The organism is Clostridium punense (assembly GCF_017874425.1).
GTDB lineage: Bacteria > Bacillota > Clostridia > Clostridiales > Clostridiaceae > Clostridium_J > Clostridium_J punense.
This window is the reverse complement of the sequence record NZ_JAGGLL010000025.1, coordinates 1-57671: the sequence shown is the minus strand read 5'-3', so window position 1 is coordinate 57671 and position 57671 is coordinate 1. Positions and strand designations below refer to the sequence as shown.

The 57671-nt window shown below is 32.8% G+C and carries 42 protein-coding genes; 37 read left to right on the top strand and 5 right to left on the bottom strand.

Annotated elements, in window-relative coordinates; all coding sequences use genetic code 11:
- The first annotated feature begins 437 nt into the window (after positions 1-437).
- From J2Z44_RS15115 to J2Z44_RS15080, 8 genes are all read left to right on the top strand, one after another.
- Positions 438-2387, top strand: a complete 1950-nt coding sequence (locus J2Z44_RS15115; RefSeq protein WP_021283038.1) for an FAD-dependent oxidoreductase — start codon at positions 438-440, stop codon at positions 2385-2387.
- 878 nt (positions 2388-3265) lie between these two features.
- Positions 3266-4240, top strand: a complete 975-nt coding sequence (locus tag J2Z44_RS15110) for a polyprenyl synthetase family protein (protein WP_021285574.1) — start codon at positions 3266-3268, stop codon at positions 4238-4240.
- 153 nt (positions 4241-4393) lie between these two features.
- The gene (locus tag J2Z44_RS15105) at positions 4394-5317 is read left to right on the top strand and encodes a patatin-like phospholipase family protein (protein WP_021285573.1); all 924 of its coding nucleotides are present in this window, start codon (positions 4394-4396) and stop codon (positions 5315-5317) included.
- Positions 5318-6110: 793 nt separating this feature from the next.
- Complete coding sequence (locus J2Z44_RS15100) at positions 6111-8300, top strand: DNA topoisomerase III (RefSeq protein ID WP_021285572.1); 2190 nt, start codon at positions 6111-6113, stop codon at positions 8298-8300.
- Positions 8301-8656: 356 nt separating this feature from the next.
- Positions 8657-9598, top strand: coding sequence for an AEC family transporter (locus J2Z44_RS15095; protein ID WP_021285571.1), 942 nt, complete (start codon positions 8657-8659; stop codon positions 9596-9598).
- A gap of 153 nt (positions 9599-9751) precedes the next feature.
- Positions 9752-11167, top strand: coding sequence for an erythromycin esterase family protein (locus J2Z44_RS15090; RefSeq protein ID WP_152513308.1), 1416 nt, complete (start codon positions 9752-9754; stop codon positions 11165-11167).
- A 100-nt stretch (positions 11168-11267) separates the two neighbouring features.
- Complete coding sequence (locus J2Z44_RS15085) at positions 11268-11450, top strand: hypothetical protein (protein WP_021285569.1); 183 nt, start codon at positions 11268-11270, stop codon at positions 11448-11450.
- A 293-nt stretch (positions 11451-11743) separates the two neighbouring features.
- Positions 11744-12610, top strand: a complete 867-nt coding sequence (locus J2Z44_RS15080) for a tRNA 2-thiocytidine biosynthesis TtcA family protein (RefSeq protein ID WP_021285568.1) — start codon at positions 11744-11746, stop codon at positions 12608-12610.
- Between the two features lie 125 nt (positions 12611-12735).
- On the opposite strand, the gene J2Z44_RS15075 is transcribed toward J2Z44_RS15080, so the two are convergent.
- The gene (locus tag J2Z44_RS15075) at positions 12736-12918 is read right to left on the bottom strand and encodes a hypothetical protein (RefSeq protein ID WP_021285567.1); all 183 of its coding nucleotides are present in this window, start codon (positions 12916-12918) and stop codon (positions 12736-12738) included.
- A 186-nt stretch (positions 12919-13104) separates the two neighbouring features.
- Here J2Z44_RS15075 and J2Z44_RS15070 point away from each other — a divergent pair, with 186 nt between their 5' ends.
- The 12 genes from J2Z44_RS15070 (at position 13105) to J2Z44_RS15015 (ending at position 29357) form a co-directional block, all read left to right on the top strand.
- A complete protein-coding gene (locus tag J2Z44_RS15070; protein WP_021285566.1) occupies positions 13105-14616 on the top strand; it encodes an FAD-dependent oxidoreductase in 1512 nt (503 codons plus the stop codon).
- Between the two features lie 669 nt (positions 14617-15285).
- Entirely contained in the window at positions 15286-16758 is a 1473-nt protein-coding gene (locus J2Z44_RS21980) for a methyl-accepting chemotaxis protein (protein WP_021285565.1), read from the top strand.
- 301 nt (positions 16759-17059) lie between these two features.
- Positions 17060-18121 (top strand): HD-GYP domain-containing protein, encoded by a 1062-nt coding sequence (locus tag J2Z44_RS15060; protein ID WP_021285564.1) that lies wholly within the window; start codon positions 17060-17062, stop codon positions 18119-18121.
- A gap of 240 nt (positions 18122-18361) precedes the next feature.
- Positions 18362-18565, top strand: a complete 204-nt coding sequence (locus J2Z44_RS15055) for a cold-shock protein (RefSeq protein WP_021285563.1) — start codon at positions 18362-18364, stop codon at positions 18563-18565.
- 491 nt (positions 18566-19056) lie between these two features.
- A complete protein-coding gene (locus J2Z44_RS15050) occupies positions 19057-20721 on the top strand; it encodes a glutamine--tRNA ligase/YqeY domain fusion protein (RefSeq protein ID WP_021285562.1) in 1665 nt (554 codons plus the stop codon).
- Positions 20722-21171: 450 nt separating this feature from the next.
- Positions 21172-21336, top strand: a complete 165-nt coding sequence (locus J2Z44_RS15045) for a hypothetical protein (RefSeq protein WP_021285561.1) — start codon at positions 21172-21174, stop codon at positions 21334-21336.
- A 367-nt stretch (positions 21337-21703) separates the two neighbouring features.
- The gene (locus J2Z44_RS15040; protein ID WP_209649767.1) at positions 21704-22993 is read left to right on the top strand and encodes an NCS2 family permease; all 1290 of its coding nucleotides are present in this window, start codon (positions 21704-21706) and stop codon (positions 22991-22993) included.
- Between the two features lie 203 nt (positions 22994-23196).
- On the top strand, positions 23197-23388 hold the full coding sequence (locus tag J2Z44_RS15035) for a ferredoxin (protein ID WP_017415037.1): 192 nt from the start codon (positions 23197-23199) through the stop codon (positions 23386-23388).
- 630 nt (positions 23389-24018) lie between these two features.
- Positions 24019-25170 (top strand): DUF3798 domain-containing protein, encoded by a 1152-nt coding sequence (locus J2Z44_RS15030; protein WP_209649765.1) that lies wholly within the window; start codon positions 24019-24021, stop codon positions 25168-25170.
- A gap of 276 nt (positions 25171-25446) precedes the next feature.
- Positions 25447-27075: a sugar ABC transporter ATP-binding protein gene (locus J2Z44_RS15025; RefSeq protein WP_021285556.1), complete on the top strand. Its 1629-nt coding sequence runs from the start codon at positions 25447-25449 to the stop codon at positions 27073-27075.
- Positions 27062-28108: an ABC transporter permease subunit gene (locus J2Z44_RS15020; RefSeq protein WP_021285555.1), complete on the top strand. Its 1047-nt coding sequence runs from the start codon at positions 27062-27064 to the stop codon at positions 28106-28108. The genes J2Z44_RS15025 and J2Z44_RS15020 overlap by 14 nt, the downstream gene beginning before the upstream one ends.
- Complete coding sequence (locus J2Z44_RS15015) at positions 28101-29357, top strand: ABC transporter permease subunit (protein ID WP_021285554.1); 1257 nt, start codon at positions 28101-28103, stop codon at positions 29355-29357. The genes J2Z44_RS15020 and J2Z44_RS15015 overlap by 8 nt, the downstream gene beginning before the upstream one ends.
- Before the next feature lie 326 nt (positions 29358-29683).
- Here the strand turns inward: J2Z44_RS15015 and J2Z44_RS15010 are convergent, their stop codons facing one another.
- Positions 29684-31711, bottom strand: coding sequence for a sensor histidine kinase (locus tag J2Z44_RS15010; RefSeq protein WP_021285553.1), 2028 nt, complete (start codon positions 31709-31711; stop codon positions 29684-29686).
- Between the two features lie 166 nt (positions 31712-31877).
- Here J2Z44_RS15010 and J2Z44_RS15005 point away from each other — a divergent pair, with 166 nt between their 5' ends.
- Positions 31878-33014, top strand: a complete 1137-nt coding sequence (locus J2Z44_RS15005; protein WP_021285552.1) for an ion channel — start codon at positions 31878-31880, stop codon at positions 33012-33014.
- Positions 33015-33468: 454 nt separating this feature from the next.
- The gene (gene lexA / locus J2Z44_RS15000) at positions 33469-35106 is read left to right on the top strand and encodes a transcriptional repressor LexA (RefSeq protein ID WP_021285551.1); all 1638 of its coding nucleotides are present in this window, start codon (positions 33469-33471) and stop codon (positions 35104-35106) included.
- A gap of 144 nt (positions 35107-35250) precedes the next feature.
- Here the strand turns inward: lexA and J2Z44_RS14995 are convergent, their stop codons facing one another.
- Positions 35251-35526, bottom strand: coding sequence for a hypothetical protein (locus J2Z44_RS14995; protein ID WP_021285550.1), 276 nt, complete (start codon positions 35524-35526; stop codon positions 35251-35253).
- A gap of 613 nt (positions 35527-36139) precedes the next feature.
- On the opposite strand from J2Z44_RS14995, the gene J2Z44_RS14990 reads away from it, so the two are divergent.
- The 3 genes from J2Z44_RS14990 to J2Z44_RS14980 all read left to right on the top strand — a co-directional run bounded on the left by J2Z44_RS14990 (position 36140) and on the right by J2Z44_RS14980 (position 38703).
- Positions 36140-36676 (top strand): TDE2712 family protein, encoded by a 537-nt coding sequence (locus tag J2Z44_RS14990; protein ID WP_021285549.1) that lies wholly within the window; start codon positions 36140-36142, stop codon positions 36674-36676.
- Between the two features lie 221 nt (positions 36677-36897).
- The gene (locus J2Z44_RS14985) at positions 36898-37335 is read left to right on the top strand and encodes a MarR family winged helix-turn-helix transcriptional regulator (RefSeq protein ID WP_021285548.1); all 438 of its coding nucleotides are present in this window, start codon (positions 36898-36900) and stop codon (positions 37333-37335) included.
- On the top strand, positions 37336-38703 hold the full coding sequence (locus J2Z44_RS14980) for an MATE family efflux transporter (protein ID WP_021285547.1): 1368 nt from the start codon (positions 37336-37338) through the stop codon (positions 38701-38703).
- Between the two features lie 143 nt (positions 38704-38846).
- Here the strand turns inward: J2Z44_RS14980 and J2Z44_RS14975 are convergent, their stop codons facing one another.
- Together J2Z44_RS14975 and J2Z44_RS14970 are read right to left on the bottom strand one after the other, a co-directional pair.
- Entirely contained in the window at positions 38847-39128 is a 282-nt protein-coding gene (locus J2Z44_RS14975; RefSeq protein ID WP_021285546.1) for a hypothetical protein, read from the bottom strand.
- A 313-nt stretch (positions 39129-39441) separates the two neighbouring features.
- The gene (locus J2Z44_RS14970; RefSeq protein WP_021285545.1) at positions 39442-39729 is read right to left on the bottom strand and encodes a hypothetical protein; all 288 of its coding nucleotides are present in this window, start codon (positions 39727-39729) and stop codon (positions 39442-39444) included.
- A 376-nt stretch (positions 39730-40105) separates the two neighbouring features.
- Between J2Z44_RS14970 and murI the strand changes: the two genes are divergently transcribed.
- The 12 genes from murI to J2Z44_RS14910 all read left to right on the top strand — a co-directional run bounded on the left by murI (position 40106) and on the right by J2Z44_RS14910 (position 57620).
- The gene (gene murI, locus J2Z44_RS14965) at positions 40106-40879 is read left to right on the top strand and encodes a glutamate racemase (protein WP_209649763.1); all 774 of its coding nucleotides are present in this window, start codon (positions 40106-40108) and stop codon (positions 40877-40879) included.
- A 593-nt stretch (positions 40880-41472) separates the two neighbouring features.
- The gene (locus tag J2Z44_RS14960; RefSeq protein ID WP_021285542.1) at positions 41473-41928 is read left to right on the top strand and encodes a hypothetical protein; all 456 of its coding nucleotides are present in this window, start codon (positions 41473-41475) and stop codon (positions 41926-41928) included.
- A gap of 463 nt (positions 41929-42391) precedes the next feature.
- Positions 42392-42907, top strand: a complete 516-nt coding sequence (locus J2Z44_RS14955) for a peptidylprolyl isomerase (protein WP_021285541.1) — start codon at positions 42392-42394, stop codon at positions 42905-42907.
- A 234-nt stretch (positions 42908-43141) separates the two neighbouring features.
- A complete protein-coding gene (locus tag J2Z44_RS14950; RefSeq protein WP_021285540.1) occupies positions 43142-43537 on the top strand; it encodes a DUF3783 domain-containing protein in 396 nt (131 codons plus the stop codon).
- A 458-nt stretch (positions 43538-43995) separates the two neighbouring features.
- Complete coding sequence (locus J2Z44_RS14945; RefSeq protein ID WP_031272047.1) at positions 43996-44670, top strand: helix-turn-helix domain-containing protein; 675 nt, start codon at positions 43996-43998, stop codon at positions 44668-44670.
- 91 nt (positions 44671-44761) lie between these two features.
- Positions 44762-46711, top strand: coding sequence for a S8 family peptidase (locus J2Z44_RS14940; protein WP_021285538.1), 1950 nt, complete (start codon positions 44762-44764; stop codon positions 46709-46711).
- Positions 46712-46827: 116 nt separating this feature from the next.
- The gene (locus J2Z44_RS14935) at positions 46828-48750 is read left to right on the top strand and encodes a S8 family peptidase (protein ID WP_021285537.1); all 1923 of its coding nucleotides are present in this window, start codon (positions 46828-46830) and stop codon (positions 48748-48750) included.
- Complete coding sequence (locus J2Z44_RS14930; RefSeq protein WP_021285536.1) at positions 48737-50941, top strand: S8 family peptidase; 2205 nt, start codon at positions 48737-48739, stop codon at positions 50939-50941. Before J2Z44_RS14935 ends, J2Z44_RS14930 begins: the two co-directional genes overlap by 14 nt.
- Complete coding sequence (locus tag J2Z44_RS14925; protein WP_021285535.1) at positions 50931-52832, top strand: S8 family peptidase; 1902 nt, start codon at positions 50931-50933, stop codon at positions 52830-52832. The genes J2Z44_RS14930 and J2Z44_RS14925 overlap by 11 nt, the downstream gene beginning before the upstream one ends.
- 283 nt (positions 52833-53115) lie before the next feature.
- Positions 53116-55065 (top strand): S8 family peptidase, encoded by a 1950-nt coding sequence (locus J2Z44_RS21870; protein ID WP_209649761.1) that lies wholly within the window; start codon positions 53116-53118, stop codon positions 55063-55065.
- A gap of 100 nt (positions 55066-55165) precedes the next feature.
- Positions 55166-57214 (top strand): S8 family peptidase, encoded by a 2049-nt coding sequence (locus tag J2Z44_RS14915; protein ID WP_021283100.1) that lies wholly within the window; start codon positions 55166-55168, stop codon positions 57212-57214.
- Between the two features lie 31 nt (positions 57215-57245).
- Positions 57246-57620, top strand: a complete 375-nt coding sequence (locus J2Z44_RS14910; protein WP_021283101.1) for a hypothetical protein — start codon at positions 57246-57248, stop codon at positions 57618-57620.
- Positions 57621-57671 lie beyond the last annotated feature (51 nt).

The following is a 57671-nucleotide window of genomic DNA, read 5'->3' as shown; positions in this document are numbered from 1 at the left end:
TAAATTATAAATACTAGGTAACAATTCAGTGCAGGTTATATTGTTAAAAAATCAGCAGAAAACCCTAAGCAGTGCAAGAAAATATGATTTTTTAAGTTGATTTTTAATGTTAATAGAGTAAATTAATTTAATGGTGGAGAAAAAAATAAAAAGAAAGTTTAAATAAACAAATTAATATAGTTAAAGTTAATAGTTTTATGTTGCTGGCATAAGTTGCTAAAAAAACCTATAACAAATAGTATTAAAGTCTTAAGATGGCTAGTATAATAATAATAGTAGTGATTAAACAAAAATTATGCACAAGAAATATAAAACAAATAAATTAATAAAAAATACAATAATTATCCTGTTTACATTATTAACATTTAAGTGTAGAATATTAATATAATGTGAAATGTTAAAATTATAACTTATTAACTATTAATGAGGTGAAATGAATGGATAAGCAAAAAAATATCCTGATTTTGGGGGCAGGTTATGCTGGGGTACATGCTGCAAAAATGCTTGCAAAGAAATACAAAAAAGACTCTAACATAAATATAACCTTAATAGATAAAAACCCATTCCATACATTAATGACAGAACTGCATGAAGTTGCAGGGGGAAGGGTTCATCCAGAATCAGTACAAGTTGATTTAGGAAAAATATTCAACAGAACAAAAGTTAACATTGTAACAGACTACATCACTAATGTAGATACTGATAAAAAAGTAGTTACAACTAAACTTGGAAGCTACACTTATGATTACCTAATTGTAGGTACAGGAAGTGAGCCAGCATTCTTTGGAGTTCCAGGAGTTAAGGAACATGGATTCACACTTTGGTCTTTTGAAGATGCTATTAGATTAAGAGGTCACATAACAAAAACTTTTGAAAAAGCTTCAAAAGAAAGAAATTCAAGCAAAAGAAGAGAAATGCTTACTTTCGTTGTAGCAGGTTCAGGGTTTACAGGAATAGAAATGGCTGGAGAGCTTTTAGAGTGGAAAACAAGACTTGCTAGAGAATACAAGATTGATGAAAACGAAGTAAAAGTTCTTGTAGTTGAAGCATTAAGCACTATCTTAAATATGTTAGATAGAAAACAAGCAGACAAAGCTGAAAAGTATCTAGCTAAGAACTGTGTAAAAGTTCTTAAAGAATCACCAATAGTTGAAGTTACAGCAGAAAATATTAAGCTAAAAACTGGTGAAGTTATACCAACTCAAACATTAATTTGGACATGCGGTATTCAAGGAACTCAAGAAGCTAAGGAATATGGCTTAAAGGTTGGAAGAGCTAGCAGATTAGAAGTTAATGAAAGAATGGAAGCTGTTGGTAAAGAGGGAGTTTATGTAGTTGGAGACTTAGCACTTAATACAGATGCTAAAGGAAACATTACAAACCCACAAATCGTTGAAGCAGCAGAACAAACTGCAGCAACAGCAGTTAAGAATATAGTTGCTCATATGACAAATGGTGAGAAAGTTAACTTTAGTCCAAAATACCATGGCTTCATGGTATCTATAGGTGGAAAATATTGCGTAGCTAATACAGCTGGAATCAAGATGTCAGGCCTTTTCGCAATGATGACTAAGCATTTAGTTAATATGTACTACTTATTTGGAATAGGTGGCTTCTATCTAATTTGGAGATACCTACAACATGAATTCTTCCACATGGAAGACAATAGAACAATAATAAGAGGACATGTGTCTTCTCACGGTAATAGATTATGGCTTGTACCTTTAAGATTATTTATGGGTTGTATGTGGTTACTAGAAGGTGCTAAGAAGTTCTTTGGAGAGGCAACCTGGAAAGCAGCTACAGAAAGCTTTAGTACTTTAGGTGACTTATTTAAAGGTATAGGACCAGATAGCTGGTTAAAAGCTGGTAATGTTAAAATGCCATTTGAATGGTTACAAGTTGCTGGAACTTCAGGAGCATCAGCAGCAGGAGCAGCAACAGATGCGGCAACAAGTGCATCTCAAGCGGCAGGTGCAGCAGGGGCTGCGGCTTCATGGCCAACACCAATAATTAGTGAGATGCCAAAATTCTTTAAAGCTATAATGGAATTTATGATTCCAAACCCAGAAATCGCAGTTTGGTTCCAAAGAATGGTTGTATGCTTAGAGATAGGAATGGGACTTGCTTTACTTGCAGGATTATTTACATGGCTTGCTAGTGCAGCATCAGCCTTCATGGTATGTAACTTTATTCTTTCAGCAATGGCTGGTTGGGAAATTTTATGGTACTTCTTTGGTTCAATCGCACTAATGGGTGGTGCTGGTAGAACATTAGGACTTGACTACTATGTAATGCCATGGCTTGGAAAAACTCTGGGCAAATGGTGGTTTGGAAAAGAAAAGCCAATATATGGCTATGAAAATAATAAGTCAATTACGATGTAGTTAGGCATCTTCAAAAAATAAATAAGTCAATCTGCTCGTCTATTTTGTGCTATACTGCGTCAACAGAACCCTTTGATAGCTCCACTATCTGCGGAACCTGTTTCCTTGTCTATCATAAAATAGTCTTCACATCTTTGACTTGTTATTTATTTTCAGATGCCTTAACTAAAAATTAGCTTAGCATCTATGAAGATATAAAGATGTATCTTTATAGGTGCTAGCTTTTTATATGAAAGAACATTAATAACATTTGGATTATATAGATAAAAAAAGAATAAGGTTCCTATCGTAAAGGATTATTTACTAAATATAAGTTGCAATTTTTTTTATAGTTTTTGAAGGTAAAATTTATTTTATAAATTTTTAAATGGCTTAACAAGGTCTAGATAAAATTTGAAATAACTTAAGTATTTACAATGGTTACCGATATACTAAAGGATACTTAAAAATTATTAAAAAAAATAATATAAGTAGTATATTATATTGTATAATTATTTATAGAACTCATATTGTAGATAAACAAATTTAAAATCAAACATGGATCTAAAATTCTAAAGGTACTAACCTTGTAAGTAATCTTTATATTTATAGTCTATTGATGATAGTTAGATCTTTTATAAGCAACTTTCTTTGGTGAATTAGATTTTGTTCAAGTTATTTATCTATAATAATTAAATATTTTTAGCTTTTTTACATATAGTATTAATATGAAACAACTTAAAGTTTCAATTAATGGCATACTATAGCTAACACATGAATTTTAGGTTTTTAACTAAGTATAAGATTTTAAGAATGACACTTTAAATTTATTACTAACACACTAAGCTATAGTTAAAACTTGGTTATATATACAAATACAATTATTAGAGGTTGATATTATGAAGGTTAACAAAATGTGGGACAAGTATCCAGAATTAAAAGAAGATTTAGAAGGTGTTCTACAATTAATGGATAAAAACATTAAATGTAAGGATAAAAGAATTGAAAATTCCATAAAAGAATTAATTTATTCTGGTGGTAAACTTCTAAGACCAGCCTTTTCTTTAATATCATCAAGATTTGGACAGTACAATGAAGAAAAAAGTAGGTCAGTGGCAGCAGCTATAGAAATGCTCCATATGGCTACCTTGGTTCATGATGATGTTATAGATGATGCAAAGACAAGAAGAGGACAGGAAACACTTCAGTCTAAGTATGGCAAGGATTATGCAGTTTATATTGGAGATTATTTGTTTTGTGTGACTTTCAAACTTTTATCAACACACTCTTCTTCCCTAGCAAGTATTAAGATAGATTCCAGGGCTATGGAAAGAATTTGTCTAGGTGAGATTGATCAAATGAATTCCAAGTTCTTAGTAGATACTTCTGTAAAGAAATATCTTTCTAGAATTCAAGGAAAAACTGCAGAACTATTTTCTTTAAGTTTTTACAGTGGAGCCTCTGAATCAGGCTGTGAAGATAAGTTAAGCAAGCAATTTTGGCAAATAGGTCATAATATAGGAATGGCTTTTCAAATAATTGATGATATTTTAGATTATTCTTCTGAAGGTAGCATTCTAGGAAAACCTGTAGCAGCAGATATCAAACAAGGGATTTTCAATCTTCCTCTAATTTATGCCATGGAAAAGAATAAGGATGAATTTAAAGCTATTTTAGAGAAAGAAATTATTACAGATGAGGATGTTTCAAATATTATGGAATTGGTAGTAAAATATAAAGGTGTTGAAAAAGCAATGGAACTTGCAGAAAAGTACACCAATAAAGCTTTTAAACTTATTAATAAACTACCAGAGAACCCGTATAAGAATATTTTATTAGAACTTGCTGAAAAGTTATTAGATAGAAATTATTAATTATAGGGAATCAAAGTTAAGACTCAACTTGTACTCAGACCTACCTTGGTTCCCTTAAGGCTTTTTCAAGAACAATAAAAAAGTTTCATTATGGAAGCCTATATAGACACTTCTTAATTTATCATGAATATGATAATTAGGAGGTGTTTTTTTATGAAGGTAGATATGGTTTTTGAAGGAGGAGGAGTTTTAGGAATTTGTTTTGTAGGAGCACTAACCTCCCTTAAGGAACATGGATATGAAGTTGACAGATGTGCAGGCACTTCAGCAGGGGCCATTATGGCAGCCTTAGTTGTAGCAGGGTATTCTGTAGAAGAGCTCTATGACATAATAGGAAACACTAACTTCTCAAGCTTCAAAAAAAGAGAAAGACTGTGGAAAATACCAATACCAAGATTTCTTGAGTTTTTAGGCAAAAATGGACTTCATAATGGAGAAAACATAGAAAACTGGATAAGACCACTTTTAGAAGCAAAGGGAGTTACAAAGTTTAAACATGTAATGAAAAATGGCAATAGTAGGTTGAAAATTATAGCTTCAGATGTGACTAAGGGTGACATGCTAGTATTACCTGAAGATTTAAAAAGGTATGGCATAGACCCAGAAGAATTTGACATAGCAACAGCAGTAAGAATGAGCGCAAGTATTCCTTTTTATTTCACTCCTTATGTTTTAAGTTATAAAGATGGGAACAGCTGCATTGTAGATGGAGGACTTTTGAGCAATTTTCCTATTTGGATTTTTGATTTAGAAGGAATGCCAAGGTGGCCAACCATAGGACTTAGGTTAGATAAAGTAAGAAAAAAGGAAAAAAAGAAAAATTGCAACTTAATAAAGTTTACAAAAGAGGTGGTAACTGCACCTATAGATGTAAATGGAGAAAGATTTATAAGAGACAAGGATTTAATTAGAACTATCATAATTGAGTATGATGGAGTTTCAGCTACGGACTTTGATGTGGCGTATAAATATAAAGATTTGTTGTTTAAGCTAGGTTATAAATATACAGAAACCTTTCTAAAGAGATGGGATGTTCAAAGATATATAAATGGACTTGATGGTTATAAAAAGCTATGAAGTAATATATAATTAATTTTATCTTGGCTAGTGAAGATTTTTAATAAGTATTATACCTAGTAAAAAATAAGCTCAATATAGTGATGATAACGAAAAAATTCACATAAGCAGTGTAATATAAGGTATACAAATTTAAGCATAGTAAAAAGCTACTAGAAAGCCTTGCGGTTTTCTAGTAGCTTTTTTACTTACAATTAAGTTAGTAGGGGTTTAGGGTACTAACTTAATCATAGCTAAAAGGAGCGACTTGGTTTTAGGGGTTAATTAGTAAGAATATATTCATACTCTATGTTTAGTATATTACAGTGTCTATATTTCAGTTAGGTGGCAAATATGTAAATAAAGTGTTAACACTATCATAAGGATATAGGTTTCTAAGGTAAACAACATTTTACTTATAACGCAGAAGCTTTAAGGTAATCAGTGTGTGAATAATATATAACTTAGTCCTAGACAGGGTTTCTCTAGGGTCATTGTTTCTTAAATATTTGATTTGTGTTAGTATTATAAAGAAAGTCACTATTCAAATTAGAACCAAAATTACTTTATATATAAGGAACTAAGTTAAAGGCTTAACCTATATAGAGAAACTACGTTGATTTCTTTAAGGACTTTTGAAGATAAGGGAATCAATCGCCCACTAAGTAAGCCTATGTAGAATAAGCAATTTAACCATTAAAGTGATTTTTCTATTGTTGAATTTAAGATTTATAAAGAAATATAGAATTTATTATGTGATTTCATTTATTAGTAACTTGAAAATGAAAGCTGCATAAACTGAGAGGATGTTTTTATGAGTAAAATATTAGTTCTTGCTGAAAAGCCTTCTGTAGGAAGGGATTTAGCTAGAGTTTTAAACTGTAATAAAAAAGGTAATGGATATTTAGAGGGAGATAAGTACATAGTTACTTGGGCTTTAGGACATCTAGTAACTTTAGCAGACCCGGAGGCTTATGATGAAAAATATAAGTCCTGGAGAATTGAAGATCTGCCAATGCTTCCTAAATATTTAAAGTTAGTAGTTATAAAGCAAAGTGGAAAGCAGTTCTCAGCAGTTAGAGAGCAAATGAATAGAAAAGATGTTAGTGAAATTGTTATAGCAACAGATGCTGGTCGAGAAGGCGAACTAGTTGCTAGATGGATAATTGAAAAAGCTGGGGTTAAAAAGCCGCTTAAAAGGCTTTGGATTTCTTCAGTTACTGACAAGGCAATTAAAGAAGGTTTTAGCAAACTAAGACCAGGAAAAGATTATGAAAATCTTTATGCTTCAGCTGTTGCTCGTTCAGAGGCAGATTGGGTAGTTGGAATTAATGCTACTCGTGCTCTAACTTGCAAGTACAATGCCCAACTGTCTTGCGGTAGAGTTCAAACTCCAACTCTAGCTATAATTGCTAGAAGAGAAGAAGAAATACAAAACTTTAAACCTAAGAGCTATTATGGAATTACTGCAAATACTAAAGATATAAAACTTGTATGGCAGGATAGCAAATCAAAGGATGTTAAAACCTTTGATAGAGAAAAACGAGATAAAATAATGGGAAGCTTAAAAAATAAAGATGCTGAAGTTATTGAAGTAAGCAAGACAGATAAAAAATCCTTTGCTCCAGGACTTTATGATTTAACGGAGCTTCAACGTGATGCAAATAGAATATTTAGTTTTTCCGCAAAGGAAACCTTATCTATTATGCAAAAATTATATGAAAGTCATAAAGCTTTAACTTACCCTAGAACAGATTCTAGATATATATCAACAGATATTGTAGATACATTAAAAGATAGAGTTAAGGCTGTAGCTGTAGGACCTTATTCAAAGGTAGCTTTTAAGGTGTTAAAGGGTTCTATTAAAGGAAACAAGTCCTTTGTAGATAACAGCAAGGTTTCAGACCACCACGCTATAATTCCTACAGAAGAAGTGCCAGATTTAAGCTCTTTCAATGATAAGGAAAGAAAGATTTATGACCTAGTAGTAAAACGTTTCTTAGCAGTTTTATACCCACCTTTTGAATATAATCAAATATCAGTAACAACTAGTATTGGTGGAGAACACTTTATTGCAAAGGGCAAGGTTATACTAGCTCAAGGCTGGAAAGAAGTTTATGACAATAGCTTTGAGGAGGAAGATGCTAAGGATGATGTAAGAGAGCAAATCATGCCTAACTTAAATAAAGGAGATGTGCTAAAGGTTATATCACTAATAGAAACTAAAGGTGAAACTAAACCGCCAGCTCCTTTTAATGAAGGAACACTTCTTTCAGCTATGGAAAATCCAGTGAAGTATATGGATACAGAAAACAGCGCCTTAAAGAAAACCATAGGAGAAACAGGGGGACTTGGTACTGTTGCAACTCGTGCAGATATCATTGAAAAGCTATTTAACACCTTTGTTATAGAAAAAAGAGGCAAGGATATTTTCATAACTTCAAAGGGAAAGCAGCTTTTAGAGCTAGTTCCAGAGGATTTAAAATCTCCAACCTTAACAGCACAGTGGGAGCAAAAGTTAGCAGCAATTGCTAAGGGGAACCTTAACAAAGATACCTACATCAATGAAATGAAAAACTATGCTAAACAGGTAGTTAATGAAATAAAGAGTAGTGAAGAAAGATTTAAGCATGATAATATGACTAGAAATAAATGCCCTGAATGTGGCAAGTACATGCTTGAGGTTAATGGTAAAAAGGGCAAAATGCTTGTTTGCCAAGATAGAGAATGTGGTTACAGAAAGGGAGTAGCTAGGGTTACTAATGCTAGATGTCCTGAATGTAAAAAGAGATTAGAAATTAGAGGTGAGGGTGAAGGACAAATTTATGCTTGCCCAAATAGCAACTGTAACTTTAGAGAAAAGGTATCTGTATTTAATAAAAGATTTGAAAAATCTGACAAGGTAAATAAAAAAGAAGTAAATAACCTAATGAAAAAAATGAAGAAGGAAGCTGAGGAGGATTTTAATAATCCATTTGCTGATCTTTTGAAGAATTTTAAATAATAAACAGAGCTTTAGGCATTTACACTGTAAAAATAAAAAGAGCAAATATAGAATAAATGGTTAGAAGAGAGCCATTATTAAATTAGTATATAGGGGAAAAGCAATTCTTATATTAAAATCTATAATGAGCCAAATTTAATAATTGACATAACTTTGTAGGTAAACTAAGAAAAACATACAAAAGGTATAGGTTAACATGAAAATTCCAGTAGAGGTTTCACTTTGCTGGAATTTTTATGTTTATTTTGTGAAAATAATCTATGCTATAATAAATTTAGAAATATAAAAACAAAACTTTAAAGTTAGATACTTAAAATAATTCATACTACAAAATTGATTATACAAGGAGAATTAAAATGATACTTGATGCATTACAAAGTGTTTTAACTATATTTATAATGGTTGCTTTAGGGGTAGTTTTAACTAAAAAAGGTTGGTTTGATGAAAATACTGGAAAGCTTTTTTCTAAAATCGTAACTAAGGTTTCACTTCCTGCCTTTATGATAGTAAACTTAACTTCCTCCTTCACAAAGGATGTTTTAACCACCTCTTCCTTAGGTATTGGACTAGCTTTTCTTAACATGATAGTTTGTTATGGGATTGGACATGTTCTTGGAGGAATTATTAAGGTTGATAAGAGAAAAAGAGGACTTTTTAGTGTTATGTTTGGATTATCCAACACTATATTTATAGGACTACCAGTGAACACAGCACTATTTGGAGGGGAAAGCACTCAATTTGTGCTTCTTTATTACATAACTAATACCCTATTTTTCTGGACTTTAGGAGTGTATGGTATTAAAAAAGATAGTGGACAAGTATCTGCTAATATATTTTCTTTAGACTCTTTAAAAAATATAATTACTCCACCAATTGTTACTTTTGTAATCTCAGTAATTTTAATTCTTTTAGGTATAAGACTCCCTAAGTTTTTCCTATCAGCTTGCAGCTATGTGGGAAGTCTTACAACTCCCCTTTCTATTTTCTTTATGGGAATAACTTTAACCAGATTAGATAAAAAGTCTATTAGGTTCAATAGGGAAACTGTAGCCGTGGTTTTTGGAAGGTTTATCTTAGCTCCATTAGTGATGTTTCTTATTATAGGAGGTTTAGGTTTTCCAATTCTTATGAAGAAGGTTTTTATTCTTGAAGCGGCCATGCCAGTTATGACTCAATCTGCTATAGTAACAGAAGCCTATGGAGGAGACTATAAAGAAGCTACAGTACTCTGTACATTAACTACAGCACTTAGTTTAATATTTATTCCAATATATATGGTGCTCTTTAACTACTTATAATGAGGAATTGTACTTGAATAAAATTACATAAGTGGTAAAATGGTCATAATAACTTATGAGATAAACTATATAATGTTAAAGGAACTAAAGAATAAGTATATGTGAATGTAAATATAAACATATAAATGAGAAAATGAACTTCTTAATGGAGGGGTGAAATCTAAAATTACCATGGGGGATAAAAATGGGGGAGATGTAATGGGGAAGTTTTGGTTTAAAAGGGGAGTTTTATTATCTGTTCTCATTTCCTTATCTGTAGTACTTGCAGGATGTTGGAATAAAGCTGATAAAAAAAGTAGTGAAGAAAGTGCTTTTTCACAGGGGGAAGCAGGTAAGGATGGTGCTTTAGAGGATAAGGTATATAGCAACTACTTAAAGAAGAATACTGCAGCCTTAGATATTGAGGATAATGATAAATTTTCAACGCTTAAACTGTTGGAAAAGGATACTAAGGACAAAGAAATATTTTTAATTGGGGAATATCATTATGTAAAAGATAATTCTAGTGTTCAATTAAAACTTTTGAAGTACTTTAAGCAAAAAACTAATTTTAAATACTTCTTATGTGAAACTTCTTATTTAGCAGCAAAAAAGTACAATGAATATTTAAATACAGGGAATGAAAAAGTTATAACAGAATTGATTAACACTGAAGAAAATTTGGAGTTTTGGAGAAAGTTTTATGAATATAATAAGACTTTAAAGGAAGAAGATAAAATTCAGGTAGTTGCGCCAGACATAGGAAATATGGATAATAATTTGAATTATCTTATTGAAGTCCTTTCTTTAAAGGATTTACCTATGGATATGAAAGGTGATCTAACTTTACTTAAAGAGTATAAGTCCTATATAGAAACCTTTTCTAATTTGGAAGAAAGTAAAAGTGGTATGGAAAAATATGTGGATACCTATTTAAATGAGAATAAAGAAAAGTTTACAAAGCTTTATAAAAGTATAGAAAGCAAGAAGGCCTCTTACGAAAGTATACTGAAAGAAGATTACTTTGGATTTAACTATGTACTTAAAAATTTAAAAGACTTGATAAAAGTTCAAGAGAATACAATAAATTATGGAAAGACTAAGGATTTTGCAGAAATTTTGCGTATTAGGGATTTAAAAATTGCAGAAAACTTCAACTTACTCTACGAAAAGCTACCAAAGGGAAAATACTTTGGTATATGGGGAAGCGCTCATGCTTACCAGAAGGAAATACTATCAAAAGAGGGGGTTAAAACTAACAACTTTGCTGCTCAGCTGAATAAGGAAGGAAGTTCATTAAAAGGAAAGATATTAACAATAGCTACTTTTTATGATAATTGTTTTACTAGTCTTTCTGGGAATTCACAGCCCTTATCTAGTTATAAAAGCAATAAAGTTATGGATGAAGTTATCAAGAGTAAACATACTTTAATAAAACTTAATAATGATAATTCGCCTTATAGCAAAGAGTTAAAGTGGGATTTCGTTAAAGAACCCTATGGGAAACCAGAGGGTGGTGTAACCACAGATTATCTCCAGTATTTAATTATAATAAAAAATTCAGAGAGTGATGTCATAATAAATGAGTAAAAAAGTGCAGGCATAAAGAAATAAATATAAGAATAAATAAATATGTAAAGATAAGAAGATATAGTATTTATGCGGGTTTAGAGCTAAAGGAGGTGTTTGTATGAGTAATAAAATATCTTTAATAGTAAATATTCTATGTGTAGTTTGGCTTGGGTATTCTTTTATCACCAGTAGAACCAGTGGTTTTGGCAGTACCTTTCATATTGTCGCTTTAGTGGTACTTATAGTAAGCTCATATACACATTATGTTAGTATTAAGAAAACTTCTTCAAAGAGAGCATAGCTGTGAACAATGAAGAAGTAGTTACTTTAGGTACCTTTATGTAAAATTAAATTGTATAAGGTAGAGGAAGAGTATAGGTTTATAGCTTATGCTCTTTTAGTTTACAATATAATAAGACCTTTAGGATAAAACTAATACTTTCCAAAGACAAATTATTGTAAAGGTGTTATAATATTTGAAGAAATAAGGCATTAGAAAATAAATAACAACTCAAAATAGACAAACATACTGACTTATTTATTTTTTGAAAATGCCTAAGAGAGATAACACAACTAATTAGAGGTGAAAAACATATGAGCGAAATTGCAGGAAGCGGTTGCGAGATACTAGTACCATTTAATGAAAGAAAACCCCTTGAAGAAATAGAGAGAAGCTTAGTTAAGACATATAGAAAAAATGTTTGGTCAAAGTTTATAAAGGCAATAAAGGATTATAAGTTAGTTGAAGAAGGAGATAAGATTGCAGTAGGTATCTCTGGAGGAAAGGATAGCTTAATTCTTGCAAAGTTATTTCAAGAGTTAAAGAAACATGGAAAAATGAAGTTTGAAGTTGAATTCATTGCCATGGACCCAGGTTATCATCCACAAGTTAAGGAACTGCTTATAGATAACTGTAACTACTTAAACATACCAATTCATCTTTATGAATCTGGAATCTTTACGGTAGTGGACAAAATTGCAAAGGATTATCCTTGCTATATGTGTGCAAGAATGAGAAGAGGGTCTCTTTATGCTAAGGCTCAGGAGCTTGGATGTAACAAGCTTGCTCTTGGACATCACTTTAATGATGTTATTGAAACTACCATGCTTAATGTGCTTTATGCAGGAAATTTTAAAACTATGATGCCAAAGCTTAAAGCAGCTAACTTTGAAGGATTAGAGCTTATTCGACCACTTTACTATGTGGAAGAAGAGTACATACAAAGATTTACTCAAAATGCTGGCATATGGCCACTTAACTGTGCTTGTATGGTGGCAGCAAAGAAAATCGGAAACAAGCGTTATGAAATTAAGGATATGATTAAGAAGATTAAAGAGGACTTTAAGGATGTAGATAAATCTATTTTCCGTGCGGCAGAAAATGTTAACATGGAAGCCATCTTAGGTTGGGAAAAAGGTGGAGAGAAGCATTCCTTCTTAGACTTTTATGATGAAGAATAAAGGATAAAAAATCACTGGCTTTGAAATTGGTTTCTAAAGCCAGTGATTTTTATAAGCATTTTTGTTATTACTGCCCAATAAATAAGAAGTTTCTTAGTTAACTCTATAAATACAAATAAATACTATCAATTTCTTTTGTTTATCCTTTTATACATTAAGTAAGACCAAAAAGTAATGACTCCACTTAAGTATAAGATAGCATGAATAATATTCATAGTTTGTCCACTATCGTAAACTAATGATAGTATACTAACTCCAATAAGAATAGTTATAATCGAACAAATTACTGCATATATATAATCCCTCATAAATCCTCCTTGTAAAAATTTATTAGTATAATTATAGTATAGTTGTATTAAGTTGGATAGAGTTATAATTAACACTTCTTGAATATTAAACTAATTTTTGAGAATTATCACCAGGGTAGATGAATAATTAGAATCTCCTTTATAAATAATACATGTAATAATGTTTTTATAAAGGAGATTTTTTCTATGCGAAATTTTAATAGATCTTTATGGCTTGAAACTACACCAATTACAAATTATGAAACCTTTAGGGGAGAACTTAAAACTGATGTGGCAGTTATTGGTGCAGGAATTGTTGGAATAACCACAGCTTATCTTTTAAAAAAGGCAGGGTTAAGAGTGACCTTATTAGAATCTAATAGAATTTGCGAGGGAAATACTGCTAACACCACTGCCAAGATTACATCTCTACACGATGTTTTCTACACTAAAATCACAGAGAACTATGGAAAAGATAGTGCTGCTCAATATGGACTTGCTAATGAAAAAGCTATACAGAAGATTAGGGAAATTATAGAGGAAAATAAAATAGATTGTGATTTTAAGGAGCAGATTAATGTAATATATACTTTACTTGAAGAAAATCTTCCTATGCTTCATGAGGAAGTGAGAGTAGCAAGAAGCCTTGGACTTCCAGCTAGATTTATTGAAGAATCTTCTCTTCCTTTTGATATTAAAGGAGGAGTATGCTTTGATAATCAAGCACAATTTCATCCTAGGAAGTATTTATTAGCCCTAGCTGAGAAAATTGAGGGGGGAGATTGTCATATTTTTGAGAACTCAAGGGTAGTAGATTTAGAAAATGAAGATAAAGGATATAAAGTAATCACTAAAGAAGGAACAGTTTACGCTAGTAATGTAGTGGTTGCCACTCATTTCCCTATTTTTGATAGATATGGACTATATTTCGCTAAGATGCATGCAGAACGCTCTTATGCACTAGGAATAACAGCACCGGATTTTCCCCTTGATGGTATGTACAAAAGCTATGAAAACCCTGCAAGGTCCTTTAGAACACAAGAAGCTAATGGGAACCAGTACATAATTCTTGGAGGAGAGGGTCATAGAACAGGAGAAAAGGAAGATACTCAAGAATGCTATAATAACTTGTTTGAGTATGCAAAAGTAATTTATGATGGAAAATTTGATCTTCATTTTAAATGGAGTGCACAAGATATGATGCCACTAGATGATATTCCTTACATTGGTCAATATGGTAAGAGTACAGAAGGCTTATATGTAGCCACAGGCTTTAAAAAGTGGGGAATGAGCAGTTCAATGGTGGCAGCGATGATAATTACAGATGAAATCATGGGAAAAATAAATGAACATAGGGACATTTTCTCTGCTAGAAGATTTGAACTAGCTCCATCCATAATGGAACTTGGAGGAAATGTAAAGGAAGCTACTAAAAATATAATAGCTGCAAGACTCAATAATACAACAAAAACTCTTGAAGACTTAAAGCTTGGTGAAGGTACTCACATAATCTATAAAGGAGAAAAAGTGGGAGCTTATAAAGATGAAGAGGGAAGAGTGTATATAGTGGATATTGTTTGTAAGCATTTAGGCTGTGAGCTTCATTTTAATGATGCTGAAAAGAGCTGGGATTGCCCTTGTCACGGTTCCAGATATACAATCAGAGGAGAAATTATTGAAGCACCAACTACAGAGCCTATAAAGCTCATTCAGCTGTAGTTTAAATTAAGGCATCTTCAAAAAATAAATAAGTCAATCTGCTCGTCTATTTTGTGCTATACTGCGTCAACAGAACCCTTAGATAACCCCACTATCTGCGGAACCTGTTTTCTTGTCTGCACAAGCTTGCTTGTGAACACAAAATATACTTCACATCTTGGACTTGTTATTTATTTTCAGATGCCTAAATATGAGAAAGTATTAGAATTGAACTACAACATTAGGTTTTATAAAGAATCATTTCAATAATTGAATTTAGGTTTTCACTAAGTAATTGCTAAAAGAAGGGAATGTCATAAAAGTACTTGAAAAAGTAATCTTATGACACTCTCTTTTTTAATGTTTATAATAATTTCATTTAAATTTTAAGGAAACAGGTTAAATTTTCTAATGTTTCTGTTATAATATGTTAATATTACGAGAATTTTGAGAAATTTTATATTATAATAAGGCTGTATTACATAGAGCAGGTTTCATAATGGAATTTAACCTATTAATGATGAATTTTACTCTCATAAATTCTTATGGGAATGGGGTTAGGGCTCATGTATAAGTTAAGCTTTGTTTCTAATTCCATATGTTTAAATGAACTAGCTCATCATTTAACTTTCATTCTTAATAAATAAATTAAACTTAAAATAAAAACTCAATTAACAAGGGGGTCAAATCGTGGAACTATATAACTTAAAAAGGGTACAGAAGCTTGATTTAGTAATTGTAGTTGCTATATCTTTATTATTATCGGGACAAGCTTTTGCCACAGGAGACTTACAGTATGGTAAGCAGATATTCTTTTGTACAGGTGCTGCTTCTTTATTTGTGGTGATAGTTTATTTTATAAAAATTAACGGAAACTTAAAGGGTGCTTTAATGAGTATAGCTCCATTTATTGCAGCGTACGTTACATCTTTTATAAAAGGAGATGTAAGTCATTTCTATGTTACATATTTGGCTGGAGCTTGTCTTGCAGCACTTTACTTTAACAAAAAAATTCTTATAACCTATGGATCCGTACTAAATTTGTTTTTAGTTGGAGGTGCCATAGTTTTTCCACAGCAAACCTATGGATCTATTGGGTTTCAAGATTTTGCCACTAAATATGTGGCAGTTAACTGTAGTTTATTTGTTTTATATCTACTCATAAAATGGGGAGGTCAGTTTATTGCAAGTGCCTTGGAAGAAAGTAGTAAATCAAAAAATTACTTAGACAAATTAAGGGTAACTATGGAAAAGATTGATAGCAATGCAAAGCAGTTAAATAATAATATAGTGGAGCTAAATAATAATATAAATGAAATAAATGAAAAGAGTGATTTAGTAACTAGATCTGTGGAAGAAATAACAAAGGGTGTGGAAGAAGAAGCACATAACATATCAAATGTAGCATTAATGGTAGGAAATGCTAGTTATACTATGGGAGATATAGAAGGAGCTTCTAAAAAAATAGAAAACACCTCAGAGTCAGCTATGGATTTAGTGAACATTAGTGAAAAAGATATAGAAACCATAAGCAATCAAATTATAACAATTAATGATTCTGTAAAAGCCACAGTAATTACTGTGACAGAACTAGAAAAAGCCATGGAAAATATAAATGGTTTCCTTCAAGGAATAGAAGCTATTTCAGACCAAACTAATCTTCTTGCATTAAATGCTAATATAGAGGCTGCAAGAGCAGGAGAAGCAGGAAGAGGCTTTGCTGTAGTTGCTAATGAAGTAAGAAATTTAGCAGATGAAAGTAAGAATATTACCAGGGACATTCACAATATAATTGACAGTATTAAAATTAAGACAAGTAATGCTTTAAAAGAAATTCATGAAGGAGATTTAGCAGTAGAGCAGGGAAAGGCTATTTCCGATACTATGAGAGAGAACTTCAGTAAGCTAAGCACTTCTTTTGAGCACATTAATAGCAATATAAATAATGAGAATGAAATGATAGGAAATGTGTTTAACACATTTATGCAGGTTAGAGAAAATATTGAGGGAATTTCAGCAATTTCAGAAGAGCATGCAGCAACCACTGAGAATATATTGACTTCTATAGAGGATCAAAGTAGCAGAATAGGTGAAATAAGCAAAGCCATTGAGGATATAAGAAAATTAAGTGAATCATTAAATAATATAGCTACAAGTTCATAGATGTTATTTAAAAGAGCTATCAAAAATAAAGGTTAGATAGCTCTTTATTTTATGAATGATGCCACTAAAGTGACAAATTTTTAAGTAAAAGATTTTGAGTAAGATAAAGTGAACAAATACATAACTTTATAATAGTACTTTGAACTAAACTTAATAAAAATAAATTTGGTGAAGATACTACGAGAATCATTGTAATTCTTGAAGGATAAAGGCGAGTTTTGGCGAATATACAAATAATATTCTTTAGATTTTTTATATATTAAGTTTAAAATATTTTATGTAATTATTAGGGGTTGGGTATATGATGGTTAATAAAAAAAATATGTCTGTTAATAAGCTTGAAGTTGGAATGAGACTAGCAGAAGATGTAAGGGGTAATGGTCAAGTGCTAATAAGTAAGGGTGTGACGATTACAGAAGCAGCAATTAGAAGATTAGAGGATAGTTACTTTATCAATGAGGTTGAGGTTTACTCTGAAGAAGATACCTATAGTGACGATGAGGTTAAGCAAGTAAAAAATATACAAGAGGTAGATAAAATATTCAATGAACTATCTTTTGATGCAGAACAAATTTTTATTGGCATGGAAAATCTAAAAGTATCGGATATAGAGGAAGTTAAGAAATTTGCTAGAAAAATACAATTTGAATTAGAGTCCGTTAGTTCAGTTGTGAAAAATATAGTTTTACATGGTAGTGGAAACGATACTATATATAGACACTGTGTTAATGTGTCTGCATTAAGCTCTATTCTTGGAAAGTGGATAGGACTTAGTGATAATGAAATAAATTTACTATTATACTCTGCAATTTTGCACGACTTTGGAAAAACTAAAATAGATAAAAAAATTTTAGATAAACCGGGGACATTAACAACAAAGGAATTTAATATCATGAGGTCTCACCCGGTTATAGGGTATAACTACATTAAAGAAATACCATTTCTAAATAAAGCTGTAGGATATGCTGTCCTTACTCATCATGAAAGAGAGGATGGCTCTGGATATCCATTAGGGTTGAAAGGGGAAAATATACATATATTTAGTAAAATTATAGCAATAGCTGACGTATTTGACGCAGTAAATTCAGATAGAGTATATCAACAAAGAAAAGCTCCATTTGAAGCATTAGAAATAATACGCAAAGATAGTATGGGGAAGTTAGATTATGAATATTGCAATATATTTTTAAATCATATTTCAAACTATTATATGGGAGAAAGGGTGTTGTTGAATTCGGGAGAGATATGTAAGATAGTAAAGATTGATATAAATGATATTGCAAGACCGTTGTTACTTGTTAACGGAGAATTTTTAGATTTAAAGGAACACAAGGAACTATACGTAAAAAAAATGATATTTTAGAGTATATTTTTCAGTTAGCCTTAATAATACTTTTAAAGTTTCAAGCCTGAAATGTTCCGTAAGTGGCAGTCTAGGGCTATTTGTAAAGCTGTTAAACAAAATGACTTGTTCATTATTTAACTATTTATACAGGGAAAATATTGATTATATGTTGTATTAAATCCATATCATTATGTAAATAATAATACCGATAGAGTTAGTGATGATTATGATTTATTCACGAAAAGAGAGGTATTAGATATGCAAACAGGAATAATAAAGTGGTTTGATAATGAAAAAGGATATGGATTTATATCAGGTAACAATGGAAACGATGTATTTGTTCATCATTCTCAAGTTAAAGAAAAAACTCATGATAAGGACTTACATGAGGGTGAAGAAGTAACTTTCGATGTAGTAGAAGGTGAAAAAGGACTTCAAGCTATCAATGTTCAAAAAATGTAAGTTATTTGAAAATGCATAATATAAATGAGCATTACCCTAGGGATAAAACCCTAGGGTTTTTCAAAATATATGAATATTACCTTGCTAAGGAATAGCATAAATTAACCTTTTGTGGTATATTTAAGTTTATGTATGAGTGTTAGGGGAAATGGAGTAGGACTCATATATATGTTAAGTCTTAACTCAGATTTCTCCAAAAGAGATAGGTAAGATAAATTTACTGTAAATATCTCAGTTTTTCCTAAAATGGATAAACTTTTTTAACTAAGAGATATATAGGTAGGAGCTTGTTTAGCTATAAGGCATCTGAAAATAAATAATAAGTTAAAGATGTGAAGGTTGTTTTGTTATAGACAAGGAAACAGGTTCCGCATATAGTGGGGCTATCTATGGGTTCTGTTGACGCAGTATAGCACAAAATAGACGAGCAGATTGACTTATTTATTTTTTGAAGATGACTAAATAGAATAATAAAAAAGGAAGTGAATTAAATGGCAGATAACTATATTAGTACTTCGTCAAACTTTATTAAAAGAATTGTGGTGGACGACCTACAAAGTGGCAAGCATAAGGAAATTATAACTCGTTTTCCACCAGAACCAAATGGTTATCTACATATCGGTCACGCAAAGTCAATAGTATTAAACTTTGAGTTAGCTGATGAATTTAAAGGTAAAACAAATCTTCGTTTTGATGATACAAATCCGGTAAAGGAAGATACAGAATATGTAGAGTCTATTAAAGAAGACGTTAAGTGGTTAGGCTTTGATTGGGATAATTTATTTTTTGCTTCAGATTATTTTGAAGAAATGTATGATAGAGCTCTTCTTTTAATTAAAAAGGGTAAAGCTTATGTTTGTGACTTAACTCCAGAGGAAATTAGGCAATATAGAGGAACTTTAACTGAGCCAGGAAAAGAAAGTCCATTTAGAAATAGAACAGTAGAAGAGAATTTAGACTTATTTGATAGAATGAGAAAAGGTGAGTTCAAAGATGGAGAGAAGGTTTTAAGAGCAAAAATTGATATGTCTTCTCCAAATATCAATATGAGAGATCCAATTATTTATCGTATTTCTCATGCAACTCATCATAATACAGGAGATAAATGGTGTGTTTATCCAATGTATGACTTTGCTCATCCACTAGAGGATGCAATTGAGGATGTAACACATTCTATTTGTACCTTAGAGTTTGAAGACCATAGACCACTATATGATTGGGTAGTTAGAGAGTGTGAAATGGAAGGTCAGCCTCAACAAATTGAGTTTGCAAGACTTAACATGACTAACACTGTTATGAGTAAGAGAAAACTTAAAGCACTTGTAGATGCAAAGGTAGTTGACGGGTGGGATGACCCAAGAATGCCAACTATTGCTGGTTTTAGAAGAAGAGGCTATACTGCTGAAGCAATTCGTAATTTCTGTAGAGAAATAGGTGTTGCTAAAAACGATAGCGTTGTAGATGCTCAAATGCTTGAATACTTTATAAGAGAGGACTTAGGACCTAAGGTTCCAAGAACTATGGGAGTTTTAAGACCATTAAAGGTAGTTATAACGAACTATCCAGAAGATGGGGTTGAAATGCTAGATATAGAAAATAACCCAGATGATGAATCCATGGGAAAAAGACAAGTGCCTTTCTCAAGAGAAGTTTATATAGAACAAGATGACTTTATGGAAGAGCCGCCTAAGAAGTATTTTAGATTGTTCCCAGGAAATGAAGTTAGACTTAAAGGTGCATACTTTATAAAGTGTAATGACTTTGTAAAAGATGAAAATGGAAATGTAGTAGAGGTTCATTGTACTTACGACCCAGAAACTAAGAGTGGAAGTGGCTTTACTGGAAGAAAAGTTAAGGGTACAATTCACTGGGTAGATGCAAAATCCGCAATCCCAGCAGAGTTTAGACTATATGACCCGCTAATCTTAGATGAAAATCAAGATGATAGCAAGGACTTCTTACAAAATGTTAATCCAAACTCAATGGAAGTACTACAAGGTTTTGTAGAACCAGATATGAAAGGTGCAAAACCTCAAGATAAGTTCCAATTCTTTAGACATGGATATTTCAATGTAGATACAAAGCATACAACAGAAGAAAAACCAGTGTTTAATAGAATTGTATCTTTAAAAAGTTCTTTCAAAGTAGAAAAGTAATAAGATAATATTAAATTAATTAATGAAGTAGTTTATTTCAAGGGGATTTAAGGTTAAATTTTAACTTTAAGTCCCTTTATATTTTAAGGATAGCTATTAAAGCTTCATTTGAATACCCTAATGAAAGAAACAGAAAGCAATGACTTACATATTAAATCATTTTGTCTTAACAGCAGTTTTTATATATAAACAAAGTTTTATTTTGTAATTGTTAGAAAAAATTAAAAAGACCATGAAAATAGTGGATGCTTTATAAGAATTATAAGTTAGTAGTGATAATTTAACAGCTATAAATAAACCTTTTCTTCAAATACTATAGTTATGAAATTGAGTTAAAATTCCTTACATTATAAAGGAATTTACTTCAATTTTCTTTATAACTTTAAAGATGAAATTTAAAAACTCATCTATAAAGAACTATACAGTATATTTGAAGAGGAGGTTTTTTATATGAGAAAAATGCCAAAAGGAATGCACGAGGATGCTGTAGAAGTAACTAAGAATTTATTAAGAGAAAATGTAGGTATGGATCAAATAGGAGCTATAACAGGACTAAAACCTGAGGAAGTTCAAGAAATACAAAGAAAAAATAATATAAAGGGAATAAAATATTAGAGGTTAATTCTCCTTAAAACCATGAACTAGGTAGAGTTTTTTTCAAAAGTTTGATATAATACTACTTGCATTAAGTGAAGATTAAACTCTTACTGATAATGGAAGATCACTTCCGAATTAGATAAGGTTTATAAAATAAGCTTTGTAAGTTAAATGACTTTGAAAGGAGAAAAATCTCCTTTCAAAGTTATGTATTAAGAAACCAATTTTAGCACTTAATTTAGGCATTAAAGCTATCTTGGTTTCTTAATGGGTTTTGGAGATGAATCTTATTCATTATGAATTTTATTCATCATAGAGCCTATAATAAAAAGTTTAATTTTGCTTATGTGGGTGGGAGAGGGATTTAAGAAAAGGAAGTAATACTTTGAATAGGTTATTTAAAGTTGAGGAAAGTAACTCTACCATTAAGAAAGAAATAATAGGTGGATTGACTTCTTTTTTTGCTGTAGTTTATATTGTAGCAGTTAATTCATCTATCCTATCTGATGCTGGTGTGCCTATAGAAGGGGCAATAATAGCTACTGTAGTATCCTGCTTTGTGGGATGCCTTTTAGTTGCTATAATGGGAAACTCTCCAGTTATACTTGTTCCAGGTATGGGAATTAATGCACTTTTCTCCTATACCATAGTTCAATCTATGGGGCTAAGTTGGCAACAAGCTTTAGCTGCGGTTTTTATATCAGGTATCTTATTTTCTGTGGTAGCCTTCACTAGGCTGTCTAAAATTCTTACAGAAGCAATACCAACCTCTTTAAAAGAAGCCATTACAGTAGGTATTGGTATATTAATTACCTTTATAGGACTTCAAAAGAGCGGCATAATAGTACCTAATGAGGCTACCTTTGTGGTACTTGGAAACTTCAAAGATCCTAAGGTGTTTGTAACTTTTATTAACCTAGTAATAACTCTTTTTCTCTTTATAAAGAATGTACCAGGAAACTTTTTGATAAGTATGGTTCTTGGAACTGTAGTATCCATGTTTTTTGGTGTAGTAAATCTGCAAGATTTTACCCTTAGTGGGATAAATCTTAAGGCTTATGGTGATGTGTTAGGTGCCATGAGTTTTAGCGGAATTTACACATCAACCTTTTGGCTTGCTACTTTTTCCTTGTCACTGGTATTAGTTTTTGAGAATTTAGGTTTATTACATGGGCAAATAAATATAATGCTAAAGCAGCCAGAAAAGTACAATAAGACCTTTAGAGCTGTAGGAATCTCTGTTATTGCATCAGGGTTTCTAGGGACAAGTCCTACGGTAACTTCTATTGAAGGGGCTGCAGGAATGGCAGCTGGTGGAAAAACCGGATTAACTTCAATAGTAGCAGGATTTGCATTTTTAGTGTCCTTGCTGTTCATACCAGTTATTAAAGTCATTCCAAACACTGCAATAACTCCTATACTAGTTATTATTGGTGGGCTTATGATTAAAAATGTTACTCATATTAACTTCGAAGACTTCACAGAAGGTTTTCCAGCATTTTTAACCCTGGCTATGATTCCATTAACCTTTAGTATAGTAGATGGTATGGCCTTTGGTTTTATTGCTTATCCAGTAGTAAAGCTATGTGCTAGCAGTGGTAAAAAAGTGAAGATACCTATGTATTTAATATCTTCAATGTTTTTAATAAACTTTATATTGCATTTTATGGCATAAACTTAAATATTTTAAACCTCCACTAGCTTAGTGGGGGTTTTTCTATAAGCAGATTTTCATATAAATTATTACAAATGAGAATAAAAATTTGCCAATAAAGGTATCCTAAGAAATAGGATTAAGTCTATTTTAAAAAGCTTATAAAGTTACAACAAAGTTATTAATAGACTTAGATATTTTTACATAATATTGGAGGTATGAAAATGAAAGCAGCAGTTAATAAAGATGAATGTATTTCTTGTGGACTATGCCCAAGTCTTTGCCCAGAGGTTTTTGAATTTGAAGATGATGGAAAAGCTGGAGTTGTGGTAGATGTAGTACCAAAAGAAAGCGAAGATTGTGCTAAAGAAGCAGAAGCAAGTTGCCCAACAAGTGCTATAGAAGTATCAGAATAATATTTAATAAACTAGATAATAAGAATAGTTAATAAAATAAAAAGTCAGTAAAGTGAAAAGCTTTGCTGATTTTTTATTTTACGGCAGCTTAACTTTTTCGCTGAAAATAATACCATCGAATTAGTAAGGCTAGCTGAGCTTAAGTTACATATAAGAACTTACAAGTAATTATTGTTTCTTAAAAAGTCTGCATGAATAAACTATTCTCATGTTTTATAACTAATAGGAGGCAAATTTTATAATACACTTTGAAGTGAATTTTAAATTTTTATTAAACTTGTATGTAATTTTCAAATCGATAAACTAGGTTTACTGTAATCCATTGTAAAGGGAGTATAAATTAATTAAAGAGAATTTAAAAAATAGATTTTAAAAAAATGTAGAATCTTGGATTATGAATATAAATAAAATACAAAGAAAAAAGTTTAATATAGAAGAAAAAAAATAACAATTCTTAAGAAATAGTAAAGTTATCTACGGTTATCATGAAAAAAATTAAAAATAAAATGATATTTTGATTTTTTTATTAAAATAATTAAATTATTATTAATAAAATATTTCGACTTTCAACATATTCAGATTTATCTGAAAATATATTTATATTATTAAAAATTCTAGGGGGCGAATATATTGTTTAAGAAAGTTCTTGCGGGGGTTTTAACTGGATTAATGGTTATAGGGATGGTTGGCTGCGGTCCTAAAAGTCCAGTAGGCGGTGGTGATGCTGCTAAGAATGACAAATATAAAATTGGTATTATAACTGGAACAGTTTCTCAAGGTGAGGAAGAGTTTAGAGCAGCAGAAAAAATGAAAAAAAAGTATGGAGACAAGATAGTACTTCAAACTTATCCAGACAGTTTTATGAAGGAGCAAGAAACAACAATTGCTAATACATTAACATTAGCATCAGACCCAGAAGTTAAGGCTATAATATTTATTCAAGCAGTGCCAGGAGCATCTGCCGCTATTGATAAGGTTAGAGAAAAGAGACCAGAGATGCTATTTATAGCAGGGGTACCAGGGGAAGACCCAGCAATGATAGCTGGGAAAGCTGATGTTATTTTACAAGCTGATGAGCTTGGGATGGGAAAAACAGTTATAGAACAGGCTAAGAAATTAGGGGCAAAAACTTTTGTTCACTATTCTTTCCCAAGACATATGTCCTATGAACTACTTGCACAAAGAAGAGAATTATTTAAAAAGACTTGTGAAAGTTTAGGCTTAAAATTTGTTGATGCTACAGCACCAGACCCAACAGGAGATGCTGGAGTTCCAGGAGCACAACAATTTATTCTTGAAGATGTTCCAAGAAAAGTTCAGGAATATGGAAAAGATACAGCTTTCTTTAGCACAAACTGTGCAATGCAAGAGCCACTTATTAAGTCTGTGTTAGCACAAGGAGCTATATTCCCACAACAATGCTGTCCATCACCATACCATGCTTACCCAGGCGCACTTGGAATACAAATTCCAGATGATAAAAAAGGTGATGTTCAATTTATAGTTAAAGAAATAGAAAAGAAAATTGCAGAAAAAGGCGGAAAAGGTAAATTCTCAACATGGCCAGTACCTGTAAATATGTTATTCGTTGAAGCTGGAACAGAATATGCTATGCAAGTTTTGGAAGGTAAAACTAAGAGCAAGAATGATAAAGCTAAGTTAGAAGAAGTTATTCAAAAAGTTTTAGGAAGCAAAATCAATATAACTCCTTTAAAGGATGAAAAAGTTAATAAGACTTATGACAACTACTATCTATTACTTTCTGATTATATCAACTTCTAAAAATAAGTCTGAATTTTCAAATTGATTAAGCTTATAGAAATATATAACTGAGAAGTAGTTACTGTATTACTTTTAAAATGAAGCTTTATTAGATTGATTCTTAAAGCATTTGAAGAGCCAAGGGTCATTGAGCTATATTTGGCTATCTATGCAAAATAGGTATAGGTGGATTTATTTTTTAAAGCTTCAAGGGAGTTAAAGTATATTCATATAATAGTGTTTATAGGCATAACTTTAACTCCTTATATAAGATTTACAAGTATAGGAGGGGGAACCATGGAGAATAAATACGTACTCCGTATGGAAAACATCGAAAAAGAGTACTTTGGAAACTCAGTACTTAAAGGTGTTACTTTAAATATTAAGCCAGGTGAGATACATGCGCTGCTGGGGGAAAATGGGGCAGGGAAATCTACCTTAATGAATATTTTGTTTGGTATGCCTGTGATTCATTCCACAGGAGGATTTAAAGGACAAGTGTACTTAGATGGAGAGCCTATAAGCATAAAGTCTCCAAAGAATGCCATGGACTTGGGGATTGGAATGGTACACCAAGAGTTTATGCTCATTCCAGGTTTTACAGTGGCTGAAAATATAAAAATAAATAGAGAGATTACTAAGAATTCTATTATCAGTAGAATATTTGGGGAAAACTTAAAAACCCTTGACTATAAAGCTATGAATATGGATGCAAAAGAGGCACTAAAAACCACAGGCATTGGAATTGATGAGCTTGCCTATGTTTCAAATCTCCCAGTTGGGTACATGCAGTTTGTTGAAATTGCTAGGGAAATAGACAAGAAAAATATTAAGCTGCTAGTTTTTGATGAGCCAACAGCGGTGCTTACAGAGAGTGAGGCTGAAACCTTAATTGAGGCTATGAGAAATATTGCTAAGAGTGGAATTGCTATTATCTTTATAACTCATAGATTAGATGAAGTTATGGAAGCTGCTGATAATATTACAATTTTAAGAGATGGTCAACTAGTTGCTACAGTGGAGAAGAAAGACACTAATGTAGTTCAAATTGCAGAGTATATGGTAGGAAGAAAGCTTGAGATTATGAGGAAGGAAGAGGAAAAGAAGGGTTCTAGCGAGGATGTAATCTTAAGTATTGATAATTTAGTGGTGGAAATGCCCGGAGAAAGGGTAAAGGGAGTTAATCTACAGGTTAAAAAGGGTGAGATTCTTGGAATTGGAGGGCTTGCTGGACAAGGGAAGATTGGGATTGCAAATGGAATTATGGGACTTTTTAAAGCTAACGGTCAGGTTACGTTAGATGGAAAGAACCTAATACTGAACTCTCCTAAGGAAGCATTAGTAAGCAAGTTAGCCTTTGTTTCAGAAGATAGGCGAGGAATTGGTCTTCTTCTTGATAACTCTATAGAACTTAATATTGCAGTAACTTCTATGGAGATTAATGGAGAGTTTTTTAAAAGCTTTGGGCCAATGAAGGTGATAGATTCAAAAAATGTAAGAGCCTATGCAAATTCTATGATTAAGGATTTAGATATAAGATGCACAGGCCCTACTCAGCTTACAAGAAGACTAAGTGGAGGAAATCAACAAAAGGTTTGTATAGCTAGAGCTTTAACTTTAAAACCAAAGGTATTATTTGTTTCAGAGCCTACAAGGGGAATTGATATAGGGGCGAAAAAATTAGTATTAGATACCTTAGTGAAGCTTAATAAAGAAAAGGGTATGACCATAGTAATGACTTCTAGTGAGCTTGCAGAACTAAGAACTATTTGTGATAGAATTGCCATAGTCACAGAGGGAAAGGTAGCAGGCATATTAAAACCAGAGGCTCCTGATGCAGACTTTGGACTTTTAATGTCTGGAGTAAGCATAGATACCAAAAAAGATGAGCAAAGAGAGGAGGAATTAACCAATGGAGAAGGTTAGGGAATTTACTAATAAGGTTGGGTTACCTAGATTAATCATAGGTGGATTTTTTATACTCCTTTGCATCTTAGCAATTCCTATGAATTTAAATATGGGTACTCTTTTTTCTGATATATTAGTTAGATTTGGTATGAATGGAATACTGGTACTGGCTATGGTTCCAGGTATTCTTTGTGGAATAGGGCTAAATTTTGGGCTTCCTATTGGACTTCTAGCAGGGATTTTAGGGGGACTAATAAGTATTGAGATGAACTTAACAGGGTTTAAGGCCTTCTTTGTAGGAACCATAATTTCTATAGTTTTATCTGCAGTTTTAGGTTATCTCTATGGACTCTTGCTTAACAAGGTTAAGGGTGATGAAATGATGATAGGTACCTATGCTGGATTTTCTGCAGTATCATTAATGTGTATAGGGTGGCTTTTGCTTCCTTTTAATAGTGAGGAAATCAAGTGGCCAATAGGAACTGGTCTTAGAACAACTATAACTTTAGAAGGAAGATTTGCAAAGATCTTAGACAACTTCTTAAGTTTTAAAATTGGAGAAGTAGTAATTCCAACAGGGTTAATTTTAATGTTCTTACTTTGCTGTTTAGTGGTATGGTTTTTCCTCAAAACTAAGACCGGAATTATGATGACCGCAGGAGGAAATAATCCAAAGTTTGCACAGGCTTCTGCTATAAATGTGGATAGGACAAGAATCATTGGAACTACCTTATCCACAATTTTAGGTGCTGTTGGAATTATGGTTTATTCCCAAAGTTATGGCTTTATCCAGTTATACCAGGCACCAATGATGATGGGGTTTCCAGCAGTAGCAGCAGTGTTAATTGGAGGGGCTTCCATTAAAAATGCAAAAATATCTCATGTTATTATTGGAACTTTCCTGTTTCAAGGACTGCTTACAGTTGGGCTTCCAGTAGTAAATTCTATGCTTACAGAAGGAAACCTATCTGAGGTTATAAGAATAATAGTTAGTAATGGTATTATTATTTATGCATTAACAAAGGCTAAAGGGGGTGGAGCTGATGCATAGTAAGGGATTATTTGCAAAGGCTAAGAATTATATTTTTAATAATATGGTAACCATATTGTTTATTATTCTTTGTTTATTAGGACTTAACTTATCTGGGCAACCACTAACTTTAGTGTTAGATGAGCTTGTAAATAGATTGTCAAGAAACTTATTTATTGTGTTATCTTTAATCATTCCCGTTATTGCAGGTATGGGGCTTAACTTTGGTATAGTAATTGGAGCTATGGCTGCCCAAATTGTGATTATTGCAGTAACTCACTGGGGTATTGTGGGAGTTCCAGGATTCTTATTATGTGTAGTGTTAACTACCCCTATAGCTATAATTTTTGGTTACCTTACAGGTAAACTTTTAAATATGACTAAGGGACAAGAAATGATAACTAGCATGATACTGGGGATTTTTGCCAATGGTCTCTATCAACTTTTATTCCTCTTCTTAGTGGGAACAGTAATTCCAATGAAGAATCCTAAGCTTATGATCAGTGGAGGAGTTGGAATAAAAAACACTGTAGATTTAAATGGTGGAATAAAATATGCCTTAGATGATTTATGGAGATTATCTCTTTATGAGGTAGTTTATTATGCAGCACTAATTGCAGCTATTGGTTTTGTGGCAGCAATAATTTATAGAATGGTTAAGAAAAAAAGCCTCAATGTAAAATATATTGTAATGGCAGTTATATGCTTTGCAGCTGTTATAGTTTGTCAGCTCCCACAAATTGCAGAGATACTATTCTTTGTAAAGGTACCAATGATAAGTATATTTATATTAATAATACTTTGCCTCTTTAATGTATTTATCTTTAAAACTAAACTTGGTCAGGACTTTAGAACTGTAGGTCAAAGTGCAGTGGTAGCTAATGCTTCAGGAATAAATGTTAATAAGACAAGAATTAAGGCAATAATTATCTCCACAGTGCTAGCAGCTTGGGGACAAATCATATTCCTTCAAAACATTGGAACCTTAAATACTTATGGAAGCCATGAGCAAGTTGGTATGTTTGCTATAGCAGCTATTTTAATTGGAGGAGCTTCCGTGTCTAAGGCAACAAATAAGCAAGCTATACTAGGGGTAATTCTATTCCATACTCTATTTGTGGTTTCACCAACAGCAGGAAAGAACTTGTTTAACAACGCTCAAATAGGGGAGTACTTTAGAGTATTCGTAGCCTATGGAGTAATTTGTGTATCTCTTGCTCTCTATGCGTGGAAGAAGATTGTAGAGGATAAGAGAGATCTAAAGATGTAACTTACTGGGTTGAGTTGTGCTAGATTAAGATTAGGTTATAGAGACTAAAAAAATAAAGGTTATATTATTTGCTATTTAAGAAGACGAAAAGGATTAAGGTAATTTTAAATATAAATTAATTTCATAATAAAAATCGCTATCAACATTATATGATAGCGATTTCTTTATTATGAAATAGAAATAAGTCCATTTTCAAAGTACTTTATTAGGAAACTTCACTCCTGAAAAGCTTATTTTCAGATAAAAATCTTTATTTTAAAGTTTTTTGAACTCTTAAGCAAGATTAAATGCTAGATACAATGTTAGGGGCATCTTTGTAAGAATAGTTAAAAGTTATTAGATTCGTGAATATCAGAAAACTCTAGAACTATCTTTTCGTTGTAGGCAGATTTATCACCATCTAAGGAAGTTACCGCAACTTCTGGGTTTTCTTTATCTTTTGCTACAGGAAGTTCAAAGGTAAAGGTAGAGCCTTTTCCTTCTAAGCTTTCTACATAAATTTTACCTTTGTGAAGCTCAACCAAGGACTTAACAAGAGACAAACCGATACCACTACCTTGTTTGTTTCTATGCAGAGAGCTATCCACTTGAGTAAATCTATTAAAAATTTCTTTTTGCATGGATCGTGGGATTCCAATACCATCATCTTTAACTGAAACCTTAACTAAGTCATCACTACAATTTACGGTGACAAGAATGGTTCCATTTTCAGGAGTAAACTTTATAGCATTAGATAAAAGATTAAGCATTACCCTTTCTATCTTATCTGTATCAATGGATATATATAGCTCTTCTTCGTTAGTGTCAAAAATCAAATTTATACCCTTTTGTTTCATATATTCTCCAATTGATAGGGTAATGTCCTCAATAACTTCAACAATGTTTTTTGTTTCTAATTGAAGATGAAAGAACCCTGAATCAATTTTTGTCACATCTATGAGATTATTTATTAATCGTAAAAGTCTATAGCCATTTTGTTTAACATAATAAGCTTTTTCAATAAGCTCTTCATTTTTAAACACAAGATCTCCCTTATTCTTATGCATCTCTAGAAGTTGCAGTCCAGAAAGCATTACGTTAAGTGGAGTTCTAAGTTCATGTGATATGTTGGCCAAAAACTCTGTTTTCATCTTATCGTATTCTAAAACATCTTCATATCGTTTTTTTTCATACTTTATTCTAGTAATATTTTTCAGTCTCTCTTTGAATTGATAAATTATTATAGAAATGCAAAGAATAATTAATAGAGAAACACTTATTACTGTAAGATAAAGTCTAGAGCCACTTAGGGTGGGCCTATTCCTAATTAAAGTATTTTTCGGAAGACTATCTTCGGGAATTTTATTTTTTATTAGTTCATAGTAGTTAAATGTAAAAACACCATTATTATCGTGTATAGTGCTTATGGATTTAGGAGATTCACCATTGAGCACTCTTACAGAAATTTGAGCTATAAGCTTTCCATGATCTATACCTGAAAGAACGTAACCACCAATAACACCGCAATCATCAATGTAGCCTCCATTTAAAGAATAAATAGAGCAGTCACCACAGGCTTTAATTTTAGATATTGCCTCACTGTAAGGAACTAAAAAGTTATCTTTAGTTTTAAAATTACCAACTAAGAGATAAACTCGGGGGCTTGGAAGATTCTCAAGTTTTGCAGAGATATCCTCAATGTATTCTTCTTTTATAAAATTAAACTTTATATTAGTAGACCAATAAGCTAAAGATGATTTAATCTCCTCTTCCATAACTGAAGAAAAGGTTGAATTATTAAGAATTACATTAACTTGCTGAATATTAGGATGGGCATTTAGAATTAAATCTGTAAGTGAGTTTACATTATAATGTTCAACTACACCTGCATAAGTATTATAAGGAGATTTATATAAATTTTTATGATTGTTTATACCGCCATACACAGTTGGTATTTGTCCAAAAATATCCTTACCATAAGAAGAAAAGAAATTTAAGGCTTCGTCATCAATGACAATGACTAAATCAAATTTAGTATCTTTATATTTAAGAGACAAAAGCTGTGCTTGGGTATCAAAGTAATTTTCATCCTTTCCAGTAATGGACAGATATTCAACCTTATATATAGGCTTAATATTTTCAAACTTTAAGTTATCATATATACCCTTTAAAACGTTACTTTCCCAGTATTCATTTTGTTCATAGGAGGTAATGATTAATATGTTTTTAACCTCCGTTGTATTAGCTAGTGCAGAACTATAAGGTAGTAACATATTGAAACTTATAGCTATTACAACTATAAAAGGTAAATATTTTAATTTTATAGCAATTCGTTGAAAATAGCGGAATGTTAGGAATTTGAAAATTTTGTACATAATAAAAATATCCCCCAACTAATACAGTCTATGACAAAATTATATCATGAGTTATAGGGGGGAATACAAGAGGTTTGAACAGGAATTTTAGCATAATTTACAATATTAAGAGTATTCTATCACTATTTTGTCAATTTATTATATTTTATGATTATGGAGAGATCTCATGAGAAAAAAAAGCCTGTTTAGCTATTTGTGTAAAAGTGTAGTAGATAATATTAAGTGTAATTTTATTAGTGGAAGTAGAAATATAGGTCCTAATGACTTACTAGACTTAGTTAAAACAAGAGTAGAAAATAAAAATTTTAATAGCACCACAGGTATATTAGAAGAAGGATTCTCAGATGTAGCTTATGTAGGCTGCACTTTTAAAGAAATTCAGTTTAAAAATATTAGATTTTCAAATGTAGTTTTTGAAAACTGTAATTTTTATCTTTGTAAGTTTGAAAGATGTAACATTGGACATGAGACCTTTATGGAGATTTTCGGTGGAGCCATCGAAAGAACATCTTTTTATAAATGCAACTTAAGTGGAATCCTCATAAAAAGATGTAAGCTAAATGTAGCTTCTTTTAAGGATACCTTTATAGCTAACTGTAATCTTATAGGGAATAGTTATAGCTCTGTTAGGTTTATTGATGATTGTAATCTTATGGACTGTATTATAAAGGACACTAGTTGTTCTATGGATATAATGTTCTTAAATGAAAGTGGATACACCAAGGTAAGTTATGGCTCCTATATTGGACCTTTTAATTATAAAGATAATTATTATTGCCTAAGAAATAACTCCACTCACCCTTGTAATAAGAAAGACTTAAACATTTCTAACAGCTACATGGCCTTTGGTAATCAGTATTTAAAAAATGATATACAGGATAAGTATGGAGAATGTTTTTATGAAAGTAAAAGAGCAAAGCACAGAACTTTAAAAGGGATGAAAAGACTGGTGTCAAGCTGCTCAAACTTTGTTTGTGGCTATGGGGAAAAGCCCTATAGAAGCTTTGGAGTTTCCTTACTTATAATTTTAATTTGCGCAGTTATATATTTATTTACAGGAATAGAAACCAAGATTGGAATTATTGATTACCACGACTTGTCTATGCCTAATGGAGTTATAGAGTTTTTAATAGACTTTCTTTATTCTATTCATTTTAGTATAGTTACCTTTTGCACTGTTGGGTATGGCAATCTAGTTCCACATGGAATGGTAAGTATGTTTGTAGCTAATTTAGAAATTATTGCAGGAGTAATTATGGTAGCCATTTGGACTTCTACCTTAGTAAGAAAAATGACTAGATAAGCTAAATATCAAGGATATTTACATTATATTCCAATGAGTTTTTAAGAATTTTATGGTATAATAATATGTAAAATTGCAGGCAAATATTATATTTTAGTATATAAAGTTATAAAAGTAGTTAGCTTTTTAAATCTAAATGCTTTTATAAGTGCTAGATACTTAATTTAAAAAAAACAACTTCATTTCACAAAGTATTTTGTTTTCATAAGAGTACTTTATTTAGCTTAAATTCATTGGCTTTTATGTTGTTTGATCTAAGGCCTTAAGGTTTTAATAAGGGCTGAATCTATTGCAAAACTTAACAACATTTTGGAAGCTTCGAGGCTACCATATTCTAAAGTGGCAGTTGTTCAGCTTATAAAATATGCTTTGGTGGCAGTGAAAATCTGCTTCCAAAGTTGTTAACAAAATGAACTTGTTCATTATTTAATAAAAGTTTTAAGGGGGTGAAATTTTGAAAGAGAAAAAACCTGTTAGAAATAATTTTAAAAGTGGAAGATTTTTTCTTCTACAAGGAGAAAAAAGTACAGGAAAAACCTGTGAAGCTGTTAAAAGAGCAGCATACTTAAGTACAGATTACTGCCTCTATAGAGAGGATAACATATTATTTATAACTAGTGATGATAAGAACAAAATTAAGGATACATATAATAACTTCAAAGATAATAGTAGTAATTTAACTTTTTTTAGCAGTATAGACAATTCCTTTGAAGTATTATCAATAAATGAGCTAACACACAAGCATTTTACCGCTCATGAGAGAAGTAGTAAGAAAACTTATAAATTTGTAGAAGGCTTTAAAGAAAGAGAAGCTATGCTTTTAGAGGGAATTGAAAAGGTAAAAGTCGCCTACCCAAAGTCAAAATTATTAAATAAGGAAAATACAAAATTTCTTCTTGAGGAAATTGATTATATAAGGGCAAATCAGTTAGAAACCCTAGAAGCTTATCAAGGATTCATTAGAAAAGGAAGAGGTAAGAAAGTTCCTAAAAATTCTTCTTCAAGGGAAGCTATATATAAGCTTTTAAAAGTTTATGAGGATAGATTAATAAGTTCTAATTTAGTAGATTCTTTTGCTAAAGAGGCCTTAGTGCTAAAGGAAGCTGAAAAAAACAGTAGTGAGAAATATACTCATATATTCATAGATAATAGTGAAATATTAACAGGACTTCAGTTAAAGGTTGTAAGAAAGCTATTATGGGATAAGCCTTATAGCAATTTTGTTATAGTTGAAAATAAAGTGGACAATCTTTGTGAGTATTCTTACTTTAATAGCCATAAATCTATTAAAGGTATAGATGGAGAGAAATATAAGACTATTAAATTTAAAGAAAAGCTAGAGCCTAAAGAAGAAGGGTTAAGCATAGATAAGCTTATAGAAGTTAACACCCCAAGAGAAGCGGATAGCTTATTAAAGATTTTTGTAAGCAGCGGTGAAGAGACTTTAAGAGAGCAAAGCAATGATACTTCCTTGAACGAAAAGGATGGAAGTTTATTAGATGTAAAGCTAGATGATCAAAAATGCAATGAAACTTTATTAGAACAAGAAATGATTAGTGAGAAGAAGAAAATGAGAAATTTATATATGGACTATTTTAACTTTAGGGATATAAGACACAAGATGGAGTATGACTTTGCAGTGGATAGTGGAAGTTCTAGAGAGGTAATACTAGACCCAAATGGAAGTGGTGAAACTCTTGGTGAGGATGAATTAAGGTCAGTGCCTGTTTATAGTGACATTGCAGCAGGAGAGCCAATCCTTATCAGTGATGAGTTTGAAGGGAACTTCAGCGTTCCAACCTACTGGCTTAAGGGGGTAAAGGATGCCTTTATGTTAAAAGTTAAAGGGGATAGTATGATAGGAGCCAATATACATGATGGTGACTATGTACTTATAAGGCAGCAAACCATTGCAAATAATAATGACATCGTTGCAGTAGACTTAGATGGTAATGCTACTTTAAAAAGGCTTTCCATTAAAAAAGAGGGTATATTCCTATTACCTGAAAATCCAAAGTATGACCCAATAAAAATAGAAAGTGAAGATGCTATGATAATGGGAACAGCTATTGGAGTAATAAGTAAAAGATAAAAACAGCACCCCCTAGGCCAGAAGCATTATTGCAACCTAGGGGGTAATTTTTATTAAGTCTATGCTGGTTTTATCTTTAGAAGCTTCTTAAGCATTTGTGCTTCAAGAAGGACTCTACTAAGTGTGACTTTGACAATGTAAAGATTAATTCTCATCTAAGTCAATAATAATAATGTTGCTTAATGTAAATAAAGTACAAGTGTTTTTTTTCGTTGTGACTTCAGAAATACCATTACTAGGGGGGCTAGAAATAGGTGCACTGAGAGTATTACAAGTACAATTCTCACCACAATTGCAGCCGCTGCCACAGTTACAGCTATCCTTCTTGCAAGTGTAATCACTGCTATCTTTACAGTTTCCATTTTTGCAATTACAGGTCTTATGGTCAGGGTTTGGTTGTGTATTATCCGTATTGCTCATTTTTTTCTTCTCCTTCATCTTACTGTAACCTAGGGGTAGATAATAAGCTTTTAAAGCAAGGATATAACTCTAAATAAACTCCAAAAGTCTTAAAGAAACCAAGAGAAATTCATGTAAATTCAGAGTGAAATTTGGTCCCTTGATATATACTATGAAAAAAGTGAAAATTTGCTTATGATAAATGGATTATTATCGGGTTTTTGCTGTATAATGGTGTTAGTAATCATTTTGCAAATGCTTTTACAGTAGGAATTAAGCACGGTTCATAGGTTTTAGTTTTATTTATTAGAGTGTTAGCAATTAAGGCATTTTCAAAAAATAAATAAGTCAGTATGTTTGTCTATTTTTAGTTATACTGCGTCAACAGAACCCTTAGATAGTGATACTATCTGCGGAACCTGTTTCCTTGCCTAACTAAAAATATCCTTCACATCTTTGACTTGTTATTTATTTTCAAATGCCTAACTTTAAATTAATGTCTTAGAATTGAGAGCAATTATTCTAAAAATATTAACTAAAATTAAGTTTTAATTGCAAAATATGTTGGAGTTTATTATATAAAAGGGTATATTAAACTTACAGCACTATATTTATAGAAGAAGGGAAGATTGTTATGTTACAAAGGATTAGATTAAATCTAGAAGCAGTGGAAGCTATGCTATATTATTGGCAAGCAGCTAGCGAGAAAGACAATATACCAGAAAGCTTTTTTTATGATGTAGCTAAAATGCCTGCATTAAGTGCCGCTTATGACGAAGAATTTAACGAAGAGTCTGTTAGAAGAGCATTAAGTGCTATAAAAAATAGAGAGCGTTTTACTGGTAACAAGAAAGAAAAGAAGTTCTGGAACAATAATATGTGGATGATGGAAGATTTAGAATATACTAAGTCTATGGCAAATCCAATAAAAAGATTAAACTTAGATTCTTTAGCTTCTCAGCTTAAAGATGTTAAGGGCAGCGATAAGTTTGAGGAAGTAGAAGTAATCTTCTCACCACTTCACTCTGATGAGTATATAATTTCAGGAAATAAATTAATCATAAACTTCTTTAGAGTAAAACCAAGTGATGTGGATGAGAACACATATATTGGAGAAAAAGAGTTAAAAGAATATATAAAAGAAAAAATAGAAGAATTATTAAGCAAGTAATTAATAAGTATGAATTATAAATTCAATTCAATAATTTGCTGTTAATTAAATTACCATATAATTTAATAAAAGTTATAAAAGGCTAGGATACAAATTTAATATCCTAGTCTTTTACATTTAAGAGGAAGACTTGTTAAATATTTGTTTATTAAGATATTGGGTTGACTTATTACTAATTAACTAATAAAATATTATAGGATTAGTTAGGAGGCTAAGTAATTATGGAAGATGAAGAACTAAGATTAGGTTACTGGATTAAGCTTTTAGGTAGAAAAATGACAACCTATCAAGATGCAAGGCTTTTAAAATATAATATTACTAGTGCTCAACTTGGAGTTTTACTTGAACTTTGCGGAAGAGAAGGACAATCTCAAAGAGAAATTCAGCAAATACTAGAGATTAAGCCTGCAACCTTTACTGGTCTGGTATCCTCCTTGGAAGAAAAGGGACTTATTAAAAGAGTTCATGATAATGAAGATGCTAGGATAAATAGACTATATCTTACAGAGGAAGGGAAAGCAGTAAAGGAAGAAAGCTTTAAAGAGTTCCTCCATGTAAGGGACACAATGTTTAAGGGTTTTATGAGAGAAGAACAACAACTATTAGTTTGTTGGCTAAAGAAAATGTACAATAATTTAGAGGAAAGACAAGGTGATTAAATGGATAGAACAACAGAATTAGGACAAGAGTCCATAGGGAAGTTACTTTTGAAGTTTTCAGTTCCCGCAATTATAGGTATGATTGTAAATGCACTTTATAATATAGTAGATAGAATATTTATAGGACAAATACCAGGGGGAATCGGAGAACTTGCTCTTTCAGGAGTAACAGTAACTTTTCCAATTTCTACAGTAATAATGGCCTTTGGAATGTTAGTAGGTATAGGTTCAGCAGCTTTAATATCTATAAGGTTAGGACAACAAAAGAAGGATGAAGCTGATAAGATTCTTGGAAATGCACTTATGTTAGTTATTATAATTTTAGTAACCTTAGCGGTAGTAACTTTTCCTTTTTTGGATAAGATATTAGTTGCCTTTGGGGCTAGTGAGAACATTTTGCCTTATGCTAAAGAATATATTGGAATTATTATAGCAGGTGGAGTAATTCAAAATATAGGCTTTGGACTTAATGCAGCTATAAGATCAGAGGGAAACCCTAAGATTGCTATGTATACTATGCTTCTTGGAGCAATTACAAATACTGTACTAGACCCAATTTTTATTTTTGTATTTAACATGGGTGTAGCTGGGGCTGCTATTGCTACAGTTATAGCACAGCTTGCGAGTACAATTTGGGTTGTATATCACTTTACAAGAGGAAAGAGCATTTTAAAGCTTAAGAAGAAAAACTTTAAGCTAGATAAGGAAATTGTAAAAGGAATATTTGCAATTGGAATGTCTCCATTTTTTATGCAGCTTGCAGCAAGTCTTGTTGGAGTTATTTCTAATAAGGCCTTACTAACTCATGGAGGAGATTTTGCAATTGGTGCTATGGGGGTAATCTCTAGTGTTGCAATGATGTGCCTAATGCCTGTTTTTGGAATAAACCAAGGCTCTCAGCCTATTATTGGATATAACTATGGAGCTAAAAACTATAAAAGAGTTAAAAAGGCTTGGATGCTTGCTGTTATTGCAGCTGTGGCTGTGACCACCACTGGATTTTTAGTAGTGGAGCTTGCTGCACCAAGTATTATAAAAATATTTAATAGTAATGCAGATCTTGTTGCCATTGGAACTCATGGTATTAGAATTTATCTTTCAATGCTTCCAGTTATAGGCTTCCAAGTTATCAGTACAAACTACTTCCAAGCAATAGGAAAAGCAAAAATATCTATGTTTTTAAGTCTTATAAGACAAGTAATAGTATTAATACCATTACTTTTAATCCTTCCGCCAATCTTTGGTCTTAATGGAGTTTGGATTTCAGGGCCAACCTCAGATGCTGTTGCTTCAATAATTACTGTGTTTTTTGTAATGAGAGAATTGAAGATTTTAAAGCAGCAAGAGATGGAAGCTAGAGTAGCATAATAGAAACTAAGAATTTTAAATAAGAGTTAATATAAATTTGCTTGTATATAATTTTACTTATAATTCAAACAAAAGGTGTGCAAAAGCACACCTTTTATATTTCTGTATATGGTTCTGAGAACTTACATGGTGTAGAAAAATATTTAGGTAATTAATTTTTTCTTTAATTTGTCTATCTTCTTTTCTAAGGTATGGATAGTTTTAAAGATATCTTCATACTCTTTTAGGTTAATATCTCCACATTTATAATCCTCATATATGCCTGAGCCAATGTCATAGAAAAGTTTTTTTATGTCTCCTTCTATGCTGTGAATTTCATATTTTAATTTGGAGTTTTCAATAAGGTTGTTGGTGCCCTTTGCTAGTTCCTCCACCCCTTCGGACAAGGTTTCTAGCAGTTTGTCCCAATAGCTTCTATCCTTCATTTTTATCACCCTTTGTTACTTATAATAGATCACAAGAAAGTCTCCCTAAACCACCTTAAATGCTAAAACTTGCCAGGTGCTTAAGTGGGAGCAATCATGTAATATTACTATATAAGTATTCATTTAACAGGATTTATGTACCTTACTTAGAAGCTTACCTACAGATTTAAAGTTAAAATTCCATAAGTATTTAAGTATTAGAGCCTTTATAAAATAATAAAAGTCCATACAAGTTTTGTATATACATAATTGTTATTATTTTTAAGTAGCTCTAAATACAAAACTCTACTTCCTACAAAATAGGAAAGCTATATTACTCTAAGCGGCGAGCTTTTCTTTTTTTATATGTTAACCAACCCATTTTTAGTGAAGAATATAATCCTACTGCTGCTGAACCATAAAAACCACCCATGAAAAGACCAGCACTTAGATCCCCTCTATGACTAAAAAATATTGATATTATAAACCCAATTACTGTTGCAATAGTTGGAAAATATTTGTGTGGTATGGGAAATAACTTAAAACACTGTGTTAGTATAACAGTTAAGGGAACTGCAATAACTGCATCCCAAAAGTTAGTTTGTATATCTGGAAAGTTCATTTTCATTACCCTTTCATAATTAACTTTATTACTAAAGGTTCTTTAGGAGATACTAGTAATTTCTACTAGTATGCCACTAAGATAAAGAGATATTACTTTATATTTATGAATACTTTATAATATATTGCAGCAAAGCTACAAACTAGATTTTAACTGTAGTTATTAAACATTATAAATAGTTTCCTTGCAATATTTAATAATAGTAAATATTTACCTTTTAATAGAAAACTAGCTGTAGTATCATAGTATATAGGGAATAGATTTTAATTGATTATTATAAATAGATATCTTAGTTTTTTATAGCTGTGAAATAAGTTTAAGTGTAAGCTTAAGGCGTTAAGAGATGTACATACAATTTTAGGATGGTGACAATAGCATGGATAAAAAGAGGTTAAGTATAGGTTTTTTTGATTCTGGTGTTGGAGGTATAAGTGTTTTAAGAGAAGCTATGAAACTTATGCCTAATGAAAACTATATATATTTTGGAGATTCAAAAAATGCTCCTTATGGAGTTAAGACTGTGGAGGAGGTACAAGAGTTATCCTTTAAAGCAGTGGACTTTTTACTTTCAAAGGGTGTTAAGGCTGTTGTTGTGGCTTGCAATACTGCTACTTCTGCAGCTATCGAGGAGCTTAGGAGCTTTTATAAGAATATACCTATTATTGGAATAGAACCAGCCTTAAAGCCAGCAGTGGAACTAAATAGGGAAGGTGCCGTGGTAATTATGGCGACACCTATGACTTTAGCGGAGAAAAAGTTTAATGCTCTTCAGGAGAAGTATAAATCTCAAGCTCAAATTGCACCTCTTCCTTGTGGTGGATTAGTTGAATTAATTGAAACTGGAAACATAGAAGGTGGAGTAGTAGAGGAGTATCTCAGAGAAAAGTTTAAGGAAGTAAATAGCGACAAAATTGGTGCAGTGGTACTTGGTTGCACTCATTATCCTTTTGTACGAGATTCTATAATAAATGTTCTTGGTCAGGATATACCTGTTATAGATGGAAGTGATGGTACCTCAAGGCATCTAAAAAATATTTTAGAAGACAATGCCATGTTAAACCCAGCAGAAAAACAGGGGAAAGTTGAAATATATAACTCTTTAGAAAATGCGGCAATAATAGACTTAAGCTATAAATTGCTAAATAAGTAGATCAATATAAATTATTTGGTATTGATTAAAAAGTTAAAGAATTTTGCTTTAACCTAATCCATAAGAAAGAGCCCCTACCTCTAAGCGTAGCATAGGTGTGTTAAGTGGAGAACGATAGAGAAAGAATACTTATATATTCATTCTAAGTTATGCTTATTCATAACTTAAGGTTTAGTGAATTTAGAGGGGCTCATGAATTAATTAAGGTGGATACTTTCATTAATCAGAAGCAACCTAAAATATTTTCAAATAATTTCTATAAATCTTTAACAAAAACTGCCTTACTGGAATACTCTATACTATAGACAAACTCTACAGCTAAAAAGTTTTTAATTAATTATAGCTTTATGGAAGTGAACTTATCGTTAGGATAAAGTCACTTTTTTAGCTATTAATTAGCAGTATTAAAGTGACTCCAAGTCTTTAAGCTTTATAAATGCAGTGAGTTAGTATAAAGAATTGTTTTTAAACAAGGACTCTTGTTTAAAAGGATTTTATTAATGGAAAATTCGCTTTGCAGTTATTAAGCCTAAGCAGTTACTGTAACTTTAAAAGAAACCTTTTAGCAAAAATAAAAAAATAGGGTGATAAGGGTGAGGATTTTCAAATTTTCTAAAGAGAACAACCATGATAACGGTGAAGGATTATTTGAAGTGAGAATTGCTAAGGATAAGGAGTTTAAAAGTGTGATTCTAACAAACCCCACAGATAGTAATTGTATTTACATTATCGATAAGATTACACTTTTAGGTAAATTCAATTTAAATTCAGCAAGGTATAACGAAGTAAGGTTTTATAGTTATGAAGATTTAAAAACTACGGACAGTGATTATAGCTATGATTCCTTAAAAATTAAGTTTAAGTTACATGAAATGGAGAGTGCGGACAAGCTCTTACTTTACAAAACAAACATGGGAAGTGAATCAATGAATAATTTAATAGAAGAAGATTATTTTTTGGTTTTACCAGGAGGAGTTCTTTCTATTGAGTTTGCAAATGGAGAGAAGGATGTTTTTTTCAAACTCATGGTAAAGAAAGAAGTATTGTAAAACTATTCTAAAAGGAACAGACCGTAGGATTATCCTAAGGTCTGTTTTTCTATATAGGTCTTTGTGCAAATGTTCTAATGTATATAATTTAAAATATTATTTCTACATTATAATACAATTTTAAGCAACTTATATTAAAAAGAATGCAAAACAGGATTATATATATTTATGAAGTGTCCTTATTTCATTTTATATATGTTTAAGTAAATTACTTTAGTCAGCTTTAAAGGAGATATATTTTTGAGGGAGTTAACATTTGAGAGTATTTATCTATTGATACATAAGGAGTAGTGAAAGGTTTCTATAAAATTTAAATATATTTAAAGATTATATTTACATAATTATGGTATAATAATTAGTAAAATGTAGAAGAAATATCTAAGAGAGCATAAAGCAGGGTGTTGTTACATATTTAACAATAAACTGTTTAAATATATTTTGTCAGAGAAAGGCAGGGGTTATTATGAATCCAATAGTTACATTTGAAATGGAAAATGGAAAAGTAATGAAAGCAGAATTATACCCAGAAATTGCACCAAATACAGTTAAAAACTTCATAAGCTTAGTTAAAAAAGGTTTTTATAATGGCTTGATTTTTCATAGGGTTATTCCAGGCTTTATGATTCAAGGAGGATGCCCAGAGAAAAGTGGAATGGGTGGCCCAGGCTATTCAATAAAGGGAGAATTCTCATCTAATGGCTTTAAAAATGAACTTAAACATACAACAGGAGTTCTTTCAATGGCTAGATCTCAACATCCAGACTCAGCAGGAAGCCAATTTTTTGTTATGGTAGCTAATTCTCCACACTTAGATGGACAGTATGCTGCTTTTGGAAAGTTAATTGAAGGACAAAATGTGGCAGATGAAATTGTAAGTACAAAAACAGATTTTAGAGATAGACCTTATGAAGAGCAGGTTATGAAATCAGTAACAGTTGATACTTTTGGTGTAGATTACGAGGAACCAGAAAAACTATAATATACAATGTAAAACATAAGCCTTAGAAATTTTTCTATTAAAAGAAGTTAGAAAAGCTTTGTAGTAAGACTAAAACATAGACTTAACTTATAAGCGACGTTACTTTTCTTTTAATAATACTTTCGAGGACTAAGTTAGCCTATTTCTAAAAGAAACCTTAAAACCTAGGGGAATAGTTTTGTAAATAGGCTCATAGACTACAAAGTAAGATTTCTAAAGGAAAAGGAGTATTTTATGAATTTGCTTGATAAAAAGGTTATTTTAACCTTTGCTTTAGATTCACAGGAGATTAATCTATTAAATAATCACTTTGAAAAGCAAGGTGCAAAACCTTGTGTTATTATTGAAACTTCTATGGCTGAGAGAACCTTAGAAGAAATTCTAGAAGATAATGAACCAGTAGAAGGAAAAGGACAAGAAGCATTACCATTAGAAAAAATTATAATATTTAATGGTTTTGATGGGGCAAATCTTCAAAGAGCAGTTACTGAAGTAAGAACTATCTTGGAAAGTCGCCCAATTTTGGCTACTGTAACCCCTATATCAATGACTATGAAATTTAAAGATTTATTAGAACATTTAATTGAGGAAAGAGAATTTCATAGGCAAAACTCGAAAAAGAAAAATTAAAAAGAAAGTCCTCTAAGGTTTTAGGGGACTTTTACTTTTTATATAGGAAGTTAGGCATCTTCAAAAAATAAATAAGTTAATCTGCTTGTCTATTTTGTGATATACTGCGTCAACAGAACCCTTAGATAGCCCCACTATCTGCGGAACCTGTTTTCTTGTCTGCACAAGCTTGCTTGTGAACGCAAAATATACTTCACATCTTGGACTTGTTATTTATTTTCAGATGCCTTAGATTTTCTCATTAGAAATAGTGTGACCAAAGCCTTGGGATTAGAAGACTTTATTTCTTCTTTAGAAGGACTTATGAGGATATATTCTTATTTAGGAAGGAATATTATAAAGAGTAATTTACTGAAGTTTGTGAATTTATGATATAATATTCAAGGAAGCATAGTAAAAAATTAATCTTTAGATAAGCTTACTTTGGCTGTATTTAGGCTTTAGAAGGAGAAGGTATTATGAGTGGAATAGGTGAAAAAATAAAAAATGCTAGAAATTCAAAAGGCATGACACAAAAGCAATTGGCTAAAAAGCTAGGGGTTGCAGAAAGCTTCATTAATGAAGTGGAAAATGGAAGAAAAGTTGTCAATGAAAGTCTTATGGATAGAATAGGCAAGGTTTTAGGTGGAGATTTAGAGGATATGAGCTCCATGATGAATGCTGCTATTATGGAAGAAGAAAAGACAAAGATAGCACCTAAGAAGGTTAATAAACCAGTGGAATCAATAAATGAGATATGGAATGATGCTTTAGGTTCAGTTCTAAAGTCTGTAGGAATATTTGGCTACGACCTAAGTAAGCTAGTAGGGAAAAAGGATTTACCTATCATTTCAAATAAAGTGGAAGGCTTTGCTCAAGATAAGGTGTTGTATCTTCAAATAGAAAATGATGACTTAATTGGTTTTAGAATAGCTAAGGGAGATTTAGCTTTTGCTAATCTTACTTCAGAAATAGAGAACAATGCTATATTTTTATTAGATTATAATGGAGAAAGAGTTTTAAGACAAATTAAAAAGTTGGATGCTAATAAACTTTTGTTAATCAGCAATAGAGGTTCTTTAAGAACAGAAACAGCAAGTCCGAAGGAGATTAAGGTTATCGCAAAACTAAACAGGTTGGAAATAAAACTATAATAAAAAATAGAGAAAATCCACAAAAATCATGCACAAAATTAAGCTCCCTATGATAAACATATCATAGGGAGTTTTTTACTAGGGGGATTTTATGGAAGATTTAAATTTGAACATAGAAGAATTAATAGAAGAAGAGGATAAAAGAGAAAGCTCAAACAGCCCCATATGTAATGAAGCATATTATAGTGAGGATTACCTTAATTATTTAGTAGAGTTTGAGGGCGATATATCAGCTCAAATCGAAAAATTAGATTATGCTTGTGCCTTTAGGTTTTCCCCTTTTTACTATGTAGCTTCAGTAAGAGTTGGTATGCTTCCGAGGCTTTTTGAGGATGTACCAGGGATAATTAATGCAGATACAAGTTTGCCCTACACCTTAAGTGAAATTCAGCCTGTAGTAGCGGCTAATATTACGAAATTTCATGGGAATACCTTTTTAAGCTTAAGAGGTGGAGGAACAATAGCAGCAATAATAGATACAGGGATAGATTATTTAAATCCTCAATTTAGAGATGCAAATGGAAACACAAGAATATTGGCTATTTGGGATCAGAGTATCCCAGGAACTGCTCCTAGTCCAGGGGTGGGGTTTGGAACCGTATATACAAGGGAGCAAATTAATGAAGCAATTAAGGCTTATGATAGTGGGGGAGATCCCTATGCCATAGTTCCTCATAAAGATACCATAGGACATGGAACCAATGTGGCAGGGTTAGTGGGATCTAGAGGGTTAAATGGGGTGGTTGGAGGAGCCCCAGACTGTAATTTTGTTATTGTGAAGTTAAAGGAAGCAAAAATGGTAGCTTTAAGACTTGCAGGCATAGATGAAAGAAAAGGGATAATATATGAAGGACTAGATTATCTTGAAGGAGTAAGATATGTATCTAATTTTCAATCTGAAATTGATAGACCTATGGCAGTGCTATTAAGTCTAGAAACTAATCTATCAGGTCATGATGGAACCTCCTCCCTAGAAAGATTTATAACTTATTTTGCTACTAGAAAGGGTTTAGTGTTTGTAGCTGGTTCAGGAAACCAGGGAGACAGTGATACTCATGCCAGTGGTGTTTTTACCAAGAGTCAGCAAGTAAGAACTGTAGAAATATTTGTGGATGAAAATGAGCAAAATTTAGTTTTAGCTATATGGGCACAAAAGCCTGACAGAATTTCAGTGGGGTTAGTATCCCCAAGTGGAGAGATTATAGCCCCTGTCTCACCTAAGGTAAAAACTGAGGAAAAGTTTAACTTGGTTTTTGAGGGAAGCACTGTGCTAATCACCAATAACCTCCCAGAGGATACCACTGGAGACCATTACATTACAATTAATATTCAAAGACCCAAGGGCGGAATATGGCAGCTAAGGATAAGAGGAGAATATATAGTTATAGGAAATTTTAATGTATGGCTGCCACAAAGACAGCTTCTGCAACCTCTTACTCGGTTTTTGGATGCATCTCCATATATAACGCTAACAACACCAGGCACTACTAGAGCAGTAATTACTACAGCTTTTTATAACCAAAATAGTAACACCATAATGGCTGGTTCTGGAAGAGGTCCCACAAGAATAGGAGAAATGAAGCCTGATATTGCCACAGGTGGATTTATGGCAGCTACTACAGGACTTAGTAATACTACAGTGGAAGCTACAGGGTCAAGTGTTGGAGCAGCGGTACTTACTGGTGGGGTTTTGTTGCTTTTAGAGTGGGGAATAGTTAGGGGAAATGACCCAACCATGTATGGTCCCACAGTAAAATCTTATTTAACAAGAGGAGCAAGGAGAAGAATAGGGGATGTATACCCCAATACTGAGTGGGGATATGGCTTTTTAGATTTACAAGGAACACTACAAAGTATGAGAAATACGGAATACAGGGAAATATCAGAGTCTTACAGGGGTGAAGAACACTCAGATAATTTAAGGAATAATATAAATATGGAGGAGAAGTTTAGGAAAAAGGATAAATCTCACATAGATAAATTATCAATAAATACAGTAGTAAGGACACCAATTGATTTATATTATAGGATTAATCTATAGAAGATTATAGCATAGTAAAATTACTGAAATAGCTTGGACTTTCTATTTACTATATAATTTAGCTTCCATATTTTTTGAGTGTAAACAGCCATATAGCAATAATCAGAGGGTGAAAGATGGATAAGAAAAGCAATTACAATAATTTAGACTTTAGGCAAATCAGTGGCAATTTTACCTATGGGGATCCAGCGGAAGTTTTAATGTTAACTGTAGAATATATAGGAAATGTAGAAGAAGAATTTAGAGGTATAAATTTTGCTAGAGTAGTAGTAGTAACTCCATTTAATGCAATAATTTTTGTGGAGGCAAGAAGGCTTCAGGAACTTCTTAGAATAAGTAAAACCATTCAATATGTAGACCCAATAAATCCATACACCTTAACTCAAGTATCACCTATAGAAGCAGCTAATATTCTTGAGTTTAGTCAAGGCGGTACTTTGGATTTAAGGGGTACTGGAGTAATAGTTGGGATGATTGATACAGGAATAGACTATTTAAATAGAGAGTTCATGACTGAGGATGATAAGACAAGGATTGATAGAATTTGGGATCAGACTATTGAAGGAGGAAGGGCACCCTTTAATCTTGGATATGGCAGTGAATACACTAGAGAAGATATTAATAGAGCTATTGAAGCTCAAAGGGCAGGTGGAGATCCCTATGCCATAGTTCCCTCTAGAGATGAAAATGGTCATGGAACTGCAGATGCAGGCATTATAGGGGCTAGGGGATATGGAGATATGAGAGGCGCTGCTCCAGATTGTGAATTTATTATGGTTAAGCTAAGAGAAACAAATAGCACTTATCTCCAAAACATAGGTGTTTACGATGAACCTGGAATATATAGAAGTTCAGATATAATAGCTGCAATTTATTATTTAACTGAGGTGCAAAGAGCTACGCGAAAGCCTATGGTGATTTTTATACCCCTTGGAAGCAATTTTGGAGGACATGATGGAAGTTCTTCTGTAGAAAGACTTATTGATTTACTATCAACAAGGAGGGGACTTGTATTTGTCACAGGCACAGGAAACCAAGGAAATACTGAAACTCATACAGCAGGCATTATAGCCAGAACTGGAGATGTAGCTACAGTAGAAATGGATGTAGACCCAAGTCAAAGGGGGCTTGCCCTTAACCTTTGGTGCAACTACCCTGAGAGAATATCAGTAGGAATCACCTCTCCTACTGGGGAGGTCATGGATAGAATACCAGCAAGATTAAATGGAAAAGGAAAAAAAACTTTTTTATATGAGAAAACTGTAGTTTCTGTAGTTTACTCTTTCCCAGGAATTATTACAGGAGATGAACTTATCCTAATAGTATTTAACGATTTAAAGCCAGGAATCTGGAAGCTTACCTTGTATGGAGATTTTATAGTTAATGGGAAATACGATATTTGGATGCCTCAAAGACCCATTGCAAAACCAGCAACTAGATTTCTTGCCCCAAGTAATGTTATGACTCTTACCCTTCCCTCTACCAGTAGAAGCGTTATTGCCACTGGCTATTACGATCAAAGCAATAATGTATTAGGGCCTTCTTCAGGTATAGGGTTTACCAGGGATGAAAGAGTTAAACCAGATTTAGTTAGTGGTGGGGTAGAGGTTTTAACTACTGCAGTAGGAGGAGGATCCACAGTAGTTACTGGGTCAAGTGCTGCAACGGCGGTTTTAGCAGGGGCTATAGCCTTAATATTGCAATGGGGAATAGTAGAGGGTAATGATCCTAAGCTATATAGTGAAGAAATAAGAAACTATCTTATAAGAGGTACTAGAAAAAGACCAGGAGATGTATATCCAAATCCAGAGTGGGGCTTTGGAATACTAGACCTTGCTGGAGCCTTTGATGCTATAGCAGGGCAAGAACAGGAAAGTAACGCACTAGTAAGAGGAAGTTATTATGAGAATAGGGGATTAATCACTGAAATATATATTGAAAGTCTTCCAGCCTGTATATATATAAGAATGCCAAGAGAGATATGTAAAAGGTTAGGATTTGGCAGAGATAAGGAGGTGAGAGGTTATGCTTCAAGATAGAGAAGCCATCCAACCAGTTCAACCACTTCAGCAGGAGGCCACTTTAACATCACCACCAATAGTAGAGGGACAACAAGCAGAAATACCGTCAGCAACGGAAGTTCAGCAACCAACTCAAACTACAGAAACACCACCAATAGCAAATGAGAGTCAAGGGGAAGAACAACCTAAATTAACACAAGCACCAACTTCTATATTAGCAACTATGGATATGCAGCCAACTAGTAATGATGTACCTATACTGGGAGGAACAAAGGATGCAGAGGGAAATATTACAGGCTGTGGAGATTTATATTTAAGTGAGGCTTATGAGAGCTATATAGTTGAGGTTGAACAAGGGTTTTATGAAAGTTTACAAAACATAAATTATGCCTGTGCTTTTCCCATAGGTCCTTTTTCAGCTGTTTTATCGGTTCAAAAGGGAAGACTTCAACAACTTATAGCAGAAGCTCGGGGACTTATTTACTTTCAAAGGAGCTATCCCTTTACCTTATCCATTCTTTCCCCAAGTTCTGTTGCTAATATAAATCAGTTTCATGAAAATGAGTTTTTCAAATTAACGGGTAAGGGTACAATCATTGCAATTTTAGATACTGGAATAGACTACTTAAATGAAGAATTCATGACAATAGATAAGCAATCTAGAATTTTAGAAATATGGGACCAGACTATAGAAACAGGAGAGCCACCTAGGGGATTTAATTTTGGTAGTATTTACACTGAAACACAAATAAATCAGGCAATTCAGGCAAGGCGAGAAGATAAAGACCCCTATGCCATTGTTCCTGAAAGAGACACTATAGGTCACGGTACTTCAATGGCAGGGATTGCCGCAGCTACAGGAATAAAGATTCCTAGGGGAGCTGCTCCAGAGTGTGAATTGATAGCAGTAAAGCTTAAGTATGCTAAGGCTAGCACCCTTTTAAGAAGTGGAATTATAGACCCTATGGTACCAGTTTATGATGCTGCAGATATTGCCCTTGGTATTAGATACCTAATTGAAGCACAAGTGAGATACAAAAAACCTATGGTAATTTTTCTACCCTTAAGCTGTAATTTTGGTGGTGCTGATGGAAGTTCTGGCCTAGAAAGATTTATTGATTATTACGCTACAAGAAGAGGAATTGTGTTTGTCACAGGTAGTGGAAATCAGGGAGATACAAGCACTCACTCTAGTGGGGTTTTAAGAAAAACTGGAGAAATAAGAAATATAGAGGTAAACATTGATGAAGCTGAGAAAATAGTTCACTTAGAGTTATATGGGAACTCACCTGATAGGATTGCCATTGGAATAGTTTCACCAAGTGGAGAGACCATTGAAAAGGTGCCAGTAAAACTAAAGGGGGAGGAGATATATAATCTAGTTTTTGAAGGAAGTACAATAAGAGTTGAGTATGCTATGCCTGAGGAAAAAACAGGAAATGAAGTTATTCATATTTTTATTGAGAATTCTAGAGGTGGTATTTGGCAAATTAGAGTTTATGGAGAGTATATTGTGGATGGTAGATATGACTGCTGGCTACCACAAAGAGAATTGCTAAAGGGGGATACAAGGTTTATTAACCCAGATGCATATACAACAGTTACAGCGCCAGGCACAGCATATAATATTGTGACAACAGCTTTTTATAATCAAGGAAATAATTCCATAGAAGCAGATTCAGGAAGAGGGTTCACAAGAGATAATAGAGTTAAGCCAGAGATTGCTACTGGGGGGATAGATGTAGTAACAACTTTTTTAAATAATGAAACAATTACAATAAGTGGTTCTAGTGCAGCAGCAGCAGTGCTATCAGGAGCTTGCGCCTTACTTTTAGAATGGGGTGTGGTTAATGGAAATGAGCCAACTATGTATGGACCAACGGTATCTTCATATCTAATAGCAGGAGCTAATAGAAGAATTGGTGACATTTATCCTAACAGGGAATGGGGCTATGGCACTTTAAATCTCCTAGGGACTTTTGAAAATTTAAGAGTTAGTGGAGAAAGTAGATTTGGTAATGAAAATAGAAGTGCTGACACCTTTCAGGATTTTATTAAAAAAGATTCACATAGTATAAGGGGAGATTGGAGCTATGATAAGGAAGTTAGTGAAACACTCTATAAAAGGATTCCACAGGAGATTTATAACAGGCTAAGAATTTCAAATATAGGGCTAAAAATTCATGGGAGGGATGGGGATGGAAGATAATAACTCTAGAACACATAGAGAATTTACAGATATACAGCAGCTTCAAAACCCTAACGTATTTCAAACCTCCTCTGGATGTGGACAGAAGTATTTAAGTGAGGATTATGTATCCATAATTACTCAATACAGTGGAGATATTATTACAGCTTTTCAAAAGGTTGATTACGCCTGTGCCTACATTTTTTCTAATGCTTATGCCATTGTAAGCGTAAGAAAAGGTATGGAAGAACAACTTTTTAAAGACGTGGGAGTATTAATTGGAATAGAGTTTAGCACAGGTTTTTTTCCAACAGCACTATCCCCAATTAATACAGCAAATATTTCATTGTTTCATGAAAATCCTTTCCTAAATTTAAGAGGAAGTGGAGTTCTTGTTGGAATACTAGATAGCGGAATAGACTACTTAAATATAGATTTCATGACGGAAGATGATAAAACAAGGATTGTATCCATATGGGATCAAACTGTAAAAAGTGGTCCGCCACCAGCCAACTATGATTTTGGAACTGAGTATACTAGGGAGCAAATAAATTCTGCTATTCAGGTAAATCTATCAGGGGGAGATCCCTACTCTATTGTATCCCAGCGAGATGAAACAGGCCATGGAACAGCCGTTGCTTCAATTGCTGGAGGAAGAGGCAGAGGGGAAGTAATAGGAGGCGCACCTGATTGTGAATTTGTTATAGTAAAACTTAAGCCTGCAAAGAAAGCTTCCTTAGAGACCTTTGGAATATTTGATGTAGAAGGGGTAGGACCTATTTATGAGAGTACGGATATAATATTTGGCATGAGTTATTTAATGCAGGTACAAAGAAGTTTAAACAGACCTTTAGTTATAGTTATACCCCTTGGCTCTAATTATGGAGGGCATGATGGAAGCAGCTCAGTAGAGAGATTTATTGATTATGTTTCAATGAATAGAGGAGTAGTTGTAGTTACAGGGACGGGAAACCAAGGAACAGCTGAAAATCATGGTAGCGGTACTCTACAAAAAACAGGAGATGTGCAGATTGTTGAAATAAATGTAGACCCAGCTCAAGTGGCGCTGACCATGTTCTTGTGGACTAAAAGGCCTGATAAGGTATCTGTTGGAATTATAGCTCCTAGTGGAGAAGCTGTTCAGAGAGTTCCGATAAGGCGAGGGGAAAGCCAACAGTTCAAATTCTTGTTTGAACAGAGTACTATAAATGTAGATTACTTTTACCCAGAAAATATAACAGGAGATACCTTTGTTAGGGTATTTATTAATAATATAAAACCAGGAGTTTGGCAACTGAGGGTCATTGGGGAGTTTATTGTCAGTGGAAGATATGATTTATGGTTGTCCAGTAAGGAACTTTTAAGGCCACAAACTAGATTATTAAATCCAGACCCCCTTATAACAATTCAAATCCCTGCTACAAGTAGAAGTGTATTGGCTACAGCCACCTATAACCAAGATTTAAATATTTTATATCCTAGTTCTGGAAAGGGCTTTACTCGCGATGGAAGAATTAAGCCGGATATTACTTCGGGAGGGGTAGATGTGTTAACCGCAGCAGTAGGAGGAGGAACTACTACCTATACAGGATCTAGTATGGCTACAGCTGTTCTAGCCAGTGCAGTAGCATTAATACTTCAATGGGGAATTGTAGATGGAAATGACCCAAATATGTATGTTTTGAAGGTTAGAACTTATCTAATTAGAGGAACTAGAAAAAGACCAGGAGATATATATCCAAACGAAGATTGGGGTTATGGAATTTTAGATTTAGAAGGAACTTTCAATGCAATAAGAAATCTTCAATCAAATGTTCCTGCCATTAGAGATAATAGTGAAGGTGCAGTGGAGGTATTTGGCAAAGATATTTACAATAACATACCACCACAGGTTATGGAAAGGTTGCTATAGATAATAATGTAAGTTATATAAAGTTATATAACTTACATTACTAAACATCCAAGAAAAACTGCCTTCTACAGATATTTGCCTCCTATTGATTAGCTAATTGTTAATATAAGTTATATAGAAGTAAAAAAAACATGGGAAATACCCTGTAATTTATCGTAATAATATTTAACGGTAGTTTACAGGGTATTTTATGTGAGATTTTATGGAAAATCCTATTGTACTGATAACAAAAACTATGAAGTGGCATAAGATGTATATATAGAATATTGTGGGAGGGGTAGCATTGGAAAAAAGTGATGGATTACTTAACCTACTTTTAAATCTACCACAGGGAATAAAGTCTAAATTATCACCAATATTTGGAGAAGACACCCTCACATCACAACAAATAGAGTTAGCTATTTTATATGGAGACAACAGAGAAGCAGTAAATGCTCAGGTTCAGGCCTTAGGAGGGACCTTTGAGGACTTAGGCTTTGGCTATGGCATTGTAACGGTGAATGTTAATGTGGTGAGAGATGTTGCAAACATAAGAGAGATACTTTATATAGAACTTCCTAAAAATCTGTTTTTATCCTTTGAACCAAGTAACAGAGCAGCCTGTGTCACTGAGGCAGCGCAGATATATGGGCTAAATGGAAATGGAATTTTAATTGGATTTATTGATTCAGGGATAGACTATACACACCCAGCTTTTAGAGAAGCCAATGGAGATACAAGAATAGATTACATCTATGATCTAGACGACGGTGGAAAAATATATAATAGAGAACAAATTAATGTTGCACTAAGATCCCCAGACCCTTTTGCTATAGTTCCTCAAGTAGATAGGGTGGGGCATGGAACTCATGTAGCGGGGATTGCTTGTGCAGGAGGAAACATAGAGAGAAGATATATAGGAGTAGCGCCTCAAAGCTCTATAGCTATGGTTAAAATGACAAGAGAGGGAAGACAAAATAATGCTAAAAGTACTCAGCTTATGAGGGGCATAAGGTTTCTTGTTACAAGGGCAGATGAACTTAACAAGCCTCTTGTGATTAACATAAGCTTCAGTACAAATGATGGAGCTCATGATGGAAATAGCCTTTTAGAACAATATATTGAGACCATAGCAAATTTAGAAAGAGTAACTATTGCTATTGCTGCAGGCAATGAGGGTGATAAAGCTCATCATAGTGGTGGAGAACTAAAGGAAGAGCTTAGAATAAATGTTAATATTGCAAGTGAAGAGAGAGGAATAATATTTCAGCTTTATAAGTCCTTTTTAAAAGATGTAAGTTTAGACATTGTAGCACCTAATGGAAGCAGAACTGGGGTGTTAAGACTTACAAGGCCCTTTATAGAAGGTAGTATAAGAACGGATGCTTATTATATTTATAATAGTGGACCTACCCCTTTTAATATTAATGGAGAAATAGTTATAAGTCTTGTAGCTCAAGCAGAGTTTTTAAGTGCAGGGGTGTGGACCTTAATTTTAACTACTCCAGGAGGTAGAATTAAAGGAAGATATGACATGTGGATGCCTATTGCAGAGGGGTTAAATCCTAATACAAGATTCTTAAATCCAAGTGTTTATAATACCGTAGGAATTCCAGGGACAGTACCATCTATCATCACTGTGGGAAGCTATAACTATGTTACTGGTACCATTTCAAGTTTTTCGGGAAGAGGAAATGAATTGTTGGTTCCTGTAAAGCCAGATATCATTGCACCAGGGGAGAATATCGAGGCACCAATACCAGGAGGCGGGTACGATTCCTTATCAGGAACCTCTATGGCAACACCTAGTGTAGCAGGGGGGGCGGCTTTACTTACCCAATGGGGCTTAGTAATGGGAAGAGATCCTTATCTTTATGGTCAAAGACTTAAGTATTTTCTATTAAAGGGTGCAAGAAGAACTAGAACAGATGTAGATTATCCGAGTCCAACCTGGGGCTATGGCACAGTATGTGTAAGAAATGCCATTGAGGTTTGGAATGAAGAGGTGGCATCAAGAAGTATAGGAACTTATGGTGGAGATAATCAGTTAAGAGAGGATGTTTATATATCAGCTCCACAAGTTAATGGAGGAATTAGTTCAACGGTAGAAGAATTCTCTAATAGCGAGGTGGATAGTAAAAAAAAAGAGGAAAAAGACAAAGGGGTTAAAGAAAAGCAGACTTTAAAGAATCCTAGTAGTTTATATTTAAGTATACCTCCTGAAATTAACCAAAGAGTACTCAAAGATAGTTGAAAAAAAGAAGAGTAAGTATAGGAAGAGGGGCTGAGGATAGCTTTCACAGAAACTTTTTCATGAAGGTATAGAATTTTGAGGGACTGAAGGAGGGAGCGCTATGAGGGAAGAGGATAGAATTTATAGTAAAAATATAGATAATAAAAATTATGAAACTTTACAAAGCTTAAACTTGAGCCATATAAACACCAAAGAAAATAGGAAAATATCAAAACTCATAAGAGAAATATCAGCACCAGAACAACAAGAAAATCAGCCATCTAATGAGCAGCAGAATACCACAAAAATTAAGAAAACAGATAAGGAATATTACTTAAGTGAGGATTATCAAAGTTATTTTATAGAGTATGTAGGGAATATAAAAGAATCCATTGATAAACTTGATTATGTAGATATATATTTCCCAGGAAAATTTTTTGCAGTAGTTTACGTTAAGAAAGGAATGGTAAATAAGCTATTAGAGGATGTACCTGAAATAATAAATATTCAAAGTAGCTTTCCATATACTCTATCTCAGCTTGAAACTGTTAATGAGGCTCCAGATCTTAAAGCTATAGATAAAGGAACTGTAACTTTAGATGGGCAAGGAGTAGTAGTTGGGGTAATAAGCACAGGAATTGATTATTTAAACCCTAGGTTTATGACAGCTCAAGGTGAAACAAGAATTGAAGCTATATGGGATCAAAGTAATCAACAGGGCTCACCTCCAATTGGGTTAGTTCAAGGAACTGAATATAGTAAAGCACAAATAAATGAAGCTATAAAAGCTCAGGCCGTTGGTAAGAACCCTTATGATATAGTGCCTCATATTGATCAACTTGGTGATGGAACTGCTTTAGCTGGAATAATTGGTGGGAGAAGACTAAAGCAGGATGAAGAGTTTAAAAGTATGGTTTCAAGCTGTACCTTTGCCATTGTGAAATTAAACAAGGCTAAAAGAGCAACTAGGGAATTTGTTGGATTAGATGATACAAATATTGATGTTTATGAAAGTATTGATATAACTTCAGCTATAAGGTACTTAGGTCAGTTACAGGAAAAACTTAGAAAGCCAATGGTGGTTTATATTCCAGTGGGAAGCAATTTAGGAGGACATGAGGGAACCACTGTAACAGAAAGATATATAGATTTATTTTCACAAAGAAGAGCTTTTTTAGTAGTAACTAATAGCGGCAATCAAGGAAATAGCAATACCCATGTTAGTGGCACCTTAACTCAAAGTAATAACACATCAACAATTAGGCTTCAGGTAGATGATAAAGAAAGGAACTTATTTCTAAATTTTTACACTCTAAGATTAGATAGATTTAGTTTTAGTATAAAAGCCCCTTCAGGAGAAACTAGTGAGGTTATAGAAATCCCTAAGAAAAATCAGTTCCTTTCCTTCAACATTGGGGACACTCAAGTAAGGATTCAGTTCTTTGCTGTGCCCCAAGGCTTAGGGGAAGAACGAGGAGAAATACTATTTAGAAATATTACTGGAGGAATTTGGGAGTTCATTGTAACTGGGGAGTCTGTTACTGTGGGAAGATATGATAGCTGGCTTCAGCAAAGAGAACTTTTGGAGCCTGGAACTAGATTTTTAGATTCAGATGCTGATATTACTATAATGTCTCCAGGCACCGCAAGAGATATTATAACTACTGCTGGATATGATCAAAGCACTAACACTATACTTCCCCAATCCGGAAGAGGCTTTACAAGGGATGGAAGAGTTAAACCTTCTATAACCTGCGCAGCTACAAAAATCTTAACTACTGGGTTAAAGGATCAGCTTCAGGTAGTAAGTGGTATGGCAGTAGCAGGGGCAATTGTAGCAGGTACAGGAGCTATTTTAATGCAGTGGGGCATAGTAGAGAAGAATGATGAGGATATGTATCCTCAAAAACCAAGAAACTATATGATTGCCTCTACAATAAAGCAACCGGATTTAATGTATCCTAATACACAGTGGGGCTATGGGGTACTAAGCATAGAGTTGCTCCTTGAAAATCTAAACAAGTCCTTAGAAAGGAACTATAGTATAGAAGGATTAAAAAATAAATCAATTTCTGTAAGAAATAAAGACAAAATGTATTGTGATGAGTATAACTTCTCTGGGTTGTATATTTGTATTCCTAGAGAAATATATAAAAACTTAAAAAGATAACTATTACCTTAATGAGGGGATGGAGTGATTCATGAGAGAAGATATGGTTTTATATGAAGAGTTTTATAAAGGAACTATAAATAGAGGTAAAGGAAAAAAATCAACACTTCCCGAAGTCGATTATGATGATAGGAGGGAAGACGCTTCCCCTGAAATAAAGAAGAACTTAGAGAAAAAAACTCCAGGAGAATACTATGAAAGTGAAGATTATGAAGTTTATCTCATTGAATATGTTGGAGATATTAAGAGTAGCATAGATAAGATTTCTTATGCAGAGGTATATTCCACTGGGGAGTTTTTTGCATTTCTATTTGTACAAAATGGAATGCTTAATGAGGTTTTGGAAAGTGTTCCAGAAATTATTAATATATATGTTTTAATAAAGTTTCTACATTCTAATGCATAGCCTGTCTATGGTTTGAGTAGGAACTTTATTTATTGTATTAATAAAGCTCTT

What these genes read in the sequence shown, in the direction of transcription:
- J2Z44_RS15115 (WP_021283038.1), top strand. Translation starts at nt 438, where the DNA reads ATGGATAAGCAAAAAAATATCCTGATTTTGGGGGCAGGTTATGCTGGG.
- J2Z44_RS15110 (WP_021285574.1), top strand. Translation starts at nt 3,266, where the DNA reads ATGAAGGTTAACAAAATGTGGGACAAGTATCCAGAATTAAAAGAAGAT.
- J2Z44_RS15105 (WP_021285573.1), top strand. Translation starts at nt 4,394, where the DNA reads ATGAAGGTAGATATGGTTTTTGAAGGAGGAGGAGTTTTAGGAATTTGT.
- J2Z44_RS15100 (WP_021285572.1), top strand. Translation starts at nt 6,111, where the DNA reads ATGAGTAAAATATTAGTTCTTGCTGAAAAGCCTTCTGTAGGAAGGGAT.
- J2Z44_RS15095 (WP_021285571.1), top strand. Translation starts at nt 8,657, where the DNA reads ATGATACTTGATGCATTACAAAGTGTTTTAACTATATTTATAATGGTT.
- J2Z44_RS15085 (WP_021285569.1), top strand. Translation starts at nt 11,268, where the DNA reads ATGAGTAATAAAATATCTTTAATAGTAAATATTCTATGTGTAGTTTGG.
- J2Z44_RS15080 (WP_021285568.1), top strand. Translation starts at nt 11,744, where the DNA reads ATGAGCGAAATTGCAGGAAGCGGTTGCGAGATACTAGTACCATTTAAT.
- J2Z44_RS15075 (WP_021285567.1), bottom strand. Translation starts at nt 12,918, where the DNA reads ATGAGGGATTATATATATGCAGTAATTTGTTCGATTATAACTATTCTT.
- J2Z44_RS15070 (WP_021285566.1), top strand. Translation starts at nt 13,105, where the DNA reads ATGCGAAATTTTAATAGATCTTTATGGCTTGAAACTACACCAATTACA.
- J2Z44_RS15060 (WP_021285564.1), top strand. Translation starts at nt 17,060, where the DNA reads ATGATGGTTAATAAAAAAAATATGTCTGTTAATAAGCTTGAAGTTGGA.
- J2Z44_RS15055 (WP_021285563.1), top strand. Translation starts at nt 18,362, where the DNA reads ATGCAAACAGGAATAATAAAGTGGTTTGATAATGAAAAAGGATATGGA.
- J2Z44_RS15050 (WP_021285562.1), top strand. Translation starts at nt 19,057, where the DNA reads ATGGCAGATAACTATATTAGTACTTCGTCAAACTTTATTAAAAGAATT.
- J2Z44_RS15045 (WP_021285561.1), top strand. Translation starts at nt 21,172, where the DNA reads ATGAGAAAAATGCCAAAAGGAATGCACGAGGATGCTGTAGAAGTAACT.
- J2Z44_RS15035 (WP_017415037.1), top strand. Translation starts at nt 23,197, where the DNA reads ATGAAAGCAGCAGTTAATAAAGATGAATGTATTTCTTGTGGACTATGC.
- J2Z44_RS15025 (WP_021285556.1), top strand. Translation starts at nt 25,447, where the DNA reads ATGGAGAATAAATACGTACTCCGTATGGAAAACATCGAAAAAGAGTAC.
- J2Z44_RS15020 (WP_021285555.1), top strand. Translation starts at nt 27,062, where the DNA reads ATGGAGAAGGTTAGGGAATTTACTAATAAGGTTGGGTTACCTAGATTA.
- J2Z44_RS15015 (WP_021285554.1), top strand. Translation starts at nt 28,101, where the DNA reads ATGCATAGTAAGGGATTATTTGCAAAGGCTAAGAATTATATTTTTAAT.
- J2Z44_RS15010 (WP_021285553.1), bottom strand. Translation starts at nt 31,711, where the DNA reads ATGTACAAAATTTTCAAATTCCTAACATTCCGCTATTTTCAACGAATT.
- J2Z44_RS15005 (WP_021285552.1), top strand. Translation starts at nt 31,878, where the DNA reads ATGAGAAAAAAAAGCCTGTTTAGCTATTTGTGTAAAAGTGTAGTAGAT.
- J2Z44_RS14995 (WP_021285550.1), bottom strand. Translation starts at nt 35,526, where the DNA reads ATGAGCAATACGGATAATACACAACCAAACCCTGACCATAAGACCTGT.
- J2Z44_RS14990 (WP_021285549.1), top strand. Translation starts at nt 36,140, where the DNA reads ATGTTACAAAGGATTAGATTAAATCTAGAAGCAGTGGAAGCTATGCTA.
- J2Z44_RS14985 (WP_021285548.1), top strand. Translation starts at nt 36,898, where the DNA reads ATGGAAGATGAAGAACTAAGATTAGGTTACTGGATTAAGCTTTTAGGT.
- J2Z44_RS14980 (WP_021285547.1), top strand. Translation starts at nt 37,336, where the DNA reads ATGGATAGAACAACAGAATTAGGACAAGAGTCCATAGGGAAGTTACTT.
- J2Z44_RS14975 (WP_021285546.1), bottom strand. Translation starts at nt 39,128, where the DNA reads ATGAAGGATAGAAGCTATTGGGACAAACTGCTAGAAACCTTGTCCGAA.
- J2Z44_RS14970 (WP_021285545.1), bottom strand. Translation starts at nt 39,729, where the DNA reads ATGAACTTTCCAGATATACAAACTAACTTTTGGGATGCAGTTATTGCA.
- murI (WP_209649763.1), top strand. Translation starts at nt 40,106, where the DNA reads ATGGATAAAAAGAGGTTAAGTATAGGTTTTTTTGATTCTGGTGTTGGA.
- J2Z44_RS14955 (WP_021285541.1), top strand. Translation starts at nt 42,392, where the DNA reads ATGAATCCAATAGTTACATTTGAAATGGAAAATGGAAAAGTAATGAAA.
- J2Z44_RS14950 (WP_021285540.1), top strand. Translation starts at nt 43,142, where the DNA reads ATGAATTTGCTTGATAAAAAGGTTATTTTAACCTTTGCTTTAGATTCA.
- J2Z44_RS14945 (WP_031272047.1), top strand. Translation starts at nt 43,996, where the DNA reads ATGAGTGGAATAGGTGAAAAAATAAAAAATGCTAGAAATTCAAAAGGC.
- J2Z44_RS14940 (WP_021285538.1), top strand. Translation starts at nt 44,762, where the DNA reads ATGGAAGATTTAAATTTGAACATAGAAGAATTAATAGAAGAAGAGGAT.
- J2Z44_RS14935 (WP_021285537.1), top strand. Translation starts at nt 46,828, where the DNA reads ATGGATAAGAAAAGCAATTACAATAATTTAGACTTTAGGCAAATCAGT.
- J2Z44_RS14930 (WP_021285536.1), top strand. Translation starts at nt 48,737, where the DNA reads ATGCTTCAAGATAGAGAAGCCATCCAACCAGTTCAACCACTTCAGCAG.
- J2Z44_RS14925 (WP_021285535.1), top strand. Translation starts at nt 50,931, where the DNA reads ATGGAAGATAATAACTCTAGAACACATAGAGAATTTACAGATATACAG.
- J2Z44_RS14915 (WP_021283100.1), top strand. Translation starts at nt 55,166, where the DNA reads ATGAGGGAAGAGGATAGAATTTATAGTAAAAATATAGATAATAAAAAT.
- J2Z44_RS14910 (WP_021283101.1), top strand. Translation starts at nt 57,246, where the DNA reads ATGAGAGAAGATATGGTTTTATATGAAGAGTTTTATAAAGGAACTATA.